We start from the raw sequence: 57,671 nt of genomic DNA, 5'->3' as shown, positions 1-57,671 counted from the left end.
GCTGCGTTGATGATTGGCATTAGGCAGTTAGCTGTGTTTTTAACTGTTGTAACTTGCCGCGCATCGAATCATCAATGATTTTGTCACCGACTTTGATCGTAGCGCCTGCCAATAAACTTGCATCAACCGACTCGTGAATCACCACGCTAGCATTTAGCGAGGTAGCGAGACGTGTTTGCAGCATATCACGCTGGGCATCGGTCAATGGATAGGCCGTGGTCACATATGCGTCAAGCTGCTTTAAGCTTATTGCCTTGTGACGGCGATAATGCTCATAAACTTCAGGAAGCAGCGCCAGACGCTCTTGTTCTGATAACTGTTTAACGAAGTTACTAAGTGCTACTGATACTTTTGGATAGCTGGCGTCGCTATCAGGGCGAACCCCTCTAGCCTCACCTAATAACTGCTTAAAAGCAGAATCATTAGCGCTAGCTACTTGTGTATCATAAAGATCGATCAAAGCAGCTGACTTATGCTCAGCAGAAACAGCTGGATTGTCTAGCCAAGTACTGAACGACTTGTCATTGACAACGCTAGCAGCAATAAATAAGAAGTTCTCCCACTCATTTACTGCCCCGTTTTCGTTGGCATAGTCAAACGCGGCTTTAGCGTACGGTCGTGCTAAGGTTGATAAGTCAGCCATTATATCCTCACAATTACAGCTTCGCCGCCAGTTGGTCTAACATACTGGCATGTTTTTGCACATCGACTTTGTCTTGCAAAATCTTTTCTGCACCAAGTACAGCCAGCTCAGCAACTTGGGCACGTAATGACTCACGCGCTTGATTGATTTCTTGGTCGATAGACGCTTGCGCTTGTTGACGAATGCGCTCGCCTTCCGCTTGGGCCTGCGTTTTGGCATCTTCGACAAGCTGGTTGGCACTCTTGTTCGCTTGCTCGATTAGAGCAGCAGCTTTGGTCTTTGCAAGATCAAGCTCCTGCTGGACATCTTGCTCCGCGGTTGCCAAATCTGCTTTTGCTTTTTCTGCGGCATTCAAGCCTTCAGCAATTTTACGCTGACGCTCATTGATGGCACCGATAAGTGGTGGCCACACAAACTTCATGCAGAACATCACAAAGATTGCAAAAGCAATGGCTTGACCGACGAGGGTAAAATTGATATTCACGTGATCACCTCTTTGTTAATGAAAAATCAGTTTCATTGATCATGTTTGGCAGTCAAATCTTGACTATATTTGCTAGTAAATCCTTGAGTACCAAACATTTACAACTGAGCTTTCGGATTAACCTGCTAGAGGGTTAGCGAACAACAATAGCATAGCAATACCAACACCGATCATCGGAATAGCATCAAGAAGACCTGCTACGATGAACATACGAGTTTGCAATTGTGAGCCAAGTTCTGGCTGACGTGCAACACCTTCTAGGAATTTACCACCTAGAATAGCAAAACCAATACCTGTACCTAGTGCACCTAAACCGATAAGTAGTGCTACTGCGATAACTGTGTAACCACCTAATACTGGATCCATGGATGTATCCTCATTTACCTATTGAATGTCTAATTAATGTTCAGTTGATGATGCAAGTGACATATAAACTATCGTCAGCATCATAAATACGAACGCTTGGAGGGTAATAATTAAGATGTGGAAAATAGCCCACGGTACTGATAACGCCCACTGAATCCAAAATGGCATTAGGGCAATCAGTATGAAAATCAACTCACCAGCATACATGTTACCGAATAGACGCAGACCTAATGAGATAGGCTTGGCTATTAAAGTAACAAACTCTAAGATAAAGTTGATGGGTATTAAAATAATTTGTACGATAGGATTCTTAGCACTGAACGGATGCAGTGTTAGCTCGCCAACAAAGCCGCCCAACCCTTTTTCTTTGATACTATAAAATAGTATCAGCGCAAAGACAGAGAATGACATGCCGAGCGTGATATTAGGATCAGTGGTTGGAACAATCTTAAAGAACACATGATGTGGATCACCTCCACCCGCCCCCATTGCTGCGCCGATTTGTCCGGCAAGCGCTGGGATAAAGTCTACCGGCAGCAAATCCATCAAGTTCATCAAGAAAATCCAAACGAAGATGGTTAATGCTAAAGGCGCAATCAGCTTTGAGGTGCCACTATAAGAGTCACGCACGTTGTTATCAACGAACTCAACGATCATCTCAACCGCGGCCTGAGTTTTACCCGGCACGCCTGAAGTGACCTTTCTAGCGACCATCCAAAAGATAGCGCAGAAAACAATGCCGAGACCAATTGACCAAAGCATAGAATCAAGGTGGATAGCTTTAAAACCCATTAATCCTGCTTCTTCGGCAGTATAGGCAACTTTCCAACCTTCGCCCGGCAGATAGCCGTACGTCCAGTTCGTTAAGTGATGAGAGATATAGTCTGTGGTTGTTTGCTCGCCTGCCATAATATAAGCTTCTTATTAGTCAACGATTTACTCAACTACCCAAAAATACGGTTGTCATCTGATGAGGTCTTTAGCGCTTGAACCTGCAGCATTTAAATGCAGATAAACAAACGACGCTAAAGCGCCTCTATAAGCAATAACATCCAACCCATAGTTCTGTTACTTATGCTAAATTTAATAGCTGATAATAAATTTTAGCTACCAAAAAAGGGCTCATCATTATTCAGTAGTAGCCCTTTAATATGTACAGAAAATTATCATATATTGTTTATTCAACTCTTCTAATCACGATAAACGCTTAATGCAGCGCTCGTAACCAAGATATTTAGCCGCCTATATTAATGCAGCGTTGTATTCGTGTAAAGTCAATTGTGACTTTTTTATCCGCTGTATGAGTAAGTTAGCTGTGAGTCGCGTTTGCTAAAAGGCTTTTGCGTCATTAATTAAATTGTAAGAATTTAATTAGTGACGCTATCAATAGCCAAATTAACGCTATTGCACCCACATTATTGGGTATTATATGCGTTTCAAACGCTCATTAGTAATGTCATCAGACAAATTTTCATGCTTCGACGTTATACAACTAGTCATAGAGAAGCTGGACAGCGGGGTGACTTGCTAGTGTCGGTTATAATTTGGCTATTTATATATACAAATCACCTCTATATAAATAAAAATCATTTATCAATACTAACGTATATGCCACAACATCCAACTGTGACTAATTTGCATTACCATAAAACCGATAAACAGCGCAGGCGCGGATAGGGGTTGTACGGTAATAAAAATTAGTGCGAAACCAAACACGGTCAACAGCCATTTGGCCATTTGACCCCGATATAGCTGGCTAACAATATATAAGCGCGCGCGATATCCGGTATACCAAAAAATAAAAAAAGCAAATACCACTTGAGTGGCAAAACTAAGTAGCGCACCAATAGCGGCGCTTTTTGCTACTACCAGCGCACTATGTAACCAAATAGTATCTAATATCCAAGCAATAATAATAAGGATAAATAGTATCCATGCTTGGCGCTTGATATAAATGCCAATCTTATCTTTTTGTGTGCGTTTGGCAGGCTTGGTCATCGGTAGTCCTATCGCCTTACAGGATTGGGGTAAGGTAGCAATCTAACACAGTCGCGACGCTGTTACTTTTATCCGTGAACGGCCCACTCTATAGGGGTTACCTTTTAACCAAAATAAAACGCCACTCATTATAAGGACCGACCGACCGTTAAGCAAGAAAAATATACCTTTTACCAGTCATCTATTCTTACTATCTGCAAATGATGCTCTAATCAATACTCTATCAAAAGCTTCTGTATAAGCGCTTTATGATATGCATTGATATATCTGCTGCGCCATCGCCTGCCAGCCGCTGACAAAGTCTTTGCTATTACTCATATCTTCTGCCTGAACGGTGGTCTGTACAGGTTGTAGTTTGGCTAACAATCCTTTAGCAGGTTGGCTTGGCGACACAAGGCACATTTTCTTGTCCGGGCGCTGCTCATTGAGCCAGCGTAATTGGCTCGCTCTTGGCGCTAAATGATGGTCAGTACTTAAGCTACCGATGAACGTTAGCTGTAAGCTGCTTTCGATATATTGATAAGCATCGTGATAAGCCCAATATGGTCGCACTTTTTGAGTAGCATTTTTATTGGTTGCTGCTACGGCTTTATCCAGTCGTTGAGCAAATTTTTGGGCATTGGCATGGTACAGCTTTTTATATTGCGGATTGGCATGACTATGAATCACCGCAAGAGCGCGAGTCATGGCTTTGGCATTATCAGGATCGAGCCAAATATGCGGGTCTAAGGTGTCAGCAATAGGTTTACCTTTTATATCGCGCAAAGGATGACGATGAAAAGCATCAAACTCAAACAATGCAATAGCATTGGGCGCGGTATTTAAGCTCGCTGCCAAGTTTTTTTCTAGTGGCTCACCAAACCAGACCACAAACTTACTGTCCTGAATGGCTTTGATATCGCCAGGACTGATACTACCATGGTGACCGACCTCCCCTGCCTGCAATAATTGCTTGGCAGGCGGCGCACCCTCAGTGACTGCCTGACTTAACAAAAACAAAGGATAGTTACTCACGCTGACTGTGGCGGCTTGGGCATTAACTGCCAAAGTGCCGAGCATTACTATTCCAGTAATGAGCAGTCGCTGTAGTATAATGCGTGAGCGTAAAGAGTCGTTAAAGACTGAGTTCATAGTCGGTTCTTTAATGTATGGATGATAGAAATATACGTAGATAAATTAAGACCGTTTATCTGATTTTGGTTTTAGTATGTTATACTATAACAATATAAATTACTATACTTAAAATGCCATTCCATTTTTAGGAGCTTGTGCTATGTCGACTACCTCACCTAATTGTGAGCATGTGCACGACGTGCAAGATTTTACGCCTCAGGATGTGTCTGAGCGCCTAATCGCCGCAAAAGAGCAGTGTCGTCTACGCGGTGTGCGCTTTACCCCCTTACGTCAGCAGATTTATACGCTGGTATTGCAAGCCAATAAACCAGTGGGTGCTTATGATTTAATCACCCAATTACAGCACATGCGTCTATCAGACAGCGATAATAAGATTGATAGCACAAAGAATGTTGCACCGCCGACGGTCTATCGCAGTTTAGAGTTTTTATTAAGCGAAGGTTTGGTACATCAACTGACCTCTATCAATGCGTATGTACCTTGCTGTCACCCAAGGGCGCAGCATACGGCAGCGTTTTTAATCTGTGAGCAGTGTCAGCGCGTACAAGAATGTAGCAGCTTGCCCGTACAAGAGATGATGGGCTTTGCTGAGCAAGATATTGGTTTTATCGTTGAACGCAGTGTCATTGAGCTGAGCGGTCGTTGCCAAATGTGCCAGTAAAATAACGACCCTTGATGATAAGTGTTTATCATCAAATTTTATGTATATCCTTTACTAACCCACTCGTTGTCATATTATGAGCCTGTCTACCTTACCGTTTAATCAACCGAGCGCTTCTGTTATTACTGGCAATAGCATTAATAGTGTTAGCAAACTGCTGAGCTTAAATAACGTTAGCTTTGATATTAACCAGCAACGCTTGCTGTCAAATATTAATATCGACATTGCTATTAACGAAACGGTCAGCCTTATCGGGCCTAATGGCGCGGGCAAGTCAACGTTGGTCAAACTTATTTTGGGCTTAATTGAGCCGACTGATGGACAGATTACACCCCACCAGAAATTACAGCTTGGCTATGTGCCGCAGCGGTTTGCTGTACCACCAATACTGCCATTACGTGTCCGCGATTTACTAGCACAAGCAGACAAAAAACGCTTAACGGCTGAGCAGCGGCAGTTTATCTTTGATAATTTATCATTGACCCATCTGCTATCGCGGCAAATGCTGCACCTTTCGGGTGGTGAAACGCAGCGGGTATTGCTGGCACGCGCATTATTAGAGAAGCCCAATTTATTAATTTTAGATGAACCGATGCAAGGGCTGGACCCTGATACCGAGGTTTGGCTGTATCAATTTATCGATGAATTACCAGAGTTTTTACGCTGTGCCATGCTGGTGGTATCGCATGATTTACATTGGGTGATGAAAGGCAGTCGACGGGTGATTTGTCTCAACAAGCATATCTGCTGTGAAGGTCAGCCCAGCGAGCTTGCTATTAGCAGCGAATTTCAAAAGCTGTTTGGCCATCATTATGAGCAGCCTTATGTACACCAACCGCACGCCTGTGAGCATCACGCGCCAAGCGAACTCGAATTATAATAAAGCCTTAAACCTTTATAAAAACTATTACGGATACTTATTATGAGCGCTTGGTTAGCCATCATTGCCCCTGCTTGGATTGCTGGCAGTATTTTAGCCTTATTATCAGCGCCTTTAGGTTGTTTGGTATTGTGGCGACGCATGGCATTTTTTGCTGACGCATTAGCTCATGGAACCTTACTTGGCGTGGCCTTGGCAGTCTGGTGGCAGTTGCCAATGGGTATAGGCATTGCATTAGTCAGTGTCATGGTGGTGCTGGGGCTGGTGCTCATTGATGATGAGCGTCTGCCCGTCGATGCGGTACTGGCAGTGGTTGCGGTGTCATTGCTATGTCTAGGCTTATTGGCTTTGACCCAGCTAACTGACCAGCAAGCAAACGTACTGGGGTTTTTATTTGGTAATTTGCTGGAGCTTGACTGGGCAGACTTACCGTTACTCGCTGGTAGCGTCATGGTTGGATTGGGTCTGCTTACCTATATATGGCCAGCGCAAATTAAGCTTGCCACCCACGAAGCATTGGCACGTATTCAGGGTATCAACCCCACACGCCAGCGGCTATTTTTTATGGGCGTACTAGCAGGGTTTTGTGCGATTGCTCTACAGGCGGTTGGTAGTTTATTAATCAGTGGTTTATTGGTTTTACCAGCACTGACGGCACGCTTATATTCAGCATCACCAAAACAAATGGTCATTATATCGCTAGTAATCGCGCAGCTTGGCGTCACTTTAGGCGTTTGGGGTAGCATTTGGTTGGATATTCAGACGGGTCTCTCTATCGTCTTGATATTAGCAATTTTATTCTTTATGGCGCTTGCTGTCTCAAAGCTAATGACCACAAGGTTTTGGTCAGCACGTCGCTAATCGCTTCGTAGTATGCGTAATATAAAGGCGGTTATTTACTGTTTTATCCAACTTTATTTTATCAATATAGCTAGAGCTTTCATTGACGTTATGTTATAAAATTGCCCTAATATGCCTATTGGTAATAACAGCTTGGTAATAGCAATGAGAAACCAATGACTATAACTCGTTCAATGTATTTATATTTATTCTAGCGATAATACTTATTTTGATTCGATAAGGGACTGACCCAATGCCAAGCTATCCTGTGAATAAAATCAGCACGCCAGATGCACAATTGAATATACTACAAATCACTGACTTGCATTTATCAACGCCTGTGGTCTCCACTGCCGATGATAATGATGAGGACAGTACTAAAAATGGCGAGGTAACGGTTTGTCAGCACCGTTTTGAGTCCGTGCTACAGCAAGCATTGAGTGGCGATATCCGCTGTGATTTGATTGTCGTGACTGGGGATTTGGTTAGTGAGGTAATTCCTGCTATCTATGACCATATTTTTAAGGTATTACAAGCAACGGGCATTCCTTTTGCTTGTATCGCTGGCAACCATGACGTCACTGATGAAAGGGGTAGTGACTTACCCTTTTTTCAGCGCGAGCTCATCGCACGGCCGACCGATTCACGTTTACTGAGCCAACATGTTATTGAAAGTGATCACTGGCAGGTTTTGTTATTAGATTCATCTATGGCTGGCAAAGTAGAAGGTGAAATTACCCCCGCCGCCATCGATTGGCTATGCGAGACCCTCAGCGCTTGTGATAAGCCTACATTAATTGCCGTGCACCACCACGTCATTCCTATAGATTCTGACTGGATTGATACCCATATGGCAGACAATAGCGAGAGTTTTTGGCAGCATATGGCAAAATTCGAGCAATTAAAAGTCATTATTAGTGGTCATACCCACCAAGAGCAAGTGCGTCATCGTCAGGGGGTTAGCGTTTATAGTACACCGTCTACCTGCTATCAGTTCAAACCCTTCGAAGATGATTTTTCCTACGACACAAACGCATTGCCAGGGTATCGTTGGTTGCAATTAGCCAACAATGGAAAGGTTGCAAGCTGGGTTGAAAGACTGGATACTTGATGCCCAGATTTATTGGCACCATTAACGCTGACAGCCCTTATTTTTTAGGCTTTTAGCTGATACTGCTTGATTGAACCATAAGATAGCTGACAAAGTAGAAATGTGGTCATTATAAAAAATAGCTTCATTATTATTAAAAACAATGTTACAACTTATAAAATAAAACGAAGACCACCTGATATTTAATAATAAGCAAAACTATAGTAGCTAGGATGGCTAGATCGACCACAAGCTAAGTTTCTACAGTCAGTAATATGCAGCACTATTTAAACCCTGTTATTTAAATAAAGCAGTTTAAATAAAAATAGACATAACCATATACCTGAACATTGATATGTTGCTATGAGCATTTTGAGATAACCGTACTATTAGATCAGCTGTGTTACTTGTGTTACCAAGTGGTAAAACGTTTTATAAAGGGACAAATTATAGCGTTTGGTAAATTAATAACGTCTTGTCTTTTGATACGTCGTTTTATTGAATCAATTTGAAAAAGTAGGATACCCATATGAGCACCGTGACTACGAATCCGAGTGAAGTTAAGTTTACTCCTTATGTGCCGGGCAAAGACGAAGAGTATATGTCTGATGCACAGTTAGAGCACTTTAAATCTATTTTATTGGACTGGAAAAACCAACTGATTGGTGAAGCGGATCGCACCAAGACTTATATCCAAGATGAGTCAAGTGCCATGCCAGACATCAATGACCGTGCTACCCAAGAAGAAGAGTTTGCCTTGGCGCTGCGTACACGTGACCGTGAGCGTAAGCTGATTCGCAAAATCGACAAATCTATGTCAGAAATCGAAAACGAAGACTATGGTTTTTGTGAAACTTGCGGGGTAGAGATTGGTCTGCGTCGTTTAGAGGCACGCCCAACAGCGACGCAATGTATCGACTGTAAGACTTTATCTGAAATTAAAGAACGCCAGAACCAAGGCGCTTAAGCAACCTACTGTTAATGTAGGTATAAAAATATAAGTACAAGCACGAGCGACCATATTAATATGGTCGCTCGTTGTGTTTTGGCTTAATAGCTTTGTCATTACTGGCTTTGAGATTGGCAACTGATAACCAATTCAAAACTTCGCATCTTAAAAAAAGCATGGCTGACACAATCAGCTATATCTTTAGAACTCATCCTGCTAACAAAACAGCCGCATTTAATAAATATCTTTTTACGCTAATTTTTATTATCCTACCTTCTATCCCATTTACCGATAACCATCAATTTTAAAGTCCATCCAAACTTCTATGTTAACTCAAACCTCATCATCACAGCCTATCGGTCGTTTTGCCCCCTCACCGACTGGTGAGTTACACCTTGGCTCACTAACGACAGCGATTGCCAGCTATTGCCATATAAAATCATTGGGTGGTAAATGGCTATTACGTATCGAAGATACTGATACCGAACGCTGTGACCGACAGTTTACTGAACAAATTTTAATTGATTTGGAAGCGCTTGGATTATACTGGGATGGCGATGTTATTTATCAGTCTGAACGCATTGATATTTATAATGATTACTTGTCTTCCTCTCTGCAATCGCTGACTTATGGCTGCCAATGCTCACGTAAAGATTTGGAGCAATATTGGGCACAAAAGGAACCAAGCAAGCATCACGATGCTGTCAGTTCGCTACAACCAAATAGGACGCGTTATCCGCGCCGCTGTGTCGGCGCTGACCTTGATAGACAACAACATAAGTTACGTATCCAACTGCCAGATTATAGGATTGGTTTCAACGATGGTATCCAAGGTATGCAGTGGGATAATCCGCAGCAAACATTAGGCGATATGGTGGTGCGCCGCCAAGATGGCATGATCAATTATATATTGGCAGCCAGCCTCGATGATGGTCTACAACAAATCACACATATTATGCGCGGTTTGGATATTTTACCCATGACCACGGCACAAATCAGTATCATGCAGGCCGCTGGTTTGCCTGCTATCGATCATTGGTCTCACTTGCCACTGATATGTCATTCTGATGGGCAAAAGCTCTCCAAGCAAAATCTGGCTCAACCCATCGATACTCGTAACCCAAGTCAGCTTATCACTGACGCTTTACAGCTCTTACAGCAACCAACGGTCGATAGAGATACACCTAGCAATATGCTAAGACAGGCCGTTGCCCAATGGGACAATACGCCACTACAGGGCAAACAGCAGTTAAATATACCCAATGGATAAAAGACGAAAAACAAGCAATAAAAAGCGCCACCAATAGCGACGCGTTTTAAACTATTCTAACGATACTAATAATAACGGCACTGGCTTTTTTCGATTTCAGGGCTTTCTTTGTAAATCTTCAGTAATAGCGCGACCATCACTAAACTAATCAGCATCGATGAGCCACCGTAACTGAAAAACGGCATGGTTAAACCTTTGGTCGGAATTGCGCCCATATTCATCGCCGCATTAATAATTGTCTGCGCAATAAACACCACACCGATACCAAAAGCGGTATAACTCATGCGCATCTGCCGACGCTTGAGCGCGTTATAACTGATACGCATCGCACTGCCGATAATCAGCGCCTCGAGCAACAGCACCATGCTAACCCCAACAAAGCCTAGCTCTTCACCAGTGATGGCCAATAAAAAGTCGGTATGAGCCTCGGGCAGATGCGACAGTTTTTGTACACTTTCGCCATAGCCAACACCTGTAAATTGCCCACGACCAAAAGCAATCAAACTGCGCGCCAGCTGATAATCCGTATCTTGTACATCATCAAACGGATCCATAAACGACATCACTCGGACTAACCGATACTCTGCTGTCGTAACCATCAACACAGCACCGCCAATAGCAGCAGCACCTAGCGCTAAGAAATGCTTGTAAGGGGCACCCGCAATATAAAAAATCGCAAAGAGCGTACCAAGTATCACCACAAAAGAACCAAAGTCTGGCTGCGATAATAACAGTATGGTGATGAGCGCGACCACTAACATAATCCGCAAAAAACCATCCAAACCATTACGGACCTCAAAAGAGCGACGCACCACAAAGTCAGAGACAAACACAATCATGACCAGTTTCGCTAACTCTGCTACCTGAAAATTAAAACCGCCTATCGTTAGCCAACGTTTGGAGCCATTGATAGGCGTACTGAACAAGGTCGCCACTAATAGCATGCCCGTAATACCCAGCAAAATAAACTGGGTTTCGGTTTTATATAGCAACCGTAAAGACACGCTATAATAAGGAACCGCAGCGATAATCAAACCTATCGTCATATACAGCAGTTGGTTTTTGAAAAAATGCAGCTCTGTCATTCCGCGACTGAGTGCAAAAGGAATAGAAGCAGAAGCCACCATCAATAAACTAAGCACCAGCATACAGCCGACACTCGATATTAAGATGGCGCGTGCTGACGGCATAGAAAGGATACCATCTGAGCCAGAGGCTGGCTTTGATTGAGAAGAAGAACGAAAAAAAGAAGAGATCGCCATAATTTTATATACACTAACGAACGAAAAAACACGGCGTCTATCAAACGCCACCGTTTAAAAAATAAAGTAGATCGCACCAGATAGCTGTCGTATCAGATAGCTAGGGCGTGTCCTCAATCTGACTGGTCATCATCGACAGTAGCAGCAATTTATAAGCAAAACAATCATTTATAGTTGATTCACTTTAAAACCGATATAAGTGCTACTGGAGTAAATTTTTTGCAGCCTTTAACCAGTAGTCATACTATCGGCACGCGCCAGATTTAGTTGGTCAACCAGTTGATTAAAATGCTCACCGCGAGCCGCATAACCGCTATATTGATCGAAACTGGCACAGGCTGGTGATAATAGCACCGCTTGCACTTGTGATAGGCTACTTACAGTTACTTGTTGAATGGTGTCAAAGGCATTTTCCAAAGACTGGCATTGGTGTAGCGCTACGTCATCACTTAAGTTGGCTGTACGCAGGTGCTGCTCAATTTGCTGACTATCTTCACCGATAAGCAGTAGTTGACTAACGTACTGATTGATAAAAGGGGTCAGCTCGCCAAATTCTTGACCTTTGCCTTGCCCACCCAAAATCAATAATAGCTTGCCGTCTTTTGGCGCATAGACTGCACCCAGCCCTTCGATAGCGGCCATCGTCGAGCCAATATTGGTGCCTTTTGAATCATTAAAATAATCAATATCAGCCACATTTGCCACATATTGGCAACGATGCTCAAGTCCAGTAAATTGTTGCAAGGTATCTAGCATGCTATCAACTGGCAATCCTGCCAGCTCGCCTAACGCTAACGCTGCTTGCGCATTGAGCAGATTATGACGGCCTTTAATCAACAGTTTATCTGCCGACAGTAGTTTTTCTGTACCGCGTGCAAGATAAATATCGCCTTCAGAGTCAGTGATGAGACCATATTGATTCTCGTCAGGGGCATGAATGCCCGTACTCACTCTGGGTAAATTATCAGCCACCAGTGGGCGCGTCAATGCGTCTTCACGGTTAATAACCACAGATTTTGCACCCTGAAAAATACGGTGCTTGGCTTGATGGTAGCCGAGCATATCGCCATGACGGTCTAAATGGTCAGGCGACATATTAAGCACCGTGGCGACTTGTGCGTTTAAATCGGTCACGGTTTCTAATTGAAAGCTGGACAGCTCAAGTACCGCCAACTCCATATCGGTATTATCCAGTAATGTTAGCGCTGGTACACCAATATTGCCACCGACACCGACATTGACCCCAGCATCTATCGCCATTTGCCCAACCAACGTGGTCACAGTGCTCTTAGCATTAGAGCCGGTAATCGCTACGATCGGTACCGTACAGGCATCACAAAATAGCTGAATATCACTGACCACTGGGACATTGGCTTGACGTGCGGCTGCAACGGCTTCGGTCGCCAGAGAAATACCAGGGCTAATAATAATCCGTGTGGCTTGCTGCAATAGCGCTGCGTCAATCGTACCAAACCGGCGGATATCAATCTCATCAGGTAACTGATCCGCTAGTCTAGGTACTGCCTGAGCATCAGTGACCGCTACTTGATAACCTTGCGCCACCAGATAGCGAGCGACAGATAACCCAGATTGCCCCAAACCAACCACGACTTGTAGACCACTGCCTTTATGAAGTAAGGCATCTGTTGCAGTGTTGGTGGTCATATCTATTCCTTCTATTAGATGTGCAAAATGGCATCAAAAAATCTAGCCTATAAAAAAGCCAAACGATACCATCAAGATGAGAAACATCATAACGGTATCGTTCAGATTTCGGTACTGGTTTTTTACGGCGTTATGCTATTATGCGCCTGTTTTTATATTAAGTGGCTAGTGCTATAATAGCTGCCCTAATCTGTCAGTGACCAGAGACTTACTCTGGCCGTTTTAGTTTAGCATGTTGTCACAGTTAGCGCGCTGTTGTCACTTCTCTTTGGCAAAATGGCTATTGTGGACGAATCATGCATGGACGGATCATGTCGAACGGCTACTTTTATTTGACAGATGATTTATTATCTTCTACCGCAGCAAGTCATTGCTGACTCTATTCGTTATTGTAGGTGTTGTTTTTGAATAGCCTACCTTAACTACCCAATTCCAAATAATTTTAGGTAAACTCACTAAATTTATCATCGTATCGATTATTGATGAGCGTATTAGTGATACCAGCAAGTAAATCAGTAGACATATTTATTACGATGTTTTTTATGACAGTACCTTTTATAACCGTGTTTCTTATGACCGTACCTTTTATGACAATGCCTCGATAATTCAATGCCGCAACATGACACAGCGCCTGTTGCCGTAAAAGAAAGATGAATAGCTATTCTTATAGCGACGCGATCATTTTATGAATGAGTAATGATTACTTTTTTTGCCTCTAACCCTATGCAGTTTACTTATGACATCTTTTATTGATAACTTACGTGACGAGTGGTTTTCCAATGTTCGCGGTGACGTTTTATCAGGCCTAGTCGTTGCACTGGCGCTAATCCCTGAGGCCATTGCCTTCTCTATTATCGCTGGCGTTGATCCAAAAGTCGGCTTGTATGCCTCATTTTGTATCGCGGTAGTGATTAGTTTCGTCGGTGGTCGTCCAGGCATGATTTCGGCGGCAACAGGGGCGATGGCACTGGTGATGGTCGATTTGGTCGCCGAGCATGGTTTGCAGTATTTATTGGCTGCCACCTTATTGTGCGGCGCTATTCAGGTAGTAATGGGCATCTTAAAGCTCGGGAATTTGATGCGTTTTGTTTCCCGCTCTGTGGTCATTGGCTTTGTCAATGCGCTAGCGATATTGATCTTTGCCGCCCAATTACCAGAGCTTAACCCAATGACTGAGCGCGTCGGTATGACCGTTTATATCATGACAGCAGCGGGCTTGGCGATAATTTACCTGTTCCCGCTCATTCCTAAAATTGGTCGGGTGATTCCATCGCCGCTTATTTGTATCGTGGGATTAACCGCGGTCGCGATGTATATGAACCTTGATATTCGTAACGTCGGTAGCATGGGTGACTTACCAGACTCCCTGCCGATGTTTTTGTTGCCTGACATTCCATTGAACCTAAACACCTTACTAATCATAGCCCCTTATTCTATCGCGTTGGCTATCGTTGGTTTGTTAGAATCTATGATGACGGCGACGATCGTTGACGAGTTAACAGATACCCCCAGTGATAAAAACCGTGAGTGTCGCGGTCAAGGGATTGCTAACGTGGTCTCAGGTTTCTTTGGCGGTATGGCAGGTTGTGCGATGATTGGTCAGTCAATGATTAACGTCAAATCTGGCGGACGTACGCGCCTATCTACTTTGATAGCAGGTATCGTCTTGCTCATTATGGTGGTGTTTTTGAGTGAATGGGTCAGCCAAATCCCAATGGCAGCGCTGGTCGCGGTGATGATTATGGTCTCTATCGGTACCTTTAACTGGCAGTCTATTCGCGAGTTCAAAACACACCCGATGTCCTTTAATATTGTCATGCTAGCGACGGTATTGACCACGGTCTTTACCCACAATTTAGCCTACGGTGTCGGCGTAGGTGTGCTGCTATCTGCATTGGCATTTGCCAATAAAATCGGTCAATTCTTAACCATATTTAGTGAATACGACGACAGTAGCAACACCCGCTATTATTATGTACAAGGACAGGTTTTCTTTGCGTCTACGACACAGTTTTTACATAGCTTCGACACCAAAGAAGCCTTGGATAGCATCCAGATTGATGTCAGCCAAGCCCATTTTTGGGACATTAGTGCCGTTGACACCTTGGATAAGCTGGTTATGCGCTTGCAACGCGAGGGCATTGATGTCAAAGTAGTTGGACTAAATAATGCCAGTCGTACGCTGATTGATCGCTTCTCTGTTCATGATCGCCGCGATATTGGTTTGCTGGATTGAGCAAAAAGTCTGCGTCTACATCCTACACTATCGTGTTAATCATCAATGTCTCATAAATAAACAGTTAAACAAACAATTGAATAGACAGCTGCATTGGTAAAGAGGATGAGGCGTGAGCATTGCCTCCCCACCCTTTTTACCAATGTAGCTGTATTTTTGGTATTGAAATGATGTGGTGCCCTTATGAGTAATTTGAAGCCAGATAGCGTGATTGCTTGCTTAGACTGTCCTGATCACGTGCAAGCCGTTTTAGATGCAACCATGTGGGCTTCAATCCGCCTACAAGTGCCGATCGGGCTACTACATTCAGTGCCAAGCTTACAACAAAAAGCTGCCGTTGATTACTCATGCTGTCTCAATATTGATGATGAAAACACTTTATTAGATCAATTCACTGCAAAAGAACATTCGAGTAATAGTGAACTAAAAGCCCAGGGTAAGCTTCTCTTACACCAAGCAACCACTTATTGCGCGCAGCAGCACCCCAAACTCAAAACCTATACATTGCACCGTCATGAACACCTCAATGAGAGTATCGATTATGTCGATGACAAAGCACAATTAATCGTTATCGGACATCATGTTACCTGTAAATCGACATTGAGCCAGTTAATTCGTGTCAGTCACTGCCCCATTTTGGTGACTCATGCCCCATTTTTGCTCCCTACTACCGCATTATTCGCCTTTGACAATAGCCCAACATCTCATAAATTGCTCAATTGGCTGTGCAAAACGCCGCTTATTCGGGCTTTAACCGTGCATATTGTCATGGTCGGAAAAGAAAACTCAGAGAATTGCGACGCGCTACGCGAAGCTTATGCACGCCTCAAACAAGCCGGCATCAAATCTAAAAAGGCTTTGCTAGATTGCCGTGATGTTACCGCGGCTTTAAATTACTATCAAAACGAGAATGATATTGGCCTACTAATGACAGGGGCATTTGGTCAATCCCGTCTGCGTGAATTACTCCAAGGTAGCGACACCAAAAAGCTACTAGGCAGCACCAAAACACCATACCTACTCTTCCCTAAAGCTTAGACCTAGATTCATCCATATAAGACAACAACCACACCTATCCTATTAAAAGCAGAGGCTTTACTCTAATATCAGTCTCTGCTTCTCACGCCATAATATTTCACCAAATCACCCTGTCAATTTATCAAATCAGTACATGAAATGGCAGGATAGCCTCCCCAAGCACCTAGAAAGTTGGTTATAATAAAGTTTTCGTTGGTTTAACGCTAAAGGTTGATTACTATTCTTTACGCTTATAGCAACGGGTTTTATTGTTACACTATGAGCAATTTTTTACCATTACCATAATTATTTTGAGCAAATACGGTTAATCCTGCCTTCCCCTTGAGTAGGTTTAGCCCAATCTTTGAATAACTCGTGGTAAGCATAGCCGCTGGTAAACATAGCCGCGATACAATAAGGCACAACACTTCTATCCATCAACTTATGGCATCACACAAATAAGGAATTTTTTATGAAGCTAATCACTGCGATCTTAAAACCATTTAAGCTCGATGATGTACGTGAAGCGCTTTCTGACATCGGTGTCAAAGGTGTCACTGTCACCGAAGTTAAAGGTTTCGGTCGCCAAAAAGGCCACACTGAGCTCTACCGCGGTGCAGAATACGTAGTGGATTTTTTACCCAAGGTAAAAGTCGAAGTGGCGGTCGTCGATGAAATGGTCGAGCCTGCTATCGAAGCCATCACTCGTATTGCAAGCACTGGCAAAATCGGCGATGGTAAGATATTTGTGACCAATCTTGAACAAGTCGTTCGTATACGTACGGGCGAGACAGGTCCTGACGCTATTTAAAGCCTGAGAACGAATAATAAGTACAGACTGATAGAGCATACTGATAACTGATTGCATCAATTCAAGGGGAATTAATATGCATTATGGAATCTCATCTCGAGCTTGTAATATAAACATGTTGAGCTTATACCAAAACTAGAACCATAAATTAAAGTTAGAGCCATAAAAAACCCCATAAAACCTTACGGTAATGTGGGATTTTTTATGGCTCAAGATTAAACTTGATAGTAAAAATAAGCGATGGACTTATTTCTTTTTCCACTGCTGACTACGTGAGAATGGACCAATATAACCTTTTAAATTTAACGTACTGCCACTTAGTTGTGCAGTCATACGGTAGTCCTTGCCTTTTTCAGGGTCAGTAATCGTACCACCGCTATATTTACCACCGCCATCAGCTTTCAGACCAGAGATAATGGTCATACCGACGTGTTTCTTACCTTTGGCTGAGTTAGTTGCGATGAGTTTACCTGTCAACACACCATTTGACTCAGTGATTTTGACCGTGCCTTTTGGCTTGCCATCGTCATAGGTCTGCCAGGTAGTATTGGCTAATGGATCAGCAGCAAATGCCATAGTGGCCATACTGATACCAGCCGCAGCTAAAGCAGTTTTTGTAAGTAATTTCATAAATTGACTCCCTTCATTTATACAGTGGTTACTCGAAACGTTATGTTTCTAATATTCTATGCTTATCCTTTGCTAGAATCTTTTTTAAAGCTTGACGGTTATATTTAATGACCGTGTCTACTCATAGGCTTTTGTCCAAAGATTTGAACGGTATAAGCGATGTCTTGACCCATTATAAGCAATTTTTAGATTTTGCCTAGTAATTTTTTTATACTTTATTATTTCTATAAAAACAAAACCATATCAAAGAGTTACAGGAAAGGGTTGTCTATTTCTTTGCCTGTCTGGTCATCCTTTTTCTTTGACTTAATATCATTGTTGTTATAAGGCTCGTTAGTCTCAAAAGCTTGCATAATTTTGGTTGTTAGCTCGTGTAACTGCTCAGCTTGCTGATATCCAGACGAATCCAACGTCAGATCAATATCTCCATAAATGATGATTTTATCTTTTTGGTTCTCGATAACCAGCTCTCCAATCTGCATACTTTGGTGGTCATTAGCAAATGGTTCAATCATTTATAATATCCTTTTTATAAATCGTATCTTACGTTATTTTTCAATATCATCCGTTTTTGATCACATACAGACGTTTCACGCCTGCAGTTGTGTGAGCACCCATTCTAGTATTGCCAACACAAACAATATCCAAGTGGGCTCTTCTACGGGCTCATCTGGTATGTCTGAACGTTCACCCGCCTTCAATGGTAAATCAAACGCTTGCGCTTTGGTCTGAGGGTCTAGTACGGGTAAGACATCGATACCAATCTCAGTAGTCAACGCATCGATACTAATGACTTCTATACGCTCTGATTCATCATTCGGTGCATAGTACACTCCCGCTTGATTGGTCGCTGGGATATAAACCGCTTTAAAAAAATGACTGGGCACCAGTACGCGGTCAGCAAGCTGTTTGGTTTTTTTGCCAGTAAATGCCACTCCTGTGATGGTATAAACTTCACCATACTGCTGGGTCAAATAGCGAGTGGCAGACTCAATATTACGCCAAATATAGCGATTATTACGTGGAGATTGCGGGGCAATATTAGCCAGACTAAAACTATCATACTGTTGGCTACGATTGGCCATATCACCATTAGGGGATAGATGACCGCGATCATAACCAGAGCCTGAATAATCAGACAGTTTAGCGCGCATGGACTTCGGTAAACGACTCTCTTCATGAAAGCTGTCTTCACGATCGATTTTTTTGGCTTGCTGCAAGCGCTTGCGGTCCAAATATTCGGCTGACCACAGCGGCGTACGCGATACACCAGAATACATGACAGCAAAACCATCAAAACATAATGACTGGGTATCTTTACTCAGTTTAGGATTAGTAAATTCGGGATAGATACCACCATAAAAGGACTGGCTACACTGGGTAAAATCGTCGGCGTACGCTGAGCTCATACTGAGTATAGCCGTAAACACTGTCATTATTATGTTATTTGTAAGCCTATATTTAGGCTTGCCAATACTTATCATTCAACTTTCTACCATTTATGCTTATTATTACGTGCATGCTATCCTAGCAGGCATCTAACAATCAAGAAAGATAGGGCGCAAGTGGTGACTTTTTAAATGGTATCCGCTATACTTAGCCAGTCAAAAATCAGTGTCGTCCAAAAACGCGCTGTCTAAACGGTGAAGTGGGTGAGTGGCTGAAACCGCACGCCTGGAAAGTGTGTATACGTTCATAGCGTATCGAGGGTTCGAATCCCTCCTTCACCGCCAATCTTACTCTGCTTTATCAAAGCCTCTAGTTTTACCACTCTATCCAAATTTTTAAAAACATCTGCTAAGTGTTAAGCAGTAACGCTTAACTTTATCTTGCCTGATTTTTCTAGTTATTCCTATTTAAACTTATTTACTAAACCCCGCCCGCGCCTTTACTGGACGCCTCGCTGTTTTTTCTCAGTATCCCAGCTGCTATTTTTTGAGTATCAGCCACTACTGTCATCGACATGAATGCCCTATCTCCATGAGCGCTGATGGGTCTTAAACAGCTCATCCGTCAATATCTTATAATCAAAATATTATATTTTACTAAAAATCTAAGTTAACGGTAGCTAGCTCAAGGATTATATCGTTGGTATTATAATTATCTTGCAGTTCATTAAACACAAGCAGTTTTCAGCTATGTGCAAAACCTTACTCATCCGTATACTCCTACTAATTGTCGGTATCATCATCACCATAGACTGCGCTGTATTGATGATTATTGGCAAGATTAACTTTGGCTCAGTAGTGCCATTTATTATTGGCGTAATTTTTGTCATTCATGGCATTTACTGGGAACGAATTCGCCGTTTCATCAGGCATAACCCTCTATTTAAGCGAGTATGGTATGGCTTATGGGGTTTGTTTATCCTGTGGCTTATCAGCTTTATGGTGTTTGTTTGGTCACTGCAGCAGCAGATTGAACGAAGCCAGCAACCAGCGCCGACAGTGGCAGCTATCGTTGTATTAGGTTCAGGCACAGTCGCAGGCAAACCCACTCCTACCTTAGCCAAGCGCTTAGATACTGCGGCGCCTCTCATTGATGCACAACCAAACGCCATAGTAATAACCAGCGGTGGTGTTGGTTTTCAGCGTAGCCGTAGCGAGGCTGATATCATGGCGTCCTACTTACACGAGACGCACCGCATTCCGTTTGAACGCATTCTACAAGAAGGTAAAAGCACCAGTACAGAAGAAAATTTAGCCAATAGCCAAGCCCTATTAGCGGCGCAAGGTATCTCTATTACTGACCCTATTGCTATCGTTACCAGTGACTTTCATACCATTCGCGCAGCCAGCATTGCGCGACATCAAGGCTATACACACTCCATCACTGTCGCCAGTCCAACACCGTTATCCATTCGTTATAATGCTTGGTTCCGTGAGTATTTTGCTTTTGTCAGCGGTTGGTTATTCGGCGAATATTAACGCGCCTTATGATACGGTGTCGTAGTGCTATTATCAGTGGAAACCAAAAGCAATCGATTGTTACGTTTTAAAAAGGAAGTCAGACATGGATTGGGCAGGTATTTTTATTCACAACACCACTTGGGCGTTCGCGGCTGAGGTGGCTCTACGCGCAGCGGTGATGTTTGGTCTCATCATCATGTTTTTACGCTTTACGGGTAAGCGCGGCGTGCGTCAGCTGTCTATCTTTGAGCTGACCATTATTTTATCACTAGGCTCTATCGCTGGTGACCCCATGTTCACCGAAGATCTACCGATTATCCAAGCTGTGATTATCATGAGCGTGGTGATTGGCCTGTACCGCCTATCTACTTGGTTTATGATGAAGTACCAGCCTTTTGAATATTTATTGGAAGGCAAGCCCGTCTATATCGTCGAAAATGGACTGTTGGTACTGGAGAAAATCAAGCAAGGCAAGATGTCGCATGATGAGTTTTTTAGTGAGATGCGCAGGCAGGGAGTTGAGCATTTGGGGCAAGTTCGCATTGGTCTGCTTGAGACCGATGGCAACTTTAGCTTGATATTATACCCTTTAGATGACACCCGTTATGGTCTGCCGCTATTCCCTAAACCTTACAAAGCCGTCACACAAGTAGAGCCAAACTTTCGTTATGCTTGTATGTACTGCGGTAACGTCGACCATCTCACGCGCGCTGATGAGTTATGTATGCGCTGTAAAAATAAAAGCAGGCGTTGGGCGAAAGCAATCAACAATGAAATCGTGACTTAGGGCATGTCCTAAGGAGTATCCTAGTAAAAAAGCCACATTCTTATTTTTTATAGGCTTATGTTGCTACCGTATTGATACTGGTACTGGTACTAATATGGATACCAATCAACACGGTTGATATTTTTGAGTGCGTTATAATCAGTAAAAATTGCCGATAAAAACTGCCGATAAAAAATAACGGATAGCCTCATGCTTTTGGATATTTTCTTAACCATTCATTTTATCTTGCTGATATTAATTTCATTGCGTGTTCTGTCTCGCCATGACTTAACCTCACCTGCACGGTTGGCTTGGATTGTCATCCTTTTCATTTTGCCTTATCTTGGCGTTGTGGTTTATTGGATGTTTGGCGAGGTGCATTTAGGACGTAATTTTACCCGCGAGCGTGAGCAAACGATTGATAGACTGCGTGCACGTAATCCCGAGGTGCTTGGCAGTCATTCAGCATTGGTGCAAGCCGTCAAACCTGAGTATCGAGCAGCGTTTGCCTACTCTGCCAATGCCACAGGCTTTCATACAACGGTAGGCAACCAAGCGGAGCTAATGGCAGACGCAAGCGAGACGCGCAGACGCATGATTGCTGATTTTGATGCGGCGACTGATCATATCCATGTGTTGTACTATATTTGGCTGATTGATGGTATGGGTATCGGTACGGCCCAAGCATTGATACGGGCAGCAAAGCGCGGCGTCACCTGCCGCGCCATGGTTGATGGGATGGGTTCACGTAAAATGGTGCGCTCAAAGTTATGGCAAGAAATGAAAGACGCAGGTGTCCAAGTCAGCGTCGCCCTACCGATCAGCAATATCTTAAAGGTGATGATGTTTAGTCGTATTGATTTGCGTAATCACCGCAAGATTACCGTGATTGATGGCAAAATTGGCTACTCTGGAAGTCGCAACTGTGCCGATCCTGAGTTTTTGGTCAAGCCTAAATTTGCACCGTGGGTGGACATTATGCTGCGAGTCGAAGGACCAATCGTAGCGCAAAATCAGATGCTATTTGCCAGTGATTGGCTAAGTGAAAACCCCTATACGCCACTCGAAAGCTTCGCATACTACACACAACCAACAATTAAGCCCCATACAGAGCCGCAGGGGTCTTATGCTATAAAAAATGAGGTAGATAACGATTCAAATGTTGTTTTAAACAATGATGAAAAAGTGCACAACGGCTTTGCCGCACAAGTATTCTCTGACGGACCGACACAGCGCCACGGTACCACGCCGCAGTTTTTGGGTGCATTAATTAGCCAAGCACAGCGCAGCCTCATTATATCAACGCCCTACTTTGTACCTGACTATTCACTGGTCAGTATTTTATGCGCCACAGCCTACCGCGGTGTAGACGTTACGATGATTTTTCCACAAAATAACGACTCTATCGTTGTTGCTGCCACCAGCCATAGCTACTATTGGCAACTGCTTGAAGCCGGAGTGAAAATCTATGAGTACAAGCCAGGCTTATTACATGCAAAAACCTTGACTGTCGATGGGGAGATTGGCCTGATTGGCTCGACCAATTTAGATTTGCGTAGCTTTGATTTGAATTATGAAAACAACATCGTTTTTAGTGATAGAGCACTTACCCCTGACATCGTTGAGCGTCAATATCAGTATATTGCTGACTCTGATGAGGTGACCCGTGAGCAGGTCGAAAACTGGCCGCTGCCCTACAGGATTTGGAATAATATCGTTGCGACAATGGGACCTGTGTTATAAGTGGCATTTTAACGCACTTAGACGACTATTCGTTGAAACTCACTGAATTGAGGACACGCCCTAGAGTAAGGTCGCCATCCAATCATTTAAAAAGCGTACTCCTCATTTAACAAGCGCTCCATTCATTTGAAAAGTACTTTATATATCTTATATATCACCACTCTTTTGCAAGACATACACTACAAACTTGGCCTCTGTCTGAAATGGCGATGTCTCGCTACTGGCGAGCAAGGCTTGCCGATTTTCTGCGCGAGCACGATAAGCATAAGGCGTCATGGTCATCAAATCAGCCAAATCATCTGCCGATAGTCTCAGTACCGTACTGACACGATGTGTACCTATCAGCGTGAATAATGGCGCTAACTCTTGTAAGAACTTATCAGAATCATGCTCGCGTACACTATCAAACAATGCCTCACGCATCGTTGCTAAATGCCCAACATCAGGCTTGGCTATGATTAAATACCCTGCATCAATCAATACATCAGAAAACGCCTCTGGCAAAATAGGGCTAAAAATACTACTGATACCTGTCACGCTATGAGCACGCAATGGCAGATGAGCCGCACTAGTCACCAATGGATAAATGGCTGTCTTAGCAGCGCTATCTTTGTCTTTTTGATACCATAATTGACTGGCTGCCTTGCTGACTTTAGCAAGCGTAGACACGGCAGGCTTGCTGATATCAGCCGCTATCAGCGTCTCTATGACATCTGCTCCCATTTGCGCCATTGCTTGGGTATAGTATCCCTCACCGCAACCGATATCCAACCAATTGACAGCACCTTTATCTCGCTCCGCCACCGATGTTGTTACTCGCTCATATTGCGCCAACAGTTGCGCCATTTGCTGCCCAATTAACGCTTGTAATGGCTGATAATGCCCTGCATTCAAAAACCGTTGACGTGCATCGATAGAGGCTTGGCTATCACCAGGCGCTTTGGACTTCTTTTGTTGCACTGGTAACAGATTGACATAGCCCTGACGCGCCACGTCAAACGGATGCGAGGTTTGTTTTGGATGCAAGCTGCCATCACAGCGCCATGTATCAGTTGCTGGCTGCATGGGTGAGTGGCAAAGGGGACAAATAAATAAAGACACGGGTTTCTCAAAATCATACAAATATGGCTGTCATTTTAACAAAATTCAGGCCTATCAAGGCATAAAAGGCACGATAAAAAATAAGGCATGATAAAAAACAGAGAGAAGACTCTATAATCAGCCAATAAAAAAGCCATCTCAATTTGTGAGATGGCTTTTTGACAAGATATTGATTTAAGACAAAACGATGCTTGGTGAGAGTATGCTTAACGCAGTTTTAACGTCATCAAACCCAGAATCACAAGGAGAATGGCAATAATCCAGAACCTTGCCACCACTTGCGTTTCTTTCCAACCAATCTCTTCAAAGTGATGATGCAGTGGCGCCATCCGAAAGACACGTTTTTTGCGTAGTTTATACGAGCCAACCTGTAGCATCACGGACAATGCTTCAGCGACAAACAGACCACCCATAATGGCAAAGGCAATCTCTTGACGAGTCATGACAGCAATCGTACCGAGCATTGCGCCAAGCGCAAGTGCACCCACATCACCCATGAATACTTGTGCAGGATGCGCGTTAAACCACAAGAAGCCAAGACCTGCCCCTATCATCGAGCCACAGACAATAATGACCTCAGAGTTGTAAGGGATATAAGGCACATGCAAGTAATCAGCGAAGCGCACGTCACCTGACACATACGCCATAGCACCCAAACCTGCCGCAACCAATACCACGGGCAAAATAGCTAGACCATCCAAACCATCGGTTAAGTTGACCGCGTTAGAGGCACCATTAATCACAAAATAAGTAAAGATAATAAACCCAATACCAAACGGTACCGCAGAGAATGGAATAATCCAATTCTTAAAGACAGGCAATAGTAAATCCTGCATCTCGCGGGTGGTTGCGATATCTGGCTGTAGCGTGGCGATATAATATAACGACACCCCGACGAACAACGCGCCCATCGATAGCCAAAAATATTTTTTGCGAGCAATCAAGCCTTTCGGGTTTTTATATTTAATCTTCAGCCAATCATCAGCCCAGCCGACTGCGCCAAAGATAATCATGACGATGAGCAAAATCCACACATAAGGATTGTCCAAGCGCGCCCACAGTAAGGTTGATATGCCAATCGCACTCAGAATCAACACCCCACCCATGGTCGGCGTGCCCGTCTTAGCCAAATGCGACTGCGGCCCATCATTACGAATGGCCTGCCCATACTTGAGTGCACGCAAATGCCTAATGACTCGTCCACCGAAGAACATGCTAAAAGTCAGCGCGGTAACAACCGCAAGTAACGCGCGTAGCGTCAATGAAGAAACCGCAGAAAACGGCGTATAATACTGGCCAAGCCAGCTAAATAACCAAACTAACACCGCCTACTCCTCGACTAGCGCATTGATAAGTGTTTCCATTTCCATGGAACGTGAGCCTTTGAACAACACAGTACAAGGCTTCGCTTGTTGCGCTTGCAAATACGGCTGTAAATACTTTAATAAACTGTCTTTATCAGCAAAGGCATGTGCGCTGATATCAGAAATCTCTTTGGCACCTGCCACGGTGTATTCTGCATATTCACCGACACAAAGCAGTACATTGATACCAGTAGTGGCAATGGTACGTCCCAAGCTTTGGTGCTCACTGACTGCCGCATCTCCCAACTCACCAATATCACCCAACACCATGACTTGGGTGCCCGTTTGCGCCGCCAGCACTTTGGCTGCTGCGCGTACCGAATGTGGGTTGGCATTATAAGTATCATCGATAAGACGATGCATACCCATTATCTGACTATTCAAACGACCTTTGGCTGGACGTGCATTTTCTAGCCCAATCACGATGTCACTGACAGCGATATTGAGCGCGTGTGCACAGGCAGCCGCCGCCAAGGCATTATTGACATTATGCTCACCAGCCAGTGGTAAATTAATATCATGAACTTGGCTACCAATATGCAATTTAAATTCGCTGCGTTCAGGCTCGACATCGAGATGACTGGCACTGACGTCAGTATTACCAAAGCCAATCACATGTGACGTATGATTTTCAGCGATACGGCGCAGTTTATTGGTAAAGTCATCCTTGTCAGGGACAATCGCAAACTGCGCATCGGTTAAGGTGCTATAAATCTCTGCTTTGGTTTGGCAGATACCATCACGGCTGCCAAACTCACCCAAATGAGCGGTGCCAATGTTTAGAATACAAGCCACATCAGGCTGTACAATCTCGGTGGTATAAGCAATCTCACCAATGTGATTGGCACCCAGTTCTAGGATGGCATAACGATGATGATCTGATAGTTCGAGCAACATCATTGGCACACCCAAATCATTATTTAGGTTGCCACGGGTAATCAATGTCGGCGCCAGTCTGCCAAAGATACTGCCAAGCATCTCTTTACAGGTGGTTTTACCGCTCGAGCCAGTGATTCCAATTACCGTGAGATTTTGATGCTGCTGGCGGCGATAGGTGGCTAGCTGACCTAACGCTAAGCGCGTGTCACTGACAACCAACTGCGGGATCGTATTTGGATGAACAGTAGAAATAGGCTTTGATACGATAGCAGCGACCGCACCTTGTGATGCGGCCATCTCAATGTAGTCGTGTCCATCGAAATTATCACCACTCAGAGCCAAAAAGATATCACCCGCTTTTATGGTGCGGGTATCGGTAGCGATACGAGTGCTTTTAATATTATGATTTGATTCTACTTGCTCTTCACCCAGCTGCCAGCGCCCATTCACTGCCATTGTTGCCGCAAGCAGATTATCTGCTTGCCAAACATACAGCCCTTGCGACTGAATGATATTATCGTTGTCGGCTGTCATAGTGATTACCTTATATGATGACTACTTATTTTTTATATTAAAATATCAAAACTTATTTGAAAAAATTAAAAAATGGCTTGCAACCGCTGCTATTTATACGCGTCGAGCTTGCGCTAAAGCATGATGCAAAATAACACTGTCATCAAAATCATGACGGACATTATTAATTTCTTGATAGGTCTCATGACCCTTGCCAGCGATGACGACGATATCATCAGCAGCTGCATGATTGACCGCGTATTCGATGGCTGATCGGCGCGTAGGCTCAATATGAGTACGTTGATATTGCTCGGTATTCATCCCCGCTTGCATGTCTTGTAAAATCGCATTTGGGTCTTCGGTACGCGGATTATCTGCCGTCAAAATAACTTTATCTGCACCAGCCAATCCTGCTTGTGCCATCAATGGGCGCTTGCCAGCATCACGGTCACCGCCGCAACCAAACACAGCCCATAGCTGACCTTTACAATGGGTTTTAAGGCTAGCGAGCACCTGACTTAAGGCATCAGGTGTGTGGGCATAATCGACGATAAAACAGCCCTCATTCGACGGCACACGCTGCATACGTCCAACCGCACCTTGTAGCTGCGAGATAACGGCTGCAATGCGCTCCAAACCAATCCCTAGGGCTACAGCAGCGGCAATCGCCGCAAGCAAATTCGCCACATTAAAACGCCCGAGTAAGGGACTGACTATCTCTACACTACCCGCTTTCTCGTTACCGAAATCAGTACGCAGATTAACCTTAACCCCTTGCAAGCTCGGTGCGATTTCAGCGGCGACAAAGGTGGCTGTTTTCGAGGCGTCTAAACTATATGTCCAAACCGTTAAGCCGCTATTGTGCGCCGTATCAAGCATCACCGGCGCGTGCTCGTCGTCGATATTGATAATAGCGTGGGTCAAATCTGGGAAATGTGCTTTATCAAACAGTTTGGCTTTTGCTGCTGCGTACTCTGCCATGTCGGCATGATAATCTAGATGGTCACGGCTTAAGTTGGTATAAATCGCCACTGATACGGGCATACCTTGCAAGCGCTGCTGATCCAGACCGTGCGAGCTGGCTTCCAGTGCTAGGAGCTCAGCGCCTTCTACACCCATTTGATACAAGAACTGCTGGACGGCTAATGCGTCACCTGTGGTATGGCTGGCTGGCTCCAAAGCGCCTAGTCTCCCGTTGCCTGCCGTACCCATTACCGCGCTACTCATACCCGTCAATTGGGTCAATTGTGCGACCAATTGACTGATGGTCGTTTTGCCATTGGTACCCGTCACTGCGACGACCTTTGCCAAGCTTACTGGCTGCTGATACTGCAAACGTGCTTGAATTAAGCTTCCTAAAAAACCACGGATATTGGGCACATATAAAACAGGGCAAGGCAGCGCTGCAAGCTGCTGCTCGGCGCTAGGAGTGCTATCGTCTGTTAGAGAGATATTGGCATGTGGCGGTACATTTGCCTTAGCCATTAACGCGATAGGATCGATTTCCGATAGGATAAAAGCGGCACTTTCAGCAGCTTTTAAAAGATAGCCACGACTTTTTTGGCAGTTTGGTGTGTGGCTTTTTAATAGGACAAACACATCGCTCGGCTCTAGCTGACGACTGTCTAAACAGAACTGCTGAAATGGCATATTAGCAACCGCACTGGTTAGACTTGAATTAGCCTGAGCGAATGGTCTTGGTGTTAATGATTCTTGTATGGTTGACTGGATGATAGGCGGCGATATCAACGCCGTTAATGCCTGCTGCAAATTATCATTATTGCGGTCGCTGGCTTCGAGCAGTTGTTGCAAGCTCACAGTAACGCTGCTTGGCGACATGGTAGACAGGGTCATGGGCAAATCCTAAACAGTTAACACAAATCAAATAATAAATAGCTGAACCAGTAAAAAGCTGACTTCCATAGGCTTACCACTATGGTTATGGGTCTTCCGTTTTTAATGGTTTATCCAAAGGCACATTATATAACCGCAGCGCCTCTTTCATGACGTTATGAAAAACGGGGGCTACTGTTAAACCAGCATAAATCTGACCACGTGGATCTTCGATTAACATCACTCCGACCAGCCTTGGGTTGGATGCTGGCGCCATACCCGCAAAGACGTTGCGATATTGATCGGTATAATAACCGCCTTTTGGATTGATACGCCGTGACGTACCGGTTTTACCAGCGACTCGATAACCATCAATAGCCGCGCCTTTTGCCGTACCGCCAGTTTCGGTGACGCCTTCCATCATTTGCACGATAGACATCGCTTGTTCGTGCGCCATAATGCGTTTACTTGGCTGCGATTTGTCATCTTTGATGAGGGTCAATGGATGCATCACCCCACCTGCTGCTAGCGCTGAATAAGCCTGCGCTACCTGCGCTAATGTCACTTGTATGCCATAGCCATAACTGACTGTCGCCCGTCTTGAAGTTTCTTTTTCTTTTGGTGTGACGACAAGTCCACTTCCTTCACCTGGGAACTGTAGCGGTGTTTTTGCGCCAAAACCAAACTTCTTTTGCATGTTAGTAATGCCATCAGCTGGTAGAGACAACGCAATTTTGGTAGAAGCCACGTTACTGGATTTTTGGATTAGCGTCGCCATATTAATCATCCCCAGATTATTATGGTCACGAATGGTATAACCACGGACGCGAATGGAGCCAGGGTTGGTATCGATCAACGAGGTAGTAGTATATTTACCCGAATCTAAAGCCGCAGCAACCGTGAATGGCTTCATCACCGAACCGGGTTCAAAGACATCAAGAAGTGCACGGTTACGCTGGTTTTCACCAGTCATTTCATTGAGGTTATTAGAATTAAACGATGGCCATGTCGATAGTGCCAATACTTCACCAGTTTGGACATCCACCACCATGCCTGTTGACCAGCGGGCTTTTTGTAAGCGGCCTGCTTTTTCTAACTCTTTATATAGCAAGTACTGCAGACGCGAATCGATGGTCAATGCCACATTTTTGCCTGGCACTTCTGGTTCAACCTGTTTAATCTCTTTAAGACTGTTTTGTTTGGCATCTTTTAACACCAGAACCTTACCATCTTCGCCTGCCAGCTCAGTTTCATACAAACGCTCAACACCAGCACGCCCTTCGTAACCACCGTCAGGGTCACTGGCGTTTTGACCCATAAAGCCCAATAGCTGCGAGTTGGGTTGCGGCTGTGGATAATAACGCTGAAAGAAGTTTTTCTCATACACGCCAGGGAAATCAAGCGAGCTAACACTTTGAGCAATCTCAGGCGTTACTTTATTCAGCAGTGGCAAGTAGTGCGAGCCTGCACCTGATGGTAGTGCCGCTTTGACCGCTGCTTCATCAGTCACATCGATACTATCGTCGATAGCGGTGACTCTTTTTAGCTCGGAGACCGAAATATTGGCGGACGCAGCAAGCTGAGTTAAGTCCATATTATCCAGACGCTTTTGCATACGAGAGATCAGCTGCGGGCTGTTAGGATTGGTAATAATAATCCGCTTGAGCTCGTAATATTCACGCGCGTAATCATGCGGACTAAAGGATACGGTTGCCAGTGGCGCGCTGACCGCGAGAGGCAAGTCATTACGATCGGTAATCATGCCACGATAAGATTTTTGCGTGCGCACGCTGGTAATGAGCTCATTGCCCTTATCTTGATAAAACTGCGCATTGGCCACTTGGAGATAGTAAGCACGACCGATGAGCGCTGCTAAGATAATAAGCGCCAAACCCCAAACGGTACGAAAACGGTTTTTATCTTGTTCAAAACCACCGCGAGAGGAAGCACCCGAAGCCTTACTAGAAAAAACCATCTTACTTTTACGGTTTTTTACACTGGTATAGGCGCCTTGATCCTCATTGTTTTTTAGGCGACCAAACAGCTTGGCTTTGCGATTCTCAGCGGATTTATTGTTCGGTTTGCTGCTCGTTTGACCCGATTTAGCGGCACTAGCACGGCGCAACGGTTTGGTTACCTTGCCGCTGGCTGATTTTTTATTGGTGTTTTTTACTGAGTCTTTACCAGTTTTGGATTTGGACTTTTTCTCACTCATTGTCCTGCCTCCACTAGGTCAGAATTGGTTGCAGCAACCTCAGGAGGTACGACTCCAGCAGTATCATTCGTCGAATCTGTTTCGATAATATCTGAATCATTAGCAGCAACGGTATCTGAACTACTGGAAGAATCAGTCAATGCTACCGCAACCGCTGCCCCCGGTTGAATAATCAGCTTGTCTTTGAGGGTTGGCGAAAACATGCCTAACTCAGCAACCGCACGACTGGCAATTTGCGGCGTCGCACTAAAAGTCTGCTGTTCAATAAGTAGGCGCTGATGTTCTACTTGGAGCTTACGTTCTTGTTTTTTCATGTCTTGCAAGGTTTTATAGTCCTGATGATATTGCTGAACACCTTCAGCAGTTTTGATACCGCTCCATAAAATAGCCGCTGCCAATAGTAATAATATGACCACATAAATACTGACCACATTGAACCGGCGCACGAACAATTCGCCAATATCGGTATTAGGTGGCGGTGCGGTGCGGCGGTTGGTAGGTTTGTCAGATATTGCCATGACGATCTCAAAAAAGTGGAATTCAAAGTATAAAAACGCGATAACGGGTTGTGAGTAATAAAACCCTCATGCGCCATCAACACCCTCAACAAAGGTAAAACCATACAAAAAGGTAACTGCCGAGCCTAGCAGACAATGTTTACAGATTTTTAACAGCTGCGTAAGTATTAAAATAATTAATCATAAACAACTAACAGAAACCGATTAAAAGTATCTACTTAAGATTATTGCGGTAAAAGCCTTCTCATTCTTATGACTCAACATTAGGCAGATAATCGATATCCGTGCGCGTTGCCATGCGTAACCACGCGCTACGCGAACGGGGGTTATGACTTATCTCTGCCTTGCTAGGCCCAACGCGTTTGGGCTTACTGAAATAACGTGGGCGCTTAGGCGGCATTGGCAAATTCTCATCTTCTGGATATTGCCCTTTGCTATGACGCTGCAAAAACTGTTTAATACGGCGGTCTTCTAACGAGTGAAAGCTAATCACGGCCAGCTGTCCACCTGACTTTAAAATTGGAATGCTTTGTTCTAAAAAGTCATCGACATCGCCAAGCTCATTATTAATAAAAATTCGCATGGCCTGAAAGCTTTGGGTAGCTGGATGCTTACCGCGTTGCCAGTTTGGATGCGCGACTTTTATCACTTCTGCCAGCTCAAGCGTGGAGTCATAACTGTCCATCTGTTTAATAGCGCGCGCAATCCGGCGACTATGGCGCTCTTCACCGAACTCATAGAGCACATTGGCTAAAGTTTCATCATCGACCTTTTCCAGCCACTCAGCAACTGACTGTCCACGGCTGGTATCCATGCGCATATCAACTGCACCATCGCGCATAAAGCTAAAACCACGACTGCCGTCATCAATCTGCGGTGATGAAATACCCAAATCTGCCATCAAACCGTCAATTTGCATGATACCCATCGCCGCTAGACTATCGGTCAACGTCGCAAAACTATCATGAACTACTTTTACGCGGCTATCTATACTCGCAAGCTCTTGAGCCACACCAATGGCTGTTGGGTCTTTATCAAAGACAATCAATGTTGCATCATCGGCAAGTTGACTTAATAATAAACGGCTATGACCCCCGCGCCCAAAAGTTGCATCGACGTAGATGCCACTCATTTGTAAACGCTTCTGGCTGTCACTGCTTTGTTCGTCACTGTCTGTTTGCCTTGGTAACGACTTGACACCCAATACCGCGGCAACCGCCTCTTGTAATAATACCGCATCATGAACAAAGCTTAACGCATCAGAGGTCGGTTGTTCTGTCGCAGATTCCTGAGCAGGTTTATTGTCAGAAGCGCTTTCTACAGCAGACGGAATGACCATTGACTCAGAATCATCAGTGGCTGAAGAAGGATTTACTTTAGGATTTGGCGTATTTTTTGGCTTATTATTCAATTTGGACACAAACAACTCAGTAAATGATGACCATTTTGGCCAGTAATAGTAAAAAATCAGATGAAAATAAACAAGTTACAACTTGCCTAACATTATTATCGCAAGGTTACACGGGTAGTCAAGCGCTAGAAGGGCATTTCGTTAAAAATATCCCCTCTTCTGTTATACTAGCGCTATATTTTACGCTATTTTTCAACGTTGACTGCGATTGTTTCAACCGTATTTTTTATTGCCATTTTCCAACGATAACCATATTCTGAGATTTCTATGACACAAATATCTACTACTAACCGCACGCGCCCTGTACGTACTCGCATTGCGCCATCGCCTACGGGCTTTCCTCACGTGGGCACCGCTTATATTGCGCTATTTAATTTAGCCTTTGCTAAAGCTCATGGCGGCGAATTTATTTTACGTATCGAGGACACGGATCAGACACGCTCGACCGAACAATCTGAAAAAATGATTTTGGATGCGCTGCGTTGGGTCGGTCTTGATTGGGCAGAAGGTCCAGACATCGGTGGACCGCATGCGCCATACCGTCAAAGCGAGCGTAGTAACATTTATAAAAAACACGCTGAGCAGCTGATAGAAAACGACCATGCGTTTCGTTGTTTCTGTAGCAGTGAAGAGCTAGATGCGATGCGTGCTGAACAAATGGCCAATGGCGAAACGCCGCGTTACGATGGCCGCTGCGCCCATTTAGCTCCAGAGAAAACAGAGCAATTAATCGCTGAGGGCAAGCCACACGTGATTCGTATGCGCGTGCCAACCGAAGGTAACTGTCAGGTGCATGACATGCTACGCGGCACAGTTGAGATTCCTTGGACGCAAGTCGATATGCAGGTGCTGCTAAAAACTGACGGTATGCCCACTTATCATTTAGCCAACGTCGTTGATGACCATTTGATGGACATCAGTCACGTCATGCGCGGTGAAGAGTGGCTTAACTCTGCGCCGAAACACCAGCTACTTTATGAGTATTTTGGTTGGGAGATGCCAGTATTGTGCCACATGCCATTACTGCGTAACCCAGATAAATCAAAATTGTCTAAACGTAAAAACCCAACTTCTATCACCTACTATCGTGATGCTGGCGTGCTACCTGAAGCCTTGCTTAATTACCTTGGTCGTATGGGCTACTCAATGCCTGATGAAGCTGAGCAATTTACCTTGGATGAGATGATTGCCAGCTTTGATATTCAGCGCGTGTCACTTGGCGGTCCTATCTTCGATATCGAAAAGCTTAATTGGCTCAATGCTGAGTGGCTACGCGAGCTGACGCCTGAACAGCTAAAGAATAAAATCCTCGACTGGGCCAGTGACAGCGATAAATTAACTGCTATCGCCGCCGCTATTCAACCTCGTATCGAGTTGCTGTCTGATGCGGTTAATTGGAGTGGCTTTTACTTCCAAAACTTACCTGATATCAATGCCGAAAGCTTTACCCATAAATCACTCGCCCCTGAGCAAATTATTGAGATGCTACAACTGGCATTGTGGCAGCTAGAAACCTTGCCAACATGGTCAGAAGAAAATATCTACGCCACACTAAAAGGCCTTGCCGCGCATCTCGATATCAAGATGCGTGATTTTATGGCACCGTTCTTTATCGCTATCGCTGGTAGCACCTCATCGACGCCAGTCATGAACTCGATGGCTATTATTGGCGCGGACATGACCCTAACACGCTTGCGTCATGCGGTTGACGTATTAGGCGGTTTGGGTAAAAAGAAACTTAAAAAGCTTGAGAAACAAGCAGCAACGTTGCCAGATTTCTTAGCTACTGAATAATTCTTAACTTGTTAATTAACAACATGATTAGAAAGTAAAAAAAAGGGGTCAGGCTAATACTGCCCCCTTTTACGTTACTCCTAGCATTTTCATAATGATACTGATTGTTTATTGAATACATAAAACAGGAAATAAATATGGCCGCCAAAACCGTCACCATAGAAAGTAAAGATCATGTCTTTAACACACTAAAAGAAGCACAGAAATACTATGGAGCAATCGTAAAAGAGCTTTATGACGCAAAGCTCACTCTGACCACAGGTCAGGACTTTGAAGATTTAAAATGGATATACAGCACCTATTGCCAATATACAAAACATAAGCTAGATCGGTTAGATGCGTGCAACATAATTGGCTTTAAGGGTATCAGCACAGTACAACAAAAGGGCGGACAATATATCCCCACTGAGTGTTGCGCAGTACTTTTCTCCGATGACAGCTCTAATGATACGGAAGAAGAGTTTTTCACTGATAAAGCCATTAAAGAGATCGCCCTTAAGCAAAATCCACGTTAATTTAGAATCATAACGAAGATAAAATAGATTTAAATGCTTTTTTTAGTAGTTTTATCAATTATTTTGAAAATAGCAGTTGACAAGACTGCCGCACTTACATAAAATACGCACACTCTTAGCGAGGGGCTATAGCTCAGTTGGTAGAGCACTTGCATGGCATGCAAGGGGTCAACGGTTCGACTCCGTTTAGCTCCACCATACTATTTATCATAAAGCTCAGTTTACTGAAACTTGAAAATAAATACTCGCTAGTAGAACGATATCAGCACCTAGGCACGGCTTGCTCTATTATTAATAGATAAGTTCTCTGATATTGTGAAGTACCGTTGTAACCGCTTGGTTATAACACTCTATGCGTCCCCATCGTCTAGAGGCCTAGGACACCGCCCTTTCACGGCGGTAACGGGGGTTCGAATCCCCCTGGGGACGCCACTATTCGGCGTTACTTATTAGCACTTTTGCTTAGCACCTTTAAACATTAGATTAGACTAATAAGCGAACAATAAAAAAGCCCAGTCATCATACGGTGACTGGGCTTTTTTATGTCTGTTATTTCCGAAAACGGCTATTAATGCTGTATAAGCCATCAGGAATATTGATAACATGTAGAAGCTCTCTAGCTCTCTATAACATAAGAACAATTAAGGCTATCACAAGGAAGTATTGGCTATGTTTGGTATTGAAAATTATCTAGGGTTTATCATGGCAGCCATTTTGTTAAACCTAACCCCTGGCACCGATAGCATGTATATCATCACCCGTAGCATCTCACACGGTCGCCAAGCAGGGTTTTATTCCGTACTAGGTATTATCTCAGGTATTTTAGTGCATACCTTGTTGGCAGCGCTGGGCTTGTCCATTATATTGGCCAACTCCCCACTGGCATTTATGATCGTCAAATACATTGGTGCCAGTTACTTGTGCTATTTGGGCGTCAAAATGCTAATGGCTAAACAGCAGCCCTTGATAGCCAGTCATTTGCAAGAAAATGGAAAACCGGCACCTACTAAGTCTTTAGATCATTGGCAAATATACAAACAAGGCTTACTAACCAATACCTTTAATCCAAAAGTCGCTTTATTTTTCTTGGCATTCTTTCCGCAGTTTATCGACGCCAGTTATGCTTATAGCATGTTGTCATTTATCGTTTTGGGATTGACCTTTGCTATTACTGGCTTTATATGGTGCTTTTGTTTGGCGCTATTGGCATCGAAATTCAGTGAAAACCTAAGAAAAAATCCATCTATCGAGGTCGTTTTAAATAAGATAAGCGGTGTGGTGTTTATTGGTTTGGGAATTAAGCTGTTGACTGAAAAAGGTTGAATGTTTTCTTAGTTTTTTAAAGCCTGTATATAGAGCACTCTGCCCTATTCATTTCGAGCAGCGATTAGACTTCATGTTTTAACCCCACTATACTCACTGCCAATGAATCAGCTTAAAAACAGGGATAAACAGGTAGTTCTATGACTTTTTTAAAAATATTCTCAGCAATTCTCGGTATCACTGTATTAATAGGCTCTATTTACCTCATCAATGATAGTACGGTTACTGTTGACTCTGTTGCCTGTGACGTCTCTAATGATAATGACATTGTTTTATACGGTGCTGTCTGGTGCCCATATTGCGAGCAGACTAGACAGTTGCTCGCCTCGCACAATGTTGACTATTGCGAATACGATATCGAGCGCTCTGCTGAGGGCTTTCGACAATACGAAAGCCTAGGCGGTGGCGGTGTGCCTCTGCTGTTATTTAATGATGAAGTGATTCGAGGCTACAATAAACCTGCTATTGAGTTACAGGTGAAAAACCAGTAAAGCACCTCATGATATAGACAACTATTCGATGGACGGCACGTCGATTGCCAAGCCTAAAATTTGCATTATAAAAGTCTCGCTTAAACACAAAAAGCCCAATCCCTTATTTTACTGGGATTGGGCTTCTTTTTATACTCAGTCTACTTAACCATTATGCAGCGTTTTTACTGTCCGCAGCTAACTGACGTAGCACATAGTGCAATACACCGCCGTGACGCACGTATTCACGCTCTTTTGGGGTCTGCAAACCAACGTTGACCTCAAAGCTTTCGCTTGAGCCATCAGCACGAGTAGCGGTAACTTTAGCCGTTTTGCTTTCGCCATTGTCGAGACCAGTGATACTCATGACTTCTGAACCATCGAGCTTATAGGTTTCAGCGTTTTCGCCCTCTTTAAAGGTCAATGGCAGTACGCCCATGCCAACTAGGTTCGAGCGGTGAATACGCTCAAACGAGCTGGTCAACACTGCTTTTACACCTAGCAAAATAGTTCCTTTGGCTGCCCAATCACGGCTAGAGCCAGAGCCATATTCTGCACCGCCAAGCACCACTAGCGGACGCTTGTCTTCTTTATACTTCATCGCCGCATCATAGATAGCCATCTCTTTACCGTCTTCAAGCTTGTCATTATCGCCTGCGAAGTAATAAGTATAGCCACCCTCTTTACCACCCATCATAGTATTTTTGATACGGATATTGGCAAAGGTGCCGCGTGTCATGACTGCATCGTTACCACGGCGTGAGCCATAGCTGTTGAAGTCGGCTTCCATCACACCACGCTCTTGCAAGTATTTACCTGCAGGAGAATCTGCATCGATATTACCCGCTGGTGAGATGTGGTCAGTAGTGATCGAATCACCGAATAGACCTAAGATACGTGCGCCTTCGATATCGAGGATACCTTCTGGCTCCATAGTCATACCATCAAAGAACGGTGGGTTTTTGATATAAGTAGATTCTTCGTCCCAAGGATATAATTGACTATCAGCTGAGCTAATGGCGTTCCATGCTGCACTACCGTCAAATACTTCACCGTAGTTTTTGCGGAACATCTCTGCATCGATATTATTGGCAATCAGCTCATTGATTTCATCCGACGTTGGCCAGATGTCTTTAAGATAGACATCATTACCGTCTTGATCTTGTCCGAGTGGATGGGTGGTCAAATCAATATCGACCGTACCTGCCAGCGCATAAGCGACAACCAATGGTGGTGAAGCCAAATAACTGGCCTTGACGTGCGAGTGGATACGACCTTCAAAGTTACGGTTACCTGATAGTACCGCCGCAGCAACTAGATCATTATCTTCGATGCCTTTTTCGATCGACTCTAACAGTGGCCCTGAGTTACCGATACAGGTGGTACAACCATAACCCACTAAGTAAAAGCCTGTTTTTTCTAACTCATCCATTAGCTTGGTTTTTTCAAGATAATCGGTGACTACTTTAGAGCCAGGCGCTAATGACGTTTTGACCCAAGGCTTGGCCTTTAGACCTTTCGCAGCGGCTTTTTTCGCCACCAAACCTGCACCAATCATAACCGCAGGGTTTGAGGTGTTGGTACAAGAAGTAATCGCAGCAATGACCACTGCACCATCACGCAGCTTATGTTCATCCTCATCTATATTAACGGTAGAAAAAGCACTGTGTTCAGCATGTCTCACATCATTGACGTCAAACGGGGTATTTTCTGCAGCATTATTAGGTTTCGCCGCTAGTCTTTCTGCTTGCTCTTGCTCACCGCCTTCTTCGTCAAAACGCTCTTTGCCTTTTATTTCTGACTTACGATCCTTAGTCATTTTCTCTAGCGTTTCACCAAACTTGTCGTACATATCTGATAGATTAATACGCTGTTGTGGCAAATTAGGACCAGCAAGCGCTGGTTGTACTGATGATAAATCCAACTCTAGCTTACTTGAATAAGTCGCAACTGGCGTGTCAGCATCGTGCCATAGACCTTGCGCTTTGGCATATTTTTCGACCAGTTTAATTTGCGCTTCGTCACGTCCAGATAGGCGCAGATAATCAATCGCCATTTGGTCAATTGGGAAGATACCGCAAGTCGCACCATACTCTGGCGACATATTGGCAATCGTGGCACGATCTGCTAACGGCATGCTGTGCAAACCTTCGCCAAAGAATTCGACGAATTTACCAACGACACCATGGGCACGTAACATCTCAACCACACGCAATACTAAATCCGTCGCGGTGACGCCTTCCGTTAGCTTGCCAGTCAGCTCAAAACCAACCACTTGTGGAATCAGCATCGATGACGGTTGACCCAGCATTGCGGCTTCGGCTTCGATACCACCTACACCCCAACCGAGTACACCAATACCATTAATCATCGTGGTGTGACTGTCCGTACCGAATACCGTATCAGGATATGCCGTCAGTTCACCATCGACATCAGCAGCCATCACCACACGTGCTAAATACTCAAGGTTTACCTGATGCACAATACCAGTGGCTGGTGGGACGACAACGAAGTTTTTAAACGCATTGCGACCCCAATGCAAGAATTCATAACGCTCATTGTTACGCTTAAATTCAATTTTCTCATTCAAATCTAGCGCGTCTTCACGGCCATAAGCGTCAACCTGCACGGAATGGTCAACGACCAATTCACTAGGAATAAACGGATTAATTTGCTCGGCTTTACCGCCCAGCTCAACGACCGCATCGCGCATGGCTGCTAAATCCACCACTGATGGTACGCCTGTGAAATCTTGCAACACAACACGCGCTGGCATGAAGGCAATTTCTTTTGATGATTCTGCGCCCGCATCCCAATTAGCCACGGCTTCGATATGGTTTTTGCCGACAGACTGGCCATCATCTTCATTACGTAATAGATTCTCTAAGACGATTTTCATGCAGAATGGCAGTTTATTGATGTTCTCATAGGTTTCAGCCAACTTTGGCAGGCTATAATAGGCATGTTCCTTGCCATCAACCGAGATAGTGTCTTTTACATTAAAAATATCACTCATGGTAGCTTCCTTATCTACATTTTGAAATTTAAGTAGAGATTGTTATGAATTTATCGTTATAACAGGTGGCTAAATGCTTGTTTTTTATCGTGGTATTTATTGTTCGTTTTTACTTTTTTTACTTAAAAGATTTACTCTTAAATTTATTAAAAAATAAGTATAATCAGTTCAGCTATCAACCGCGTCCTCTTACCATAGCAAACCTAGGCTGCTTTGTTAACAACCAGACGTTGACAAATCGTGGCACAATCGTAAACGCGACAATGGTTTAGGAGTTGATTGACAGGTACTTTAATTCTACCTTAACTTTTATTTTTTTGGCGACGGCCACTACGAAAAACTTGGCTGTCATCATAAAAACTAGGATTGGCATTTTCAGCCCAAAAGTGCGGCACTCCCAAAATCGGCAATGGCGACAGTTTACGCGGCGTGACATCATGTCGTGACAATAATATATCCATATAGTCAGCGACTTGATTATCCAAATACTGCATACGCTGAGACAATGATAAAGCAAAGAAATCTTGCGTTACATTTATCACGATACTATGCGCACATAACGGCTTACGTGGCTGTAGGAGCTTTTCTAGCAATGCATGACCAAAAATATAAACCGCCGCCTTAGCATTATTTTTATCGTCTGCGCTTATTTGTTTCGGATTATCCCACTGCGCACGTGGCGCAACCAAGCTCGTTTGCCAATCAAAATCAATCAGTGCTTCACCGATGCTCGGTTCGGCTGTCACCAGTATCGCCCCATTCTCATCAAATACGGTGATGGTATCGCGAACACGCCCCCGACTACCACCAATGCCTTGCTCTGCGATTTCGAGCATATGATAGTAGTTGAGCAGCGCTTTGGTCTTTGGAAAAGTAAGCCAAATACTGCCATTAAATAAATCATGCAAATTATCACGCGTCGGAATATTGCCAGTGGTGCCGATAAAACTCTCGTACGCCTCACCTTCTGGCAGCGCATTTTGCGAGACAAATTCTAAAGTTTTAGCTTGATTGTTTAGCGTAGGTTTGGTGGTTGGCAGTTCTATTTGCGTGTGGCTACTTTGCTGGTTGAATGCTTTGTTTAATACACCAGCGATTACATCTATTGATGGACCGTCATACGCCGCATTGTTCTTTTGTTCATTTAGCGTACTCATGCCTTTAACGGCCTCGCTGATATCTTTTAATTGATTTAAATGACGCAGCCACGGTGCTTGCCAGTCAATTTGAGCAAAGATTTTATCAAGCTTACCATCAGACATGGGCAAACTATTCGAATCAGCATAGAAATGGGGTTTGATGGGTAGATCACTGGCAGTCATAGCAATTATCTCTGTTAGACGTATGGCCGCTCTATGGTATCATGGTGCGCTTTTTTACTGCTAGACAAGCGGCTCGAAATGAACGTTTCGCACGCTATTTATTGATGAGTTTTTATGGCCAATTTTAACACCCACTTGAATGTCGCTTTTATGGCGAGTGGTACGCTGAGTTTGACAGTTTACAAAGCAGGATTGATTGATGATTCAGGGTTTTTGATGTGTGTGGCGCTCGGCACTATTGGTGGGCTGCTACCTGATTTGGATTCTGATAATTCGACGCCGATTAAGCTTGGTTTTAATGTCATCTCGTTTGTTTTTGCCTTTGGTCTGGTGATGCATTGGCGCAGCGAGCTAAGTTTATTGGCGCTAATAGTGTTATGGCTGGCAGGTTATGGCTTTATGCGCTATGTGGCGTTCTCCATGTTTACCAAAATGACTGTGCATCGCGGCGTGATTCATTCTGTGCCTTATATGGCGATATTAGGTTTGGGTTTGACTTATATAAGCTATTACGGTTTGCGTTTACCGTTAACGATTAGCTGGCTTTATGGCCTGTTTTTATTTGGCGGCGCGGTGGTACACTTGGCATTGGACGAGCTATATAGCGTTAATTTATCCAATATGACCATGAAACGCTCGTCTGGTACAGCGATGAAGTTTTATCAGCATAAAGACAAATGGTGGTATCTGCTCCTATATACCATTCTTATTTTATTGATATATTTTGCCCCGCCCTTTGAGTCTTTTTGGTCGCAGCTACGTGATCCAGCACCTTGGGCAAAGCTTAAAATTGGCCTATGGCCAGAATTGATAAAAAACTGGCTGAATTAAAATCTGTAAAACTACTAGGGCGTGTCCTCAATCTAAACGATAATACCTAAATGGGCTGAAAATGGCTAAATTTTGCTAAACATCGTCAAATAGTTGGCTAATATCCCGATATTATCTGCACTATTTTCCTTGTTTAACTGCAATTTAACTTATTTTTATCACCATTTTTAAAATGAGGACACGCCCTAAAAAACAAATAATCACTCGAGTAAATAATGTCAACCTCCATGCAAACATGCCCCTGCCAAATCAATCCAACATCAGACAATTTAAGCACGCTGTTAGCTTATAAAGATTGCTGCCAGCCTTATCATGATGGCATTAATAAAGCAGACACTGCGGAGCGTTTAATGCGCACGCGCTATAGTGCATTTGTCTTGGTAAAACCAGATTATATTGTAGCGACTACTGTGCCAGCTCAGCAAAATTTTCTTGATATAAAGGCAATTGAGAGTTGGGCAAGAGAGACAGATTGGGCAGGATTAGAAATTGTCGCGCATACGCCAAAGCTGGGTAAACGCCATGCGCAAGTTGATTTTAAGGCTTATTTTAATACGCCCGACGGAACGCAGGCTCATCAAGAGTTATCTAGCTTCGTGAAGGTAAATGAGCGTTGGTACTTTTTAGATCCGACTGTTTCAATGTCTGTCACACAGAAACAGCCGTGTATTTGCGGCTCGGGTGAGAAGTTTAAGCGCTGTTGTGGGGTGTACTTGAGTTAGAAACTAAATTAGTTTTCCTTCGTAAAGAGTATATAGCTTCTCAAGCTGCGGCAAGTGCTTGTCATTAGATAGCAATTCTATATCATTAACCTTAGCCGTAGCAAAATGAAATATATCAAACTGACGTTTATCAATATTTTTATTGACATTATTTTCGTTGGCAATAAATTTATCTAGTCGGTATAAGTCAGCAGCTAAATCTGCGACATCTTGACTGATATCTAAAGTGGTGAGCATGTTCATCACTTTAACATATCTTTTAACCTCGTCATCTCCTTTCTTCCATAAAAAGTATCTTAGAAACTCATAACGGATGAGTGGTGTGATGACTACTTCGACGTTATTTGAAGCTATTTCAGCACGTAAGGTCTTTAATTTTTGCAAAAGATTAGCGTCATTTTCGTCAACCTTATCCTCTAGTAAATAAATTAAATAATTGGCATCAAGCAATAGTTCTCTTTCACTCATCATTGCCCTGCCTCTAGTTGTTTAATTTTTTCATCTAATAAACTGATAAGCATCTGCTTTGCTTCTGCTTGCTGTGGCGCATTATCTCGCGCTAACTTAAGCTGATTAATATCAATATCAAAAGCATCTTTTAACAAGTCTATAAATGCGGCATTATTAGGATGATTTATCAGTTCCGTTTTTACTACGCCATCTGCTTTATCACGGTATAACTCATAAGCTTCGCCATGTTGTAATTGGCTCAAAACAATTGCGGAGTGAGTAGTGATATAAAAGGTAGTATTAGGGAATAGACGTTTCAAGGTAGGAATAATAGTCGCTTGCCATTTGGTATGAAGATGGCTTTCTATTTCATCAATGAAGACCACCCCTTTGACATGAGCGATATTGGTTTCATTAGTGAAATAACTGTAACCTGCGATAATGGACTGCATGATTTTTAGTATTGAGGCAAAGCCACTAGAAAGCTCGGATAATTCAGTTTTTTTATCTGCAACTTTAATGAATACGCGATTGTTGCCTGAGATTTCAAGAAAGCTTGCATCAATGCGTTTGTCAATTTTACTAAGTAAGTCAAATAAAGTTTTAATCTCTATTTCTCTATTGTCTTCTACAGACTGATATGGATTCGCAGATCGAGCACGTTGAATAATCCATTTTTCAATATCTGTATCCATATTTAAATCTTTTAGACCCGTACTTTCGACTCCTGTTATTAACCTATCTAAGTAGCTAGACTTCCTTTCTTCTTTTACGCCAATACCATCAAAATTATCGCGAGAAATCGAACTATTATACTCAGAACCATCTCTTATATAACCTCTACTTTGTGCTCCTACAAAATTTATAGGGAGATTATGATAATTTGTCCCAAAAAAAACTTTTTCAAAGTCGTAGTAGTTACCAGTAGGTGGTTTAAGAGCTTGGCTAGATAAATTAGATATGTAGCTTGTAAACGGGAAATGTCTTTCAGGAAAAACAGCGTAATCACCAGATAAGAAGTCATTATTGTGTACTAGGTATGAAATAAACAAAGCTTCTAAACACTTGGTTTTACCAATACCATTTTCACCAATCAGACAATACACTCTTTGGTCAGGTAGAAAACTAAGATGTACATCACCGACACCTATTAGCTGTTTTATTTGAATGTCATTGCCTAACATGGCTTCACCTAATTTTTATTAAACTATTAATTTCATAGTGGAACAACCAATTTAAAAATACAAGCCAACCATCCTAAACACTCGCCCCAACTGACCTTGCCACCGCAATCCCTTCCTCAATCGTTAAAAACTTACGCTGGCTTGGGCTGTCTTTATAAATGACATCTCCATCTTGAAATATTAAGCATTCATTGACCGCTAATTGCTGCCATTTTTCATTCTCAGTCAATGGTACGGTCACTAAAATGGTCACTTTATCGGTATCTGTGGTGACGTCACCAAAGTTAATCGCCAAATCATCATCAGCCAACTTCGCCTCACCAAACGGCGCTTGGCGCGTCAGATAAAACAATAAGCTGCCCGCATAAGCCAATTGCCAGCTACCATTCGATATCAGGCAGTTAAACAAGCCGTTGGCGGATAAATAACGACATTGGGTGGTCAAAAAATTAAACAGCGTTTGGTCATCAGGACGAGTTTTAAAGCTACTTTTTAGGCGATTAACCAGATAGCAAAACGCCATTTCAGAATCGGTTGAACCAACTGGCTGACAGTGTGAAGCATTACCATTATCTTGCAGACGCTGACAGCGTTTGATAAATTCGCTGTTCATCTGTCCGTTATGGGCAAATACCCACTGCTCGCCCCAGACTTCACGAGTGAACGGATGGGTGTTTGCCAAGCAATTTTGCCCTTGGGTCGCTTTACGAATATGAGCAATGACGTTCATGGCTTTAATCGGATAATTATTGACCAAATCAGCCACTGGCGATAAATGGCTTGGTTTATTATCATGGAACAGACGCAAACCAGTAGAGGCATTGCTCTTATCGTTATCCACATTGGCGCATTCGCTACGCTCAAAAAAGGCTATACCAAAACCATCTTCATGGCTGTCGGTCATACCGCCGCGACGACGAAACCCTGCAAAGCTAAAACCAATATCGGTTGGGGTATTACAGTTCATTCCTAAGAGTTGACACATTTATAAAGTACCACCGTTATTGTCGTTTGGTTCAGGCAAACTTGCCGCGTCCTTATCGATACTATCCAAAATTTTCTGAGCGTGTGCCAAATCGGTATCTTGAACCCACAGCACAATCCCAGAATTCATACCCGGCATCGCACTTAGCGGTTGCAGCGAAACGCTTATGTCGTTATTGCGCAGTAAATTGGCATGCAGCTCGCCTTGTATATTGGTGTCGTAGCGTGCCAGTTTGTGCCAGTTATCAACTTGATCGGTCATGATAAATTCCTTTTAAATATGTATAAATATGACTCGCTGCTATATTCTAGTTGCAACCGAATCCTGATGACCAGTTAATTTGGTTTAATGGATAAGCATCGATATGAAAGCCGTTTGGATAGTCTTTAAAGCCAGGTTGAGATTTTAATTGCTCAATAGCGGCTTGCGCCTGCTGTTCTGTCGCAAACACACCGATTAATTTAAAATCTTCGACATCGCCGTTTTTATCATCGCCCTTATAGCGTGCATGCTCAAGCATAAATACCGTATTTTGCACTTTTTCAACATGTGACCAATGATAAGAGGCAAGACGTTTCATTAAGTTAGGATTTTTGACCATGATATTATCGCCAGTACGCCCTTCGGTACGGTTGTAATGGATAACGTTAAGACGTAGCAGCCAAAAAATCACCGCCGCTTTTGCTAGCATTACCGGTAAAGCGCGTTTTTCATCTTCACCAAGCGCGCGTTTCGATTCATAACCTTGCAAGAAAGCCGCCATTTTACTGCGATCAAAATTAACCGACTCGCCTTGTTCCGCATCGCCCCACGTGGTACAGAAATCATTAATGGTAATAGCAATATCCATCACATAATGCTCGACGCTGACTTCGGTAAAGTCTAACAATCCGGTCAAACGCTCTTCGCCTTTTTGCAGATTCCACAAGGTGTTATCGGCAAACATATCTAAATGACATAAGCCTTTTGGTAAAGTCGCCAGTGGCAAATCGGTATAAGATTGCCAGATATCACTCATCAGCTTGGCTTCATCACCTGGCATAAACTGAATTTCACGGTCGCGCACATCGCTCCATGGATATAGAGGCACACCGTATTGCTCAGCTGGCTGTAGCTGTTTTAACGTTTCATGCAATACTGCCAGCGACGCGCCTATCTCATGACACATCGCTTGTGTGGTTTGCTGTGGATGCGCGCCAGCCAAACAGGGCACCACGGTAATCGCTTTATTATCATAATGAATAACGTAGCGTTTATCAGCATCAGCGGCTAAATCAATCAGTGCCAACGGCGCGGCAACCGGTAACTTACCATCCAACTGGTTTAAGATAACCGCCATTTTTTCAATATCTTCCGGTGGACGCTCTTCAAATAAAGTAAATACATAAGAGTGCGCGCCATCTACATCGTCAGTCGTCTGAATAAACCAGTTTGAGTTTTTGATACCTTGGGTAATCGGTATGGCTCGCGCAAACGATACGCCAAAACGTTGGCAAAAGGTGGCAAATTGGTCATCGGTTAACTGGGTATAGACGGACATGACATCTCACTTATGGCAATTGAATAAGAAGTTAAATAGCAGAAATTTAGGCGCTAATGACAGTAATTGTACCGCGCAAGAGCAAACTTTGGCTAAAAGCATAATAATCTTGCGAAAACCTGCCTGATATGGTGGTGATTTTGCTAGACTAGCGCTTAAAGAATGAATTGATTATAAGGTGAAAGGCCCTATGTTAGCAAAGCGTATCATCCCTTGTTTGGACGTTGATAACGGACGCGTGGTCAAAGGCGTGCAATTTGTCGATATTAAAGACGCTGGTGACCCAGTCGAAGTCGCCAAGCGCTACAACGAGCAAGGCGCCGATGAGATTACCTTTTTAGACATTACTGCCACCAATGATGAGCGCGATACCACTTATCATACCGTTGAACGTATGGCAGAGACGGTATTTGTGCCATTAACCGTCGGCGGTGGTGTGCGTAAAATCGCTGATATCCGTAACTTGCTCAATGCTGGTGCCGATAAAGTCGCGATCAATTCGGCAGCGGTATTTACCCCTGAATTCGTCGGTGAAGCGGCGCAGAAATTTGGCAATCAATGTATCGTTGTGGCTATCGATGCCAAACGCGTCGATGATGTCACTGTTGATGGCATTATTATGCCACGTTGGGAGATTTTTACCCACGGTGGTCGTAAGCCTACTGGTATCGATGCCGTTGCTTGGGCAAGCAAAATGGCCGAACTTGGCGCTGGCGAGTTATTGGTCACCTCGATGGATGGCGATGGCACCAAAAAAGGCTATGACTTGGCGTTGATGAAGCAAATTACCAGCCAAGTAAATGTGCCTGTCATTGCTTCAGGCGGTGTTGGTAACCTACAGCATTTAGCCGAAGGCGTATTAGAAGGCGGCGTCGATGCAGTACTTGCCGCCAGTATTTTTCACTTTGGCGAATATACTGTTCAAGAGGCCAAAGAATATATGGCAGCACAAGGTATACAAATGCGCTTATAACCCCTTTGTAAAATGCAAATGCAGCTGCAAAAAATGTTATCATAGTGCTAACTGCTTATTATCATTTGGTTTTCGTTCATTTAACTGCTTATTTATCTGATTATTAGTCCGTTAAATGAGTGGTTTGAACCTAGCAATATATTTATATTCCTAATACTTAGATTCTTATACTTCTATTAATAGCCCATTCGGCAAAGGATTTTTTATGTCAAATTTACAACAGCAGCGCAGTGCCGTGACCCATATCGATGGTAACTTACATCAAAACGAAAACGTGCGTATTGGTATCGTCGTCGCTCGCTTTAACGGTTTTGTCGTTGAATCATTGGTTGACGGCGCGATTGATGCGTTACTGCGTCATGGCGTTTTAGGCAGCAATATCACCGTGATTCGTGTACCGGGTGCGTTTGAGTTGCCATTAGTTGCCCAGCGCGCTGCTGAATCGGATCGCTTTGATGCTATCGTTGCGCTAGGTGCGATTATTCGTGGTAGCACACCACATTTTGACTTTGTCGCTAGCGAATCTGCAAAAGGCTTAAGCAGTGTTGCAACTGACTATAATATCCCTGTCGCAAACGGCGTATTGACTACCGACAGCATCGAGCAAGCAATCGAACGTGCAGGTACTAAAGCTGGTAACAAAGGCTCAGAAGCGGCGATGGTTGTATTAGAGATGCTTGCCGTTTTATCACAGTTAGATATTGAAGACGATAGCGACGACGCTTAATTTTTTATTAATTAATAGTCATTAATGGCCAATCGTATTGATTCGCCTGTTAACTTAGCCTATTAATTTAGCATATTGATATTATTATTTCTTATTTAAGTTGGGGCGATGGTTATGACTATGGCTCCAATAAACGTATTATAAGTACTTAAAACTGATTGGCAACATTTGCCAACCGACCACTATTTAACATTTTATTTTAAAACTTATTATCTTAAAACTTATTACTTTAGAATTAGGTATAGCCCCCTTATGACTGATCAACTCAAGCGCGCTATTAGCGCGGCGAAAACTGCCCAAACCAATGATAAACAAGCTGAAGCCACGCGCATCGCGAGCAGCAGTGCGGGTGATCAAACCTTCGATATGAGTGAGTCTTCTTACAAGACCAGTCACACCGCTGTGCGTAAGGCGCGACGCTTTGCTATGCAAGGGCTATACGAATGGCTGGTGACTGACCGCCGCTTCGACGCCAATGGCAAGCTTGGCTGGAAAGACAATGCCCCGCACGATATCGCTGCCCGTACGCGCGCCACCAATGCCATGCATACCGTCCATATCGGTTATTATCACGAAATGATGCGCGATATTCCAGAACAGATTGAGGCGCTAGATACGCTTATTAGCCAGCATCTCGATCGTGAAATCGACAAGCTTGATACTGTTGAACACGCCATTCTATTGATTGGCGCTTATGAGCTACAAAATCGCTTAGAGATTCCGTATAAAGTCGTGCTTGATGAAGCGATGAAATTGAACAATCATTTTGGTGCCACTGATGCGCATAAATTGATTAATGCCGTCCTTGATAGAATGGCCGTTGAGCTGCGTGCTACTGAAGTAGAAGCAGACACCAAAGCCAATTTACGCACCTCACAAAAAGTGGCCGCTAAACCTGTAGTAAACACGGATACTGCCACCAACACAGAAACCACTAAAGATAGCGCAGAAGAACAGCCTACCGCTTCAAACAAGACACGTATTAGTGCCAATAATGCCAGCGTCAAACGCAATAGCGCCAGTAAAGCCAGCGCAAATATTAGTGATTATAAAGCAAGCAAGCTGAGCAACGCTAAGAACAATGCTCAAACTGAGGCTCAGTTTGAGGCTCAAATCGACGCTAAGAACACTGCTGAAACAGATTCTAACGATGCAAACAGCCAAGACTAATTATGAATGAATTTGAGCTGATTGAGCGTATATTTTCCCAAATGCAAGCGGCACAGTCATTGTCCAGCAGTGTCGATAAAGGCAGTGTCGAAAAAGGGATTGGTGATGATGCAGCAGTCATGGCCTTGCCTGCAGGGTCGCGCTTGGTTAGCTGTATCGATACCCTGGTTCAAGGTCGACACTTTAGTGCCGATTGGGAACAAGTTAATAAACTGGCTTTTGCCATTGGTTATAAAGCCGTGGCGGTTAATGTCTCAGATATTGCCGCCATGGGCGCAACTCCGCATAGTATTTTACTGGCACTAGCATTACCTAAACGCTTGGTAAATGAGCAATGGTTAGGCGAATTCGCTAAAGGTTTATTTCATGCTTGTAAATTATTTGGCGTGACTCTTATTGGTGGGGATACGACGCGTAATGACAGTTTAGTATTAAGTGTCAGCGCTCAAGGGTTGCTTGATGCAGACACGCCAGCCGTCTATCGCTCAGGTGCACAAGTCGGTGATAAAATATACGTATCAGGGTCACTTGGTGATGCTGCTTATGCGCTACAGCATCCTGATAATGAACAAGGCGCAGAGTTAGCCCATCGATTGCACATGCCAACCCCGCGTATTACATTAGGTGCAGCATTGGCAAAAATCGGTGTAAGCTCAATGATAGACATCTCCGATGGTCTCTATCAAGATCTTGGGCATATCTGTCAGCAAAGCCGCGTCGGTATGCGTATCAATCTGGAGCAGCTGCCTACCAGCAGGCCTTTGGCAAGCGTTGATTTAACCGAACGCTTGTTATGTCAGCTAGCAGGTGGTGATGATTATGAATTGGCTTTTACCTTGCCTGCTAATATCGAACCTCCTACAAGCAATACCCCAGTAACCTGTATTGGTGAGGTGACTGCATCAACAAATACTGTAACTAAAGATAGCAATGCAAATATACGTCCTGAGCTTTATTATCAAGGACAGCCTGTCACCCCGACCCATCCCGCACCGTTTTCTACTTGGCCCAATCTTACGGGTTACCAACATTTTGCAGGTTAATTCATGAGCGATCACGACCTCTCTAAGCCCGATATCCGTAAAGCCAACGACTGCCCACCCCTACCAGCAAATGCTACTACGCTTGACCGTGTGGTTTATTGGCTCGGTCTCGGTTTAGGCAGTGGCCTACCCCGCCGTGCTCCTGGTACTTGGGGCACAGTTGGCGGCTTAATCGTTGCCGTACCATTGTTAAGCTTGGGCTTTGTGCCGTTTTTGATCATCACCCTGTTATCCTGCATCTTTGGGGTTTGGATATGTGGACGCACTTCTGAGCTAATGGGCGGGCATGATAATCCGCATATTGTTTGGGATGAGTGGGCTGGTATGTGGCTTACCCTACTGCCATTATCCTATATGGGTGTCGCTAACGACAATTTTTGGCAAACGATAACGCAACCGTCTTTTATGAGTGCGCACATTATCGCGTTTATATTGTTTCGGTTTTTTGACATTATTAAGCCACCGCCAATTGGCTGGGCTGACAAAAAAGTCGCTGGCGGTCTAGGTATTATGTTAGACGATATTATTGCTGGAGTAATGGCAGCCGTTGTTTGGATAGTTATTTATATTGTTGTTTTTTGATGATTAGGTGATGTTAAATATTTGATCATGGTACTGACAGTTATTTATAACGTTATTTTCTAGGCTAAAATTACAAAGATGTCACGACATACCATTTTGGTTAAATGCTCATTTGCGTTATAATTCAAAATTATATTTTTTGTTACATTTGTAGGCTATTATGACATCTCCTCTTTCGGTAATTATTCTCGCGGCTGGCAAAGGTACGCGCATGCAATCGGCTAAACCAAAGGTGCTGCAGACACTGGCTGGCAAGTCGCTATTAAGTCACGTCCTTGACACTTGCCATCAATTAACCGTTGATGAAACCATCATCGTTCATGGTTTTGGTGGTGAGCAGGTAAAATCAGAAATCACCAACCAGTATGCACAATCATCAATTACTTGGATCGCTCAAACTGAGCAATTAGGCACTGGACACGCAGTACAAGTGACTTTGGCAGATTTACCAAAAGAAGGACAAAGCCTGATTTTGTATGGCGATGTACCACTGGTCAGTTGCCAGACTTTAGCAGCGTTGAAATCCGCTAATACTAACGGTATGTCTATGTTGACACTGACAGTAGATAATCCTTTTGGTCTCGGGCGTATCAAACGTGACCAAGCAGGTAATATCGAAGCCATCGTCGAACAAAAAGATGCCAGCGCCGATGAGCAACTGATTCAAGAAATTAACAGTGGTATTTATTGCGTTGACAACGCCCTACTGCATAAGTACTTACCAAAACTGTCTAACGACAATGCCCAGCAAGAATATTATCTGACTGATATCGTCAAAATGGCCGTCGCTGAAGATATTAATATTATTGCGATTGAGCCTGAGCACACCTTTGAAATTGAAGGCGTCAATAACCGCCAACAACTTGCCAGCTTAGAGCGTACATGGCAGGGAAAATTGGTCGCTGACTTACAAGAAGCTGGCGTACAGTTTGCTGATCCGACTCGTGTTGATATCCGTGGCACGCTGCGCGCTGGTCAAGACGTCTTCGTTGATGTCGGTGTGGTGTTCGAGGGCGATTGCGTATTGGGTGATAACGTTTATATCGAAGCGGGCTGTGTTATTAAAAACGCGAATATCGGCAACGCTTGCTATATCAAACCTTATTGTGTCATTGATCGCGCTGAAATCGGTGATGGCGTTGATATTGGACCTTTCGCGCATCTGCGTCCTGATACTATTTTATCTAATAACAGCAAAGTCGGTAATTTTGTCGAAATTAAAAAATCAACCGTTGGTCATGGCAGCAAGGTCAACCATTTGAGCTACATTGGTGATGCCACCATCGGGACAGATGTCAATGTTGGCGCGGGTACGATTACCTGTAATTATGATGGTGTCAATAAATCACAGACCATTATCGAAGACAATGCATTTATCGGCTCAAATTCTAGCTTAGTGGCACCAGTAAAAATTGGTGATACCGCTACGGTTGCCGCAGGCTCTGTGATTACAGAAGACGTTGATGCCCATGCATTGGCCTTTGGTCGCGCACGTCAAACCCAGAAAAACAACTTTCAGCGCCCGACTAAAAAATAACGGGCTCGCTGATCTTTAAGTCAATAACAAAGACTTTGAGCAAACTTAAGCAGTACGACAATGATTTGTGGTGCTGCTTATTTATATTTATAGATGAACGAAACATCATCGTGTGTTAAATCACTGAAGCAGTACCACGTGGAAACATTAAAAGTTAAAACATCAGATTTAAGGAATATCTATGTGCGGAATAGTTGGAGCAGTTGCTGAGCGTAATATCGCTAATATCTTACTTGAAGGGCTTAAGCGTTTAGAATACAGAGGCTATGATTCTGCTGGTTTGACCGTCATCCGTGATGGTGAGCTCCATCGTGAGCGTCAAGTTGGTAAAGTACAAGCGTTGGTCGATGCCGTGGCAGTGAACCCAGAGTTTTTCGATGGGCATATCGGTATTGCTCATACGCGCTGGGCGACCCATGGTGAACCTGCACAGCGTAACGCACATCCGCATGTTTCAGGCAAAATCGCTGTGGTTCATAACGGTATTGTGGAGAACTATGCCGAGCTAAAAGAAGAGCTAATGGCCAAAGGCTACGAGTTTACTTCGCAAACAGATACCGAAGTCGTCGCTCACCTCATTAACGATATCTATAAAGATACACCCGATTTATTAGAATCTGTTCGCAAGGTTATTCCGTTATTACATGGCGCATTTGCGCTTGGTGTTATCCATGTCGATTGCCCAGAAGAGTTGATAGCGGTACGTTTAGGCTCTCCGCTAGTGATTGGTGTGGGGATTGGCGAGAACTTTATCGCATCCGATCAACTGGCACTGCTACCGGTTACCAATCGCTTTATGTATCTAGAAGAAGGCGATATTGCCAAGTTGACTCGTAACAGTGTTCAGGTTTACGCTGACGGGGTCGAGGTTAAGCGTCAAATACATGAAATTGATGCCACCCAACACAATGCCGATAAAGGCGAGTTTAAGCATTATATGCTCAAAGAAATTTATGAGCAGCCAGACGCGGTCGCCCGTACCATTGAAATGGCATTAGATAAAGATGAGCCATCTAAACTGCGTGATGGTTTTTTACAGCATCATGAAGCACAATTAAAAGGCATTAAGCACGTACAAATCATTGCTTGTGGTACCAGCTACCATTCGGGTCTAATCGCAAAATATTGGTTCGAGAGTCTTATTCGCGTACCTTGTTCAGTCGAAGTCGCCAGTGAATTCCGCTATCGCAATCCGGTTGTGATCGATAACTCATTGGTCATCTGTATTTCTCAGTCTGGTGAAACCGCTGACACCTTATCTGCATTACGTGATATTCAAAAAAATACGCCAGTCGGACTGGTGAGCTTGGCGCTATGTAACGTACCAACGTCATCTTTGGTACGCGAGACTGACATATTTTTACCAACGCTTGCAGGACCCGAGATTGGCGTCGCCTCTACCAAAGCTTTTACCACTCAGCTTGCAGCTTTAATGTTATTGGTATTAAAAGTAGGCGTTACTCAGCAGCGCATGGCTGATGAAGACTTAACGACCTTAATTGATCAGTTACAACAGCTTCCGGGTCAATTGCATGCCAGCTTACACCTCGACGCGCCTATTAAAACCATGAGCGAGCATTTTGAATATAAAAAGAGCTGCTTATTCTTAGGTCGTGGTTTACAGTTCCCAATAGCGCTAGAAGGGGCGTTAAAGCTAAAAGAAATCTCTTATATTCACGCCGAAGGTTATGCAGCAGGCGAGTTAAAGCACGGTCCACTGGCCTTGGTTGATAAGGACATGCCTATCGTGGTGCTAGCGCCAAAAGACAGTATGTTTGATAAGCTCAAAGCCAACATGCAAGAAGTACATGCCCGTCACGGTGAGCTATTTGTATTCGCTAGTGAGGCTAGTAAAATGGTCGCTGAAGATAGAATGCATGTGGTCTATGTACCTGATGTTTGCGAGACGCTAGCGCCGATTGTTTATAGCATTCCAGTACAGTTATTGTCGTACCATGTGGCAGTGATGCGTGGGACGGATGTCGACCAGCCTAGAAACTTGGCAAAAAGTGTGACAGTCGAATAATATTTGTTAATTTTAAAGTGAGTAATGTGCGCGAGTAATAAAGTATCATACTGAGTAATAAAGTATCATACTGAGTAATAAAGTATCATACTATTGATTATGACGTTTACCCCTGCTATTGTTAAATCAATATTAGCAGGGGTTTTTTATGCTCTCAAAAAAACAAGAAAAATGGCTTAAAGAAGGTAGAGGTCAAGGTGAGCTCGCCGACTATAAGCCTTGGATAAAAATCTCTGACATATCTTCATCAGGTCGCTCTCATAGAGTTTTCGGTCATAAAACAAAACGAACTCATCATTTACTCTCAGACTTAGAACTAGCTACATTTTTGTTTCTTGAATGGAGCCCCACAGTTCTTGATATTAGAGAGCAATTTCCTCTCAATTACGACGATACCCTTATCATTGCAGAAGAAAAGCAAGTTAAGCATCCGAGCGTTAGAGGCGATATACACATAATGACATCAGACTTTTATGTAGTCAGTTCCAATGAAAACTATAGCCAATTCGTATTACAAGCTAAGTACTCAAAAGATTTAGATGATATTCGAACTATAGAAAAGCTGGAAATTGAACGTCATTACTGGCAATCCAAAGGTATACCTTGGCAAATAATTACTGAGAAAGATATTCCTATGGATATCCAAAATAACATTAAGTGGCTATACCCAGAGTCAAATAGTGAAATTACTTTTAATATTGAAGAAAAGTTAGCCTTTTACGTTGCTCAGTTCAGTAAAGCTCCTTCAAAGACCCTTATAAACTTATGTCAAGATATTGATAGCGCTTACTTTGGTGAATTAGGAGCTTCTTTAAACGAGGTTAGGAAACTATTAGCACTTAGATTTTTTACCTTTGATATTCTTATTAGTTTCAAACAATTGAAGTGTAGTGATATTCATATCACCAATGTTAACGACTGGAGTTTAATAACTGAGGAGATTCGTTATGTTTCGAATCAATGATGTATATAGCAATCAAGGGGAAAAATATAGAATATTAAGTCTTTTGTCTGAGCAGATCGTATGGATTGAGACCGATGAAGGGTCTGCGTTACCTGAGTTAATCTCTTTTAAAGAGTTAACTAATCTTATAGAAGAAAACGTTTGCTATTTAGTTGATGACCCTTATCAAAATTTGATTTTACAAAATCCTGAAGATGGTAGTACCGCTCAGTTAAAACGTGATAGCAATTATGAGCTTATAAAACCTATAGTCAGCCATGATTTATATTACCTTCCAGCGGAGCGCGCAAACCTCATAAATGAAATTATTCGATCAAATAAAAGTACCAAACAAACTTTATATCGTTTACTACGACGCTATTGGCAGAGAGGACAAACTCCTAATACATTACTACCAAGCTATAAAAATTCGGGTGCAAAGGGCAAAAAACGTACTACAAAAAATACAAAACTGGGTAGACCAAGAGTTTATAAAGAAGGCTCTGGTGCAATAATAAATAGTGAAATCGAGAGGTTATTCTCGATAACTATCAATAGATATTTGCTAAATGATAAACAATATACAATCCTGTATGCTTATAGACAGTTTAAAACCATATATCGTGCTTTAAACCCTGATACTAAAGAAGAAGAATTTCCTAGCATTTGGCAGTTTAAGTATTTTTATCATAGAGAATTCACTTCTGTTCAAAAACTTAAAGCCAGACATAACAAAATAAGTTATAACAAAGATATTAGACAGCTGAGCTCCACTGTCAACACTCAAGTGCTTGGACCTGGCTCACGCTATGAGGTAGACGCCACAATCGCAGATATTTATCTGCTATCTGATTCAGACAGACAGAGTATCGTAGGTCGTCCAGTGATCTATTTTGTTGCTGACGTATTCAGTCGCATGATTACGGGTTTCTATATTGGCTTTGAAAACCCCTCATATGCTACTAGCATACAAGCTTTAAAAATGGCAGTTACTGATAAACAAGAGTATTGTGAGCAATACGGAATTAATATCACTGCAGATGACTGGCCATGTATAGGGCTACCTGACGCAATTCTCGCAGATCGTGGAGAACTACTCGGCCATCAAATTGAAACCTTAGAAAAGAGTTTTTCTGTTCGAATAGAAAATACGCCACCTTATCGTGGAGATTTAAAACCTGTTGTTGAACGCTACTTCAAAACCATGCAAGCAAAGTTTAAAACGTTTGCACCAGGAGTTGTCACAGGCGTGAAAGAAAAAAAGAAAGGCGGAAGTGACCCCTGCCGTCAAATCCGTAGAACCAAACTTGGGAGATTTTAATTACGCAGC

General features: G+C 43.5%; 52 protein-coding genes and 3 tRNA genes. 30 read left to right on the top strand and 25 right to left on the bottom strand.

Annotated elements, in window-relative coordinates:
* Nucleotides 1-19: 19 nt before the first annotated feature.
* The 6 genes from EI161_RS01855 to EI161_RS01830 all read right to left on the bottom strand — a co-directional run bounded on the left by EI161_RS01855 (nt 20) and on the right by EI161_RS01830 (nt 4,622).
* Entirely contained in the window at nt 20-643 is a 624-nt protein-coding gene (locus EI161_RS01855) for a F0F1 ATP synthase subunit delta (RefSeq protein ID WP_192522982.1), read from the bottom strand.
* Between the two features lie 13 nt (nt 644-656).
* A complete protein-coding gene (locus tag EI161_RS01850) occupies nt 657-1,127 on the bottom strand; it encodes a F0F1 ATP synthase subunit B (RefSeq protein ID WP_192522981.1) in 471 nt (156 codons plus the stop codon).
* A gap of 117 nt (nt 1,128-1,244) precedes the next feature.
* Nucleotides 1,245-1,493: a F0F1 ATP synthase subunit C gene (gene atpE / locus EI161_RS01845; RefSeq protein ID WP_010197960.1), complete on the bottom strand. Its 249-nt coding sequence runs from the start codon at nt 1,491-1,493 to the stop codon at nt 1,245-1,247.
* A 33-nt stretch (nt 1,494-1,526) separates the two neighbouring features.
* Nucleotides 1,527-2,402, bottom strand: a complete 876-nt coding sequence (gene atpB / locus EI161_RS01840) for a F0F1 ATP synthase subunit A (RefSeq protein ID WP_192522980.1) — start codon at nt 2,400-2,402, stop codon at nt 1,527-1,529.
* 690 nt (nt 2,403-3,092) lie between these two features.
* Nucleotides 3,093-3,491, bottom strand: coding sequence for an ATP synthase subunit I (locus EI161_RS01835; RefSeq protein ID WP_192522979.1), 399 nt, complete (start codon nt 3,489-3,491; stop codon nt 3,093-3,095).
* A 246-nt stretch (nt 3,492-3,737) separates the two neighbouring features.
* The gene (locus EI161_RS01830) at nt 3,738-4,622 is read right to left on the bottom strand and encodes a metal ABC transporter solute-binding protein, Zn/Mn family (RefSeq protein ID WP_192522978.1); all 885 of its coding nucleotides are present in this window, start codon (nt 4,620-4,622) and stop codon (nt 3,738-3,740) included.
* A 142-nt stretch (nt 4,623-4,764) separates the two neighbouring features.
* On the opposite strand from EI161_RS01830, the gene EI161_RS01825 reads away from it, so the two are divergent.
* From EI161_RS01825 to gluQRS, 6 genes are all read left to right on the top strand, one after another.
* Nucleotides 4,765-5,286, top strand: coding sequence for a transcriptional repressor (locus EI161_RS01825; protein ID WP_192522977.1), 522 nt, complete (start codon nt 4,765-4,767; stop codon nt 5,284-5,286).
* Between the two features lie 76 nt (nt 5,287-5,362).
* Nucleotides 5,363-6,166 (top strand): metal ABC transporter ATP-binding protein, encoded by an 804-nt coding sequence (locus tag EI161_RS01820; protein WP_225735179.1) that lies wholly within the window; start codon nt 5,363-5,365, stop codon nt 6,164-6,166.
* Between the two features lie 42 nt (nt 6,167-6,208).
* Nucleotides 6,209-7,027: a metal ABC transporter permease gene (locus tag EI161_RS01815; protein WP_192522976.1), complete on the top strand. Its 819-nt coding sequence runs from the start codon at nt 6,209-6,211 to the stop codon at nt 7,025-7,027.
* 232 nt (nt 7,028-7,259) lie between these two features.
* Nucleotides 7,260-8,117 carry a metallophosphoesterase gene (locus EI161_RS01810; RefSeq protein WP_192522975.1) on the top strand — a complete coding sequence of 286 codons (858 nt, stop codon included), beginning with the start codon at nt 7,260-7,262 and terminating at the stop codon, nt 8,115-8,117.
* 508 nt (nt 8,118-8,625) lie between these two features.
* On the top strand, nt 8,626-9,063 hold the full coding sequence (gene dksA, locus EI161_RS01805) for an RNA polymerase-binding protein DksA (RefSeq protein WP_192522974.1): 438 nt from the start codon (nt 8,626-8,628) through the stop codon (nt 9,061-9,063).
* Between the two features lie 307 nt (nt 9,064-9,370).
* Nucleotides 9,371-10,315 (top strand): tRNA glutamyl-Q(34) synthetase GluQRS, encoded by a 945-nt coding sequence (gluQRS, locus tag EI161_RS01800; RefSeq protein ID WP_192522973.1) that lies wholly within the window; start codon nt 9,371-9,373, stop codon nt 10,313-10,315.
* 65 nt (nt 10,316-10,380) lie between these two features.
* On the opposite strand, the gene EI161_RS01795 is transcribed toward gluQRS, so the two are convergent.
* Both EI161_RS01795 and murD read right to left on the bottom strand, forming a co-directional pair.
* Nucleotides 10,381-11,577 (bottom strand): FtsW/RodA/SpoVE family cell cycle protein, encoded by a 1,197-nt coding sequence (locus EI161_RS01795; RefSeq protein WP_192522972.1) that lies wholly within the window; start codon nt 11,575-11,577, stop codon nt 10,381-10,383.
* 228 nt (nt 11,578-11,805) lie between these two features.
* Complete coding sequence (gene murD / locus EI161_RS01790) at nt 11,806-13,242, bottom strand: UDP-N-acetylmuramoyl-L-alanine--D-glutamate ligase (protein WP_192528839.1); 1,437 nt, start codon at nt 13,240-13,242, stop codon at nt 11,806-11,808.
* Nucleotides 13,243-13,978: 736 nt separating this feature from the next.
* Here murD and EI161_RS01785 point away from each other — a divergent pair.
* From EI161_RS01785 to EI161_RS01775, 3 genes are all read left to right on the top strand, one after another.
* Nucleotides 13,979-15,478 carry a SulP family inorganic anion transporter gene (locus EI161_RS01785; RefSeq protein ID WP_192522970.1) on the top strand — a complete coding sequence of 500 codons (1,500 nt, stop codon included), beginning with the start codon at nt 13,979-13,981 and terminating at the stop codon, nt 15,476-15,478.
* 183 nt (nt 15,479-15,661) lie between these two features.
* Nucleotides 15,662-16,516: a universal stress protein gene (locus tag EI161_RS01780; RefSeq protein ID WP_192522969.1), complete on the top strand. Its 855-nt coding sequence runs from the start codon at nt 15,662-15,664 to the stop codon at nt 16,514-16,516.
* 451 nt (nt 16,517-16,967) lie between these two features.
* The gene (locus EI161_RS01775) at nt 16,968-17,306 is read left to right on the top strand and encodes a P-II family nitrogen regulator (protein ID WP_192522968.1); all 339 of its coding nucleotides are present in this window, start codon (nt 16,968-16,970) and stop codon (nt 17,304-17,306) included.
* Nucleotides 17,307-17,552: 246 nt separating this feature from the next.
* Here the strand turns inward: EI161_RS01775 and EI161_RS01770 are convergent, their stop codons facing one another.
* From EI161_RS01770 to EI161_RS01760, 3 genes are all read right to left on the bottom strand, one after another.
* Entirely contained in the window at nt 17,553-17,936 is a 384-nt protein-coding gene (locus tag EI161_RS01770) for a DUF2147 domain-containing protein (RefSeq protein ID WP_192522967.1), read from the bottom strand.
* A gap of 251 nt (nt 17,937-18,187) precedes the next feature.
* Nucleotides 18,188-18,451: a hypothetical protein gene (locus EI161_RS01765; protein WP_192522966.1), complete on the bottom strand. Its 264-nt coding sequence runs from the start codon at nt 18,449-18,451 to the stop codon at nt 18,188-18,190.
* 75 nt (nt 18,452-18,526) lie between these two features.
* Nucleotides 18,527-19,345 (bottom strand): DNA/RNA non-specific endonuclease, encoded by an 819-nt coding sequence (locus EI161_RS01760; RefSeq protein WP_225735178.1) that lies wholly within the window; start codon nt 19,343-19,345, stop codon nt 18,527-18,529.
* Nucleotides 19,346-19,578: 233 nt separating this feature from the next.
* Here EI161_RS01760 and EI161_RS01755 point away from each other — a divergent pair.
* The 4 genes from EI161_RS01755 to EI161_RS01740 all read left to right on the top strand — a co-directional run bounded on the left by EI161_RS01755 (nt 19,579) and on the right by EI161_RS01740 (nt 23,354).
* Nucleotides 19,579-19,669, top strand: a tRNA-Ser gene (locus EI161_RS01755).
* A 405-nt stretch (nt 19,670-20,074) separates the two neighbouring features.
* Nucleotides 20,075-20,863: a YdcF family protein gene (locus EI161_RS01750; protein WP_192528838.1), complete on the top strand. Its 789-nt coding sequence runs from the start codon at nt 20,075-20,077 to the stop codon at nt 20,861-20,863.
* 85 nt (nt 20,864-20,948) lie between these two features.
* On the top strand, nt 20,949-21,632 hold the full coding sequence (locus tag EI161_RS01745) for a DUF421 domain-containing protein (protein ID WP_192528837.1): 684 nt from the start codon (nt 20,949-20,951) through the stop codon (nt 21,630-21,632).
* A gap of 189 nt (nt 21,633-21,821) precedes the next feature.
* The gene (locus EI161_RS01740) at nt 21,822-23,354 is read left to right on the top strand and encodes a phospholipase D-like domain-containing protein (protein WP_192528836.1); all 1,533 of its coding nucleotides are present in this window, start codon (nt 21,822-21,824) and stop codon (nt 23,352-23,354) included.
* 147 nt (nt 23,355-23,501) lie between these two features.
* On the opposite strand, the gene EI161_RS01735 is transcribed toward EI161_RS01740, so the two are convergent.
* From EI161_RS01735 to rsmH, 7 genes are all read right to left on the bottom strand, one after another.
* Nucleotides 23,502-24,455, bottom strand: coding sequence for a putative RNA methyltransferase (locus EI161_RS01735; RefSeq protein ID WP_318779356.1), 954 nt, complete (start codon nt 24,453-24,455; stop codon nt 23,502-23,504).
* A gap of 206 nt (nt 24,456-24,661) precedes the next feature.
* A complete protein-coding gene (gene mraY / locus EI161_RS01730; protein WP_192528835.1) occupies nt 24,662-25,780 on the bottom strand; it encodes a phospho-N-acetylmuramoyl-pentapeptide-transferase in 1,119 nt (372 codons plus the stop codon).
* Nucleotides 25,781-25,783: 3 nt separating this feature from the next.
* Nucleotides 25,784-27,232 (bottom strand): UDP-N-acetylmuramoyl-tripeptide--D-alanyl-D-alanine ligase, encoded by a 1,449-nt coding sequence (locus EI161_RS01725; protein WP_192528834.1) that lies wholly within the window; start codon nt 27,230-27,232, stop codon nt 25,784-25,786.
* A gap of 93 nt (nt 27,233-27,325) precedes the next feature.
* Nucleotides 27,326-29,065 (bottom strand): UDP-N-acetylmuramoyl-L-alanyl-D-glutamate--2,6-diaminopimelate ligase, encoded by a 1,740-nt coding sequence (locus tag EI161_RS01720; protein WP_192524598.1) that lies wholly within the window; start codon nt 29,063-29,065, stop codon nt 27,326-27,328.
* A gap of 85 nt (nt 29,066-29,150) precedes the next feature.
* Nucleotides 29,151-31,259, bottom strand: a complete 2,109-nt coding sequence (locus EI161_RS01715; protein WP_192524597.1) for a peptidoglycan D,D-transpeptidase FtsI family protein — start codon at nt 31,257-31,259, stop codon at nt 29,151-29,153.
* A complete protein-coding gene (locus EI161_RS01710; protein ID WP_192524596.1) occupies nt 31,256-31,777 on the bottom strand; it encodes a cell division protein FtsL in 522 nt (173 codons plus the stop codon). The genes EI161_RS01715 and EI161_RS01710 overlap by 4 nt, the downstream gene beginning before the upstream one ends.
* 250 nt (nt 31,778-32,027) lie before the next feature.
* Nucleotides 32,028-33,197, bottom strand: a complete 1,170-nt coding sequence (gene rsmH, locus EI161_RS01705; protein ID WP_318779295.1) for a 16S rRNA (cytosine(1402)-N(4))-methyltransferase RsmH — start codon at nt 33,195-33,197, stop codon at nt 32,028-32,030.
* A gap of 258 nt (nt 33,198-33,455) precedes the next feature.
* Here rsmH and gltX point away from each other — a divergent pair, with 258 nt between their 5' ends.
* The 6 genes from gltX to EI161_RS01675 all read left to right on the top strand — a co-directional run bounded on the left by gltX (nt 33,456) and on the right by EI161_RS01675 (nt 37,311).
* Nucleotides 33,456-34,982, top strand: a complete 1,527-nt coding sequence (gene gltX, locus EI161_RS01700; protein ID WP_192523591.1) for a glutamate--tRNA ligase — start codon at nt 33,456-33,458, stop codon at nt 34,980-34,982.
* A 137-nt stretch (nt 34,983-35,119) separates the two neighbouring features.
* Entirely contained in the window at nt 35,120-35,497 is a 378-nt protein-coding gene (locus tag EI161_RS01695) for a hypothetical protein (RefSeq protein ID WP_192523592.1), read from the top strand.
* 122 nt (nt 35,498-35,619) lie between these two features.
* Nucleotides 35,620-35,695: transfer RNA gene (locus tag EI161_RS01690), tRNA-Ala, on the top strand.
* Between the two features lie 158 nt (nt 35,696-35,853).
* Nucleotides 35,854-35,929: transfer RNA gene (locus EI161_RS01685), tRNA-Glu, on the top strand.
* 237 nt (nt 35,930-36,166) lie between these two features.
* Nucleotides 36,167-36,820, top strand: coding sequence for a LysE family translocator (locus EI161_RS01680; RefSeq protein WP_192523593.1), 654 nt, complete (start codon nt 36,167-36,169; stop codon nt 36,818-36,820).
* Between the two features lie 140 nt (nt 36,821-36,960).
* Nucleotides 36,961-37,311: a glutaredoxin family protein gene (locus tag EI161_RS01675; protein WP_192523594.1), complete on the top strand. Its 351-nt coding sequence runs from the start codon at nt 36,961-36,963 to the stop codon at nt 37,309-37,311.
* 151 nt (nt 37,312-37,462) lie between these two features.
* Here EI161_RS01675 and EI161_RS01670 read toward each other — a convergent pair whose 3' ends face one another.
* Complete coding sequence (locus EI161_RS01670) at nt 37,463-40,306, bottom strand: aconitate hydratase (RefSeq protein WP_192528833.1); 2,844 nt, start codon at nt 40,304-40,306, stop codon at nt 37,463-37,465.
* A 302-nt stretch (nt 40,307-40,608) separates the two neighbouring features.
* Complete coding sequence (locus EI161_RS01665) at nt 40,609-41,628, bottom strand: DUF3025 domain-containing protein (RefSeq protein ID WP_192523596.1); 1,020 nt, start codon at nt 41,626-41,628, stop codon at nt 40,609-40,611.
* Between the two features lie 114 nt (nt 41,629-41,742).
* Between EI161_RS01665 and EI161_RS01660 the strand changes: the two genes are divergently transcribed.
* A complete protein-coding gene (locus EI161_RS01660) occupies nt 41,743-42,459 on the top strand; it encodes a metal-dependent hydrolase (protein ID WP_192528832.1) in 717 nt (238 codons plus the stop codon).
* 215 nt (nt 42,460-42,674) lie between these two features.
* A complete protein-coding gene (locus tag EI161_RS01655) occupies nt 42,675-43,181 on the top strand; it encodes a YchJ family protein (protein WP_192523598.1) in 507 nt (168 codons plus the stop codon).
* A 3-nt stretch (nt 43,182-43,184) separates the two neighbouring features.
* Here EI161_RS01655 and EI161_RS01650 read toward each other — a convergent pair whose 3' ends face one another.
* From EI161_RS01650 to EI161_RS01630, 5 genes are all read right to left on the bottom strand, one after another.
* Nucleotides 43,185-43,652 (bottom strand): type II toxin-antitoxin system VapC family toxin, encoded by a 468-nt coding sequence (locus EI161_RS01650; RefSeq protein WP_192528831.1) that lies wholly within the window; start codon nt 43,650-43,652, stop codon nt 43,185-43,187.
* On the bottom strand, nt 43,649-44,815 hold the full coding sequence (locus tag EI161_RS01645) for an AAA family ATPase (RefSeq protein WP_192523600.1): 1,167 nt from the start codon (nt 44,813-44,815) through the stop codon (nt 43,649-43,651). The genes EI161_RS01650 and EI161_RS01645 overlap by 4 nt, the downstream gene beginning before the upstream one ends.
* 73 nt (nt 44,816-44,888) lie before the next feature.
* The gene (locus tag EI161_RS01640; RefSeq protein WP_192523601.1) at nt 44,889-45,800 is read right to left on the bottom strand and encodes a class II glutamine amidotransferase; all 912 of its coding nucleotides are present in this window, start codon (nt 45,798-45,800) and stop codon (nt 44,889-44,891) included.
* Complete coding sequence (locus EI161_RS01635) at nt 45,801-46,061, bottom strand: hypothetical protein (RefSeq protein WP_192523602.1); 261 nt, start codon at nt 46,059-46,061, stop codon at nt 45,801-45,803.
* 46 nt (nt 46,062-46,107) lie between these two features.
* Nucleotides 46,108-47,340, bottom strand: a complete 1,233-nt coding sequence (locus EI161_RS01630) for a homoserine kinase (protein ID WP_192528830.1) — start codon at nt 47,338-47,340, stop codon at nt 46,108-46,110.
* Between the two features lie 190 nt (nt 47,341-47,530).
* Here EI161_RS01630 and hisF point away from each other — a divergent pair, with 190 nt between their 5' ends.
* From hisF to EI161_RS01585, 9 genes are all read left to right on the top strand, one after another.
* Nucleotides 47,531-48,313, top strand: coding sequence for an imidazole glycerol phosphate synthase subunit HisF (gene hisF, locus EI161_RS01625; RefSeq protein WP_192523604.1), 783 nt, complete (start codon nt 47,531-47,533; stop codon nt 48,311-48,313).
* Nucleotides 48,314-48,518: 205 nt separating this feature from the next.
* Complete coding sequence (gene ribE / locus EI161_RS01620; protein ID WP_225735177.1) at nt 48,519-49,040, top strand: 6,7-dimethyl-8-ribityllumazine synthase; 522 nt, start codon at nt 48,519-48,521, stop codon at nt 49,038-49,040.
* Nucleotides 49,041-49,292: 252 nt separating this feature from the next.
* Entirely contained in the window at nt 49,293-50,210 is a 918-nt protein-coding gene (gene nusB, locus EI161_RS01615) for a transcription antitermination factor NusB (RefSeq protein WP_192523605.1), read from the top strand.
* Nucleotides 50,211-50,212: 2 nt separating this feature from the next.
* The gene (thiL, locus tag EI161_RS01610) at nt 50,213-51,253 is read left to right on the top strand and encodes a thiamine-phosphate kinase (protein WP_192523606.1); all 1,041 of its coding nucleotides are present in this window, start codon (nt 50,213-50,215) and stop codon (nt 51,251-51,253) included.
* Between the two features lie 3 nt (nt 51,254-51,256).
* The gene (locus EI161_RS01605; protein ID WP_192523607.1) at nt 51,257-51,835 is read left to right on the top strand and encodes a phosphatidylglycerophosphatase A; all 579 of its coding nucleotides are present in this window, start codon (nt 51,257-51,259) and stop codon (nt 51,833-51,835) included.
* A gap of 160 nt (nt 51,836-51,995) precedes the next feature.
* A complete protein-coding gene (glmU, locus tag EI161_RS01600; RefSeq protein WP_192523608.1) occupies nt 51,996-53,372 on the top strand; it encodes a bifunctional UDP-N-acetylglucosamine diphosphorylase/glucosamine-1-phosphate N-acetyltransferase GlmU in 1,377 nt (458 codons plus the stop codon).
* A gap of 181 nt (nt 53,373-53,553) precedes the next feature.
* Nucleotides 53,554-55,398 (top strand): glutamine--fructose-6-phosphate transaminase (isomerizing), encoded by a 1,845-nt coding sequence (gene glmS, locus EI161_RS01595; protein WP_192523609.1) that lies wholly within the window; start codon nt 53,554-53,556, stop codon nt 55,396-55,398.
* 148 nt (nt 55,399-55,546) lie between these two features.
* Nucleotides 55,547-56,362, top strand: a complete 816-nt coding sequence (locus EI161_RS01590; RefSeq protein WP_192523610.1) for a TnsA endonuclease N-terminal domain-containing protein — start codon at nt 55,547-55,549, stop codon at nt 56,360-56,362.
* Nucleotides 56,346-57,662, top strand: a complete 1,317-nt coding sequence (locus EI161_RS01585) for a transposase family protein (RefSeq protein WP_225735176.1) — start codon at nt 56,346-56,348, stop codon at nt 57,660-57,662. The genes EI161_RS01590 and EI161_RS01585 overlap by 17 nt, the downstream gene beginning before the upstream one ends.
* Nucleotides 57,663-57,671: the final 9 nt, after the last annotated feature.

Source organism: Psychrobacter sp. FME5 (assembly GCF_014861375.1).
Lineage (GTDB): Bacteria > Pseudomonadota > Gammaproteobacteria > Pseudomonadales > Moraxellaceae > Psychrobacter.
Note: the sequence above shows the minus strand (reverse complement) of the source record. Positions and strands in the feature narration are given on the sequence as shown.

What these genes read in the sequence shown, in the direction of transcription:
- EI161_RS01855 (WP_192522982.1), bottom strand. Translation starts at nt 643, where the DNA reads ATGGCTGACTTATCAACCTTAGCACGACCGTACGCTAAAGCCGCGTTT.
- atpE (WP_010197960.1), bottom strand. Translation starts at nt 1,493, where the DNA reads ATGGATCCAGTATTAGGTGGTTACACAGTTATCGCAGTAGCACTACTT.
- atpB (WP_192522980.1), bottom strand. Translation starts at nt 2,402, where the DNA reads ATGGCAGGCGAGCAAACAACCACAGACTATATCTCTCATCACTTAACG.
- EI161_RS01835 (WP_192522979.1), bottom strand. Translation starts at nt 3,491, where the DNA reads ATGACCAAGCCTGCCAAACGCACACAAAAAGATAAGATTGGCATTTAT.
- EI161_RS01830 (WP_192522978.1), bottom strand. Translation starts at nt 4,622, where the DNA reads ATGAACTCAGTCTTTAACGACTCTTTACGCTCACGCATTATACTACAG.
- EI161_RS01825 (WP_192522977.1), top strand. Translation starts at nt 4,765, where the DNA reads ATGTCGACTACCTCACCTAATTGTGAGCATGTGCACGACGTGCAAGAT.
- EI161_RS01820 (WP_225735179.1), top strand. Translation starts at nt 5,363, where the DNA reads ATGAGCCTGTCTACCTTACCGTTTAATCAACCGAGCGCTTCTGTTATT.
- EI161_RS01815 (WP_192522976.1), top strand. Translation starts at nt 6,209, where the DNA reads ATGAGCGCTTGGTTAGCCATCATTGCCCCTGCTTGGATTGCTGGCAGT.
- EI161_RS01810 (WP_192522975.1), top strand. Translation starts at nt 7,260, where the DNA reads ATGCCAAGCTATCCTGTGAATAAAATCAGCACGCCAGATGCACAATTG.
- dksA (WP_192522974.1), top strand. Translation starts at nt 8,626, where the DNA reads ATGAGCACCGTGACTACGAATCCGAGTGAAGTTAAGTTTACTCCTTAT.
- gluQRS (WP_192522973.1), top strand. Translation starts at nt 9,371, where the DNA reads ATGTTAACTCAAACCTCATCATCACAGCCTATCGGTCGTTTTGCCCCC.
- EI161_RS01795 (WP_192522972.1), bottom strand. Translation starts at nt 11,577, where the DNA reads ATGGCGATCTCTTCTTTTTTTCGTTCTTCTTCTCAATCAAAGCCAGCC.
- murD (WP_192528839.1), bottom strand. Translation starts at nt 13,242, where the DNA reads ATGACCACCAACACTGCAACAGATGCCTTACTTCATAAAGGCAGTGGT.
- EI161_RS01785 (WP_192522970.1), top strand. Translation starts at nt 13,979, where the DNA reads ATGACATCTTTTATTGATAACTTACGTGACGAGTGGTTTTCCAATGTT.
- EI161_RS01780 (WP_192522969.1), top strand. Translation starts at nt 15,662, where the DNA reads ATGAGTAATTTGAAGCCAGATAGCGTGATTGCTTGCTTAGACTGTCCT.
- EI161_RS01775 (WP_192522968.1), top strand. Translation starts at nt 16,968, where the DNA reads ATGAAGCTAATCACTGCGATCTTAAAACCATTTAAGCTCGATGATGTA.
- EI161_RS01770 (WP_192522967.1), bottom strand. Translation starts at nt 17,936, where the DNA reads ATGAAATTACTTACAAAAACTGCTTTAGCTGCGGCTGGTATCAGTATG.
- EI161_RS01765 (WP_192522966.1), bottom strand. Translation starts at nt 18,451, where the DNA reads ATGATTGAACCATTTGCTAATGACCACCAAAGTATGCAGATTGGAGAG.
- EI161_RS01760 (WP_225735178.1), bottom strand. Translation starts at nt 19,345, where the DNA reads ATGAGCTCAGCGTACGCCGACGATTTTACCCAGTGTAGCCAGTCCTTT.
- EI161_RS01750 (WP_192528838.1), top strand. Translation starts at nt 20,075, where the DNA reads ATGTGCAAAACCTTACTCATCCGTATACTCCTACTAATTGTCGGTATC.
- EI161_RS01745 (WP_192528837.1), top strand. Translation starts at nt 20,949, where the DNA reads ATGGATTGGGCAGGTATTTTTATTCACAACACCACTTGGGCGTTCGCG.
- EI161_RS01740 (WP_192528836.1), top strand. Translation starts at nt 21,822, where the DNA reads ATGCTTTTGGATATTTTCTTAACCATTCATTTTATCTTGCTGATATTA.
- EI161_RS01725 (WP_192528834.1), bottom strand. Translation starts at nt 27,232, where the DNA reads ATGACAGCCGACAACGATAATATCATTCAGTCGCAAGGGCTGTATGTT.
- EI161_RS01720 (WP_192524598.1), bottom strand. Translation starts at nt 29,065, where the DNA reads ATGACCCTGTCTACCATGTCGCCAAGCAGCGTTACTGTGAGCTTGCAA.
- EI161_RS01715 (WP_192524597.1), bottom strand. Translation starts at nt 31,259, where the DNA reads ATGAGTGAGAAAAAGTCCAAATCCAAAACTGGTAAAGACTCAGTAAAA.
- EI161_RS01710 (WP_192524596.1), bottom strand. Translation starts at nt 31,777, where the DNA reads ATGGCAATATCTGACAAACCTACCAACCGCCGCACCGCACCGCCACCT.
- gltX (WP_192523591.1), top strand. Translation starts at nt 33,456, where the DNA reads ATGACACAAATATCTACTACTAACCGCACGCGCCCTGTACGTACTCGC.
- EI161_RS01695 (WP_192523592.1), top strand. Translation starts at nt 35,120, where the DNA reads ATGGCCGCCAAAACCGTCACCATAGAAAGTAAAGATCATGTCTTTAAC.
- EI161_RS01680 (WP_192523593.1), top strand. Translation starts at nt 36,167, where the DNA reads ATGTTTGGTATTGAAAATTATCTAGGGTTTATCATGGCAGCCATTTTG.
- EI161_RS01675 (WP_192523594.1), top strand. Translation starts at nt 36,961, where the DNA reads ATGACTTTTTTAAAAATATTCTCAGCAATTCTCGGTATCACTGTATTA.
- EI161_RS01670 (WP_192528833.1), bottom strand. Translation starts at nt 40,306, where the DNA reads ATGAGTGATATTTTTAATGTAAAAGACACTATCTCGGTTGATGGCAAG.
- EI161_RS01665 (WP_192523596.1), bottom strand. Translation starts at nt 41,628, where the DNA reads ATGACTGCCAGTGATCTACCCATCAAACCCCATTTCTATGCTGATTCG.
- EI161_RS01660 (WP_192528832.1), top strand. Translation starts at nt 41,743, where the DNA reads ATGGCCAATTTTAACACCCACTTGAATGTCGCTTTTATGGCGAGTGGT.
- EI161_RS01655 (WP_192523598.1), top strand. Translation starts at nt 42,675, where the DNA reads ATGTCAACCTCCATGCAAACATGCCCCTGCCAAATCAATCCAACATCA.
- EI161_RS01650 (WP_192528831.1), bottom strand. Translation starts at nt 43,652, where the DNA reads ATGATGAGTGAAAGAGAACTATTGCTTGATGCCAATTATTTAATTTAT.
- EI161_RS01645 (WP_192523600.1), bottom strand. Translation starts at nt 44,815, where the DNA reads ATGTTAGGCAATGACATTCAAATAAAACAGCTAATAGGTGTCGGTGAT.
- EI161_RS01640 (WP_192523601.1), bottom strand. Translation starts at nt 45,800, where the DNA reads ATGTGTCAACTCTTAGGAATGAACTGTAATACCCCAACCGATATTGGT.
- EI161_RS01635 (WP_192523602.1), bottom strand. Translation starts at nt 46,061, where the DNA reads ATGACCGATCAAGTTGATAACTGGCACAAACTGGCACGCTACGACACC.
- EI161_RS01630 (WP_192528830.1), bottom strand. Translation starts at nt 47,340, where the DNA reads ATGTCCGTCTATACCCAGTTAACCGATGACCAATTTGCCACCTTTTGC.
- hisF (WP_192523604.1), top strand. Translation starts at nt 47,531, where the DNA reads ATGTTAGCAAAGCGTATCATCCCTTGTTTGGACGTTGATAACGGACGC.
- ribE (WP_225735177.1), top strand. Translation starts at nt 48,519, where the DNA reads ATGTCAAATTTACAACAGCAGCGCAGTGCCGTGACCCATATCGATGGT.
- nusB (WP_192523605.1), top strand. Translation starts at nt 49,293, where the DNA reads ATGACTGATCAACTCAAGCGCGCTATTAGCGCGGCGAAAACTGCCCAA.
- thiL (WP_192523606.1), top strand. Translation starts at nt 50,213, where the DNA reads ATGAATGAATTTGAGCTGATTGAGCGTATATTTTCCCAAATGCAAGCG.
- EI161_RS01605 (WP_192523607.1), top strand. Translation starts at nt 51,257, where the DNA reads ATGAGCGATCACGACCTCTCTAAGCCCGATATCCGTAAAGCCAACGAC.
- glmU (WP_192523608.1), top strand. Translation starts at nt 51,996, where the DNA reads ATGACATCTCCTCTTTCGGTAATTATTCTCGCGGCTGGCAAAGGTACG.
- glmS (WP_192523609.1), top strand. Translation starts at nt 53,554, where the DNA reads ATGTGCGGAATAGTTGGAGCAGTTGCTGAGCGTAATATCGCTAATATC.
- EI161_RS01590 (WP_192523610.1), top strand. Translation starts at nt 55,547, where the DNA reads ATGCTCTCAAAAAAACAAGAAAAATGGCTTAAAGAAGGTAGAGGTCAA.
- EI161_RS01585 (WP_225735176.1), top strand. Translation starts at nt 56,346, where the DNA reads ATGTTTCGAATCAATGATGTATATAGCAATCAAGGGGAAAAATATAGA.